42 protein-coding genes and 14 pseudogenes (2 of these 56 running past the window's edge) are annotated in these 57338 nt (G+C 68.5%); 29 read left to right on the top strand and 27 right to left on the bottom strand.

The genetic code is table 11. The annotated features are described in order from the left end of the window. On the bottom strand, window positions 1-124 hold the 5' end (the start) of the coding sequence (locus OG798_RS05090) for an IS110 family transposase (RefSeq protein ID WP_328756420.1). 1121 nt of this gene lie to the left of the window's left edge; 124 of the gene's 1245 nt are visible here — the first part of the coding sequence; it begins with the start codon at window positions 122-124; its stop codon lies beyond the left edge, outside the window. Window positions 125-839: 715 nt separating this feature from the next. On the opposite strand from OG798_RS05090, the gene OG798_RS05085 reads away from it, so the two are divergent. Further along, the gene (locus OG798_RS05085; protein WP_095856853.1) at window positions 840-2285 is read left to right on the top strand and encodes a glyceraldehyde-3-phosphate dehydrogenase; all 1446 of its coding nucleotides are present in this window, start codon (window positions 840-842) and stop codon (window positions 2283-2285) included. A gap of 102 nt (window positions 2286-2387) precedes the next feature. On the opposite strand, the pseudogene OG798_RS05080 reads toward OG798_RS05085, so the two are convergent. Continuing rightward, window positions 2388-2798: pseudogene (locus OG798_RS05080) on the bottom strand (sugar phosphate isomerase/epimerase family protein); the annotation flags it as partial. A 300-nt stretch (window positions 2799-3098) separates the two neighbouring features. Here OG798_RS05080 and OG798_RS05075 point away from each other — a divergent pair. The 7 genes and pseudogenes from OG798_RS05075 to OG798_RS05045 form a co-directional block, all read left to right on the top strand. Further along, window positions 3099-3299 (top strand): DUF6229 family protein, encoded by a 201-nt coding sequence (locus tag OG798_RS05075; protein WP_095858363.1) that lies wholly within the window; start codon window positions 3099-3101, stop codon window positions 3297-3299. Window positions 3300-3661: 362 nt separating this feature from the next. Continuing rightward, a complete protein-coding gene (locus OG798_RS05070) occupies window positions 3662-6538 on the top strand; it encodes a type 2 lanthipeptide synthetase LanM family protein (protein ID WP_328756419.1) in 2877 nt (958 codons plus the stop codon). A gap of 335 nt (window positions 6539-6873) precedes the next feature. Continuing rightward, window positions 6874-8013 carry a PP2C family protein-serine/threonine phosphatase gene (locus OG798_RS05065; protein WP_267060514.1) on the top strand — a complete coding sequence of 380 codons (1140 nt, stop codon included), beginning with the start codon at window positions 6874-6876 and terminating at the stop codon, window positions 8011-8013. Window positions 8014-8061: 48 nt separating this feature from the next. Then, window positions 8062-8277 (top strand): annotated as a pseudogene (locus tag OG798_RS05060) (Na+/H+ antiporter); the annotation flags it as partial. A gap of 76 nt (window positions 8278-8353) precedes the next feature. Then, window positions 8354-9592, top strand: coding sequence for a Na+/H+ antiporter (locus OG798_RS05055; protein WP_328756418.1), 1239 nt, complete (start codon window positions 8354-8356; stop codon window positions 9590-9592). A gap of 316 nt (window positions 9593-9908) precedes the next feature. Continuing rightward, a complete protein-coding gene (locus OG798_RS05050; RefSeq protein WP_328756417.1) occupies window positions 9909-11393 on the top strand; it encodes an alpha/beta hydrolase in 1485 nt (494 codons plus the stop codon). A 166-nt stretch (window positions 11394-11559) separates the two neighbouring features. Beyond that, a pseudogene (locus tag OG798_RS05045) lies at window positions 11560-11971 on the top strand (IS5/IS1182 family transposase); the annotation flags it as partial. 14 nt (window positions 11972-11985) lie between these two features. Here OG798_RS05045 and OG798_RS05040 read toward each other — a convergent pair. Next, window positions 11986-13182, bottom strand: a complete 1197-nt coding sequence (locus OG798_RS05040) for an IS110 family transposase (protein WP_267060511.1) — start codon at window positions 13180-13182, stop codon at window positions 11986-11988. A 357-nt stretch (window positions 13183-13539) separates the two neighbouring features. Here OG798_RS05040 and OG798_RS05035 point away from each other — a divergent pair, with 357 nt between their 5' ends. Continuing rightward, complete coding sequence (locus OG798_RS05035; protein ID WP_328759984.1) at window positions 13540-14412, top strand: PhzF family phenazine biosynthesis protein; 873 nt, start codon at window positions 13540-13542, stop codon at window positions 14410-14412. A 141-nt stretch (window positions 14413-14553) separates the two neighbouring features. On the opposite strand, the gene OG798_RS05030 is transcribed toward OG798_RS05035, so the two are convergent. The 3 genes from OG798_RS05030 to OG798_RS05020 form a co-directional block, all read right to left on the bottom strand. After that, on the bottom strand, window positions 14554-15126 hold the full coding sequence (locus OG798_RS05030) for a dihydrofolate reductase family protein (protein ID WP_121417588.1): 573 nt from the start codon (window positions 15124-15126) through the stop codon (window positions 14554-14556). A gap of 204 nt (window positions 15127-15330) precedes the next feature. After that, window positions 15331-15561, bottom strand: a complete 231-nt coding sequence (locus tag OG798_RS05025; protein WP_267060508.1) for a hypothetical protein — start codon at window positions 15559-15561, stop codon at window positions 15331-15333. A 445-nt stretch (window positions 15562-16006) separates the two neighbouring features. Beyond that, window positions 16007-17773, bottom strand: coding sequence for a glycoside hydrolase family 76 protein (locus OG798_RS05020; protein ID WP_328759983.1), 1767 nt, complete (start codon window positions 17771-17773; stop codon window positions 16007-16009). Between the two features lie 488 nt (window positions 17774-18261). Between OG798_RS05020 and OG798_RS05015 the strand changes: the two genes are divergently transcribed. Beyond that, the gene (locus OG798_RS05015) at window positions 18262-21081 is read left to right on the top strand and encodes an alpha-L-rhamnosidase-related protein (protein ID WP_328756412.1); all 2820 of its coding nucleotides are present in this window, start codon (window positions 18262-18264) and stop codon (window positions 21079-21081) included. 59 nt (window positions 21082-21140) lie between these two features. Here OG798_RS05015 and OG798_RS05010 read toward each other — a convergent pair whose 3' ends face one another. Together OG798_RS05010 and OG798_RS05005 are read right to left on the bottom strand one after the other, a co-directional pair. Beyond that, entirely contained in the window at window positions 21141-21476 is a 336-nt protein-coding gene (locus OG798_RS05010; RefSeq protein ID WP_121417590.1) for a hypothetical protein, read from the bottom strand. Between the two features lie 119 nt (window positions 21477-21595). Then, on the bottom strand, window positions 21596-23023 hold the full coding sequence (locus OG798_RS05005; protein WP_328756409.1) for a cellulose binding domain-containing protein: 1428 nt from the start codon (window positions 23021-23023) through the stop codon (window positions 21596-21598). 155 nt (window positions 23024-23178) lie between these two features. On the opposite strand from OG798_RS05005, the gene OG798_RS05000 reads away from it, so the two are divergent. Further along, a complete protein-coding gene (locus OG798_RS05000) occupies window positions 23179-24369 on the top strand; it encodes an RNA-guided endonuclease InsQ/TnpB family protein (protein WP_328756407.1) in 1191 nt (396 codons plus the stop codon). A gap of 81 nt (window positions 24370-24450) precedes the next feature. Here the strand turns inward: OG798_RS05000 and OG798_RS04995 are convergent, their stop codons facing one another. The 4 genes from OG798_RS04995 to OG798_RS04980 are packed head-to-tail and all read right to left on the bottom strand — an operon-like array spanning window position 24451 to window position 29150. After that, window positions 24451-25983: a beta-N-acetylhexosaminidase gene (locus tag OG798_RS04995; protein WP_328756405.1), complete on the bottom strand. Its 1533-nt coding sequence runs from the start codon at window positions 25981-25983 to the stop codon at window positions 24451-24453. A 43-nt stretch (window positions 25984-26026) separates the two neighbouring features. After that, a complete protein-coding gene (locus OG798_RS04990) occupies window positions 26027-26866 on the bottom strand; it encodes a carbohydrate ABC transporter permease (RefSeq protein ID WP_328756403.1) in 840 nt (279 codons plus the stop codon). Continuing rightward, a complete protein-coding gene (locus tag OG798_RS04985) occupies window positions 26863-27852 on the bottom strand; it encodes a carbohydrate ABC transporter permease (RefSeq protein WP_328756401.1) in 990 nt (329 codons plus the stop codon). The genes OG798_RS04990 and OG798_RS04985 overlap by 4 nt, the downstream gene beginning before the upstream one ends. Before the next feature lie 29 nt (window positions 27853-27881). Continuing rightward, on the bottom strand, window positions 27882-29150 hold the full coding sequence (locus OG798_RS04980; RefSeq protein WP_443053710.1) for an extracellular solute-binding protein: 1269 nt from the start codon (window positions 29148-29150) through the stop codon (window positions 27882-27884). A gap of 262 nt (window positions 29151-29412) precedes the next feature. On the opposite strand from OG798_RS04980, the gene OG798_RS04975 reads away from it, so the two are divergent. Then, window positions 29413-30252 (top strand): GntR family transcriptional regulator, encoded by an 840-nt coding sequence (locus OG798_RS04975; protein ID WP_097227755.1) that lies wholly within the window; start codon window positions 29413-29415, stop codon window positions 30250-30252. A 205-nt stretch (window positions 30253-30457) separates the two neighbouring features. Here the strand turns inward: OG798_RS04975 and tnpA (OG798_RS04970) are convergent. Beyond that, window positions 30458-30845: pseudogene (tnpA, locus tag OG798_RS04970) on the bottom strand (IS200/IS605 family transposase). A 40-nt stretch (window positions 30846-30885) separates the two neighbouring features. Here tnpA (OG798_RS04970) and OG798_RS04965 point away from each other — a divergent pair. Next, window positions 30886-32126, top strand: a pseudogene (locus OG798_RS04965) (RNA-guided endonuclease InsQ/TnpB family protein). Here the strand turns inward: OG798_RS04965 and OG798_RS04960 are convergent. The 3 genes from OG798_RS04960 to OG798_RS04950 form a co-directional block, all read right to left on the bottom strand. Beyond that, window positions 32123-32845: an SDR family oxidoreductase gene (locus OG798_RS04960; RefSeq protein ID WP_328756395.1), complete on the bottom strand. Its 723-nt coding sequence runs from the start codon at window positions 32843-32845 to the stop codon at window positions 32123-32125. The pseudogene OG798_RS04965 and the gene OG798_RS04960 sit on opposite strands and share 4 nt — an antisense overlap. Window positions 32846-32925: 80 nt before the next feature. Next, entirely contained in the window at window positions 32926-33765 is an 840-nt protein-coding gene (locus OG798_RS04955) for an SDR family NAD(P)-dependent oxidoreductase (protein WP_267060501.1), read from the bottom strand. Between the two features lie 392 nt (window positions 33766-34157). After that, entirely contained in the window at window positions 34158-35033 is an 876-nt protein-coding gene (locus OG798_RS04950) for a helix-turn-helix transcriptional regulator (RefSeq protein ID WP_328756392.1), read from the bottom strand. Between the two features lie 226 nt (window positions 35034-35259). Between OG798_RS04950 and OG798_RS04945 the strand changes: the two genes are divergently transcribed. Next, complete coding sequence (locus OG798_RS04945; protein WP_097227024.1) at window positions 35260-36132, top strand: helix-turn-helix transcriptional regulator; 873 nt, start codon at window positions 35260-35262, stop codon at window positions 36130-36132. Window positions 36133-36291: 159 nt separating this feature from the next. Continuing rightward, entirely contained in the window at window positions 36292-37068 is a 777-nt protein-coding gene (locus tag OG798_RS04940) for a flavin reductase (protein WP_328756390.1), read from the top strand. A gap of 98 nt (window positions 37069-37166) precedes the next feature. Here OG798_RS04940 and tnpA (OG798_RS04935) read toward each other — a convergent pair whose 3' ends face one another. Then, window positions 37167-37598 (bottom strand): IS200/IS605 family transposase, encoded by a 432-nt coding sequence (tnpA, locus tag OG798_RS04935; protein WP_267060498.1) that lies wholly within the window; start codon window positions 37596-37598, stop codon window positions 37167-37169. Between the two features lie 25 nt (window positions 37599-37623). Here tnpA (OG798_RS04935) and OG798_RS04930 point away from each other — a divergent pair, with 25 nt between their 5' ends. Continuing rightward, window positions 37624-38904 (top strand): RNA-guided endonuclease InsQ/TnpB family protein, encoded by a 1281-nt coding sequence (locus tag OG798_RS04930; protein WP_328756387.1) that lies wholly within the window; start codon window positions 37624-37626, stop codon window positions 38902-38904. A 55-nt stretch (window positions 38905-38959) separates the two neighbouring features. Beyond that, window positions 38960-39112, top strand: a pseudogene (locus OG798_RS04925) (cyanase); the annotation flags it as partial. Between the two features lie 196 nt (window positions 39113-39308). Here OG798_RS04925 and OG798_RS04920 read toward each other — a convergent pair. Then, on the bottom strand, window positions 39309-39554 hold the full coding sequence (locus OG798_RS04920) for a hypothetical protein (RefSeq protein ID WP_095856874.1): 246 nt from the start codon (window positions 39552-39554) through the stop codon (window positions 39309-39311). Window positions 39555-40034: 480 nt separating this feature from the next. Here OG798_RS04920 and OG798_RS04915 point away from each other — a divergent pair, with 480 nt between their 5' ends. The 6 genes and pseudogenes from OG798_RS04915 (at window position 40035) to OG798_RS04890 (ending at window position 45780) form a co-directional block, all read left to right on the top strand. Then, entirely contained in the window at window positions 40035-40202 is a 168-nt protein-coding gene (locus OG798_RS04915) for a hypothetical protein (protein ID WP_177324152.1), read from the top strand. A 37-nt stretch (window positions 40203-40239) separates the two neighbouring features. Next, complete coding sequence (locus OG798_RS04910) at window positions 40240-41013, top strand: pirin family protein (protein WP_095856875.1); 774 nt, start codon at window positions 40240-40242, stop codon at window positions 41011-41013. A gap of 275 nt (window positions 41014-41288) precedes the next feature. Further along, window positions 41289-41654, top strand: a complete 366-nt coding sequence (locus tag OG798_RS04905; protein WP_328756384.1) for a hypothetical protein — start codon at window positions 41289-41291, stop codon at window positions 41652-41654. Between the two features lie 130 nt (window positions 41655-41784). Continuing rightward, a pseudogene (locus tag OG798_RS04900) lies at window positions 41785-42478 on the top strand (M24 family metallopeptidase). Window positions 42479-42832: 354 nt separating this feature from the next. Continuing rightward, window positions 42833-44443: a purple acid phosphatase family protein gene (locus tag OG798_RS04895; RefSeq protein ID WP_267060497.1), complete on the top strand. Its 1611-nt coding sequence runs from the start codon at window positions 42833-42835 to the stop codon at window positions 44441-44443. Between the two features lie 470 nt (window positions 44444-44913). After that, window positions 44914-45780, top strand: a complete 867-nt coding sequence (locus OG798_RS04890) for an LLM class flavin-dependent oxidoreductase (RefSeq protein ID WP_328756383.1) — start codon at window positions 44914-44916, stop codon at window positions 45778-45780. 24 nt (window positions 45781-45804) lie between these two features. On the opposite strand, the pseudogene OG798_RS04885 reads toward OG798_RS04890, so the two are convergent. Further along, window positions 45805-46689 (bottom strand): annotated as a pseudogene (locus tag OG798_RS04885) (ISKra4 family transposase); the annotation flags it as partial. Window positions 46690-46776: 87 nt separating this feature from the next. Further along, a pseudogene (locus OG798_RS04880) lies at window positions 46777-46989 on the bottom strand (transposase family protein); the annotation flags it as partial. A 151-nt stretch (window positions 46990-47140) separates the two neighbouring features. Between OG798_RS04880 and OG798_RS04875 the strand changes: the two are divergent. Next, window positions 47141-48016 carry an NAD-dependent epimerase/dehydratase family protein gene (locus OG798_RS04875; RefSeq protein WP_097227030.1) on the top strand — a complete coding sequence of 292 codons (876 nt, stop codon included), beginning with the start codon at window positions 47141-47143 and terminating at the stop codon, window positions 48014-48016. A 77-nt stretch (window positions 48017-48093) separates the two neighbouring features. Here the strand turns inward: OG798_RS04875 and OG798_RS04870 are convergent. The 3 genes and pseudogenes from OG798_RS04870 to OG798_RS04860 all read right to left on the bottom strand — a co-directional run bounded on the left by OG798_RS04870 (window position 48094) and on the right by OG798_RS04860 (window position 50893). Further along, a pseudogene (locus tag OG798_RS04870) lies at window positions 48094-48860 on the bottom strand (transposase). A 44-nt stretch (window positions 48861-48904) separates the two neighbouring features. After that, a pseudogene (locus OG798_RS04865) lies at window positions 48905-49289 on the bottom strand (hypothetical protein). Between the two features lie 71 nt (window positions 49290-49360). Beyond that, window positions 49361-50893: an FAD-dependent oxidoreductase gene (locus OG798_RS04860; RefSeq protein ID WP_328756382.1), complete on the bottom strand. Its 1533-nt coding sequence runs from the start codon at window positions 50891-50893 to the stop codon at window positions 49361-49363. Between the two features lie 108 nt (window positions 50894-51001). Between OG798_RS04860 and OG798_RS56435 the strand changes: the two are divergent. Next, a pseudogene (locus OG798_RS56435) lies at window positions 51002-51146 on the top strand (SRPBCC family protein); the annotation flags it as partial. A gap of 479 nt (window positions 51147-51625) precedes the next feature. Here the strand turns inward: OG798_RS56435 and OG798_RS04850 are convergent. After that, entirely contained in the window at window positions 51626-51922 is a 297-nt protein-coding gene (locus OG798_RS04850; protein WP_121417603.1) for an ANTAR domain-containing protein, read from the bottom strand. 595 nt (window positions 51923-52517) lie between these two features. On the opposite strand from OG798_RS04850, the gene OG798_RS04845 reads away from it, so the two are divergent. Next, complete coding sequence (locus OG798_RS04845; RefSeq protein ID WP_328756380.1) at window positions 52518-53801, top strand: peptide ligase PGM1-related protein; 1284 nt, start codon at window positions 52518-52520, stop codon at window positions 53799-53801. Between the two features lie 846 nt (window positions 53802-54647). Here OG798_RS04845 and OG798_RS56430 read toward each other — a convergent pair. From OG798_RS56430 to OG798_RS04835, 3 genes and pseudogenes are all read right to left on the bottom strand, one after another. Then, a pseudogene (locus OG798_RS56430) lies at window positions 54648-54857 on the bottom strand (FAD-dependent oxidoreductase); the annotation flags it as partial. Window positions 54858-55088: 231 nt separating this feature from the next. Then, window positions 55089-55367 carry an ANTAR domain-containing protein gene (locus OG798_RS04840; protein ID WP_097227033.1) on the bottom strand — a complete coding sequence of 93 codons (279 nt, stop codon included), beginning with the start codon at window positions 55365-55367 and terminating at the stop codon, window positions 55089-55091. Between the two features lie 200 nt (window positions 55368-55567). After that, on the bottom strand, window positions 55568-55939 hold the full coding sequence (locus tag OG798_RS04835) for a helix-turn-helix transcriptional regulator (protein WP_095856887.1): 372 nt from the start codon (window positions 55937-55939) through the stop codon (window positions 55568-55570). A gap of 267 nt (window positions 55940-56206) precedes the next feature. Here OG798_RS04835 and OG798_RS04830 point away from each other — a divergent pair, with 267 nt between their 5' ends. From OG798_RS04830 to OG798_RS04820, 3 genes and pseudogenes are all read left to right on the top strand, one after another. After that, window positions 56207-56329: a hypothetical protein gene (locus OG798_RS04830; protein ID WP_257017069.1), complete on the top strand. Its 123-nt coding sequence runs from the start codon at window positions 56207-56209 to the stop codon at window positions 56327-56329. Between the two features lie 5 nt (window positions 56330-56334). Then, entirely contained in the window at window positions 56335-56682 is a 348-nt protein-coding gene (locus tag OG798_RS04825) for an STAS domain-containing protein (protein ID WP_328756379.1), read from the top strand. A gap of 447 nt (window positions 56683-57129) precedes the next feature. Beyond that, window positions 57130-57338 (top strand): annotated as a pseudogene (locus tag OG798_RS04820) (CHAD domain-containing protein) (its annotated part continues 96 nt past the right edge of the window); the annotation flags it as partial.

Below are 57338 nucleotides of genomic sequence, written 5' to 3'. Positions count from 1 at the left end.
ATCCCCACGTCGTGGTCTCGGTCGTGAAGGACCCCCGCCGCTTCGTACTCGGGGTGCGGACGCACGCCTTGGCGTCCTTCTTGCTGATGTCGAGGCCCACGCAGCGTTCGTGCAGCACGTCCATGACCTTGCTCCCTCCCTGGCGACGGACCTGTCGTATGCCGTTCCGGGAGGGCCAGGGTGAATCAGGAATTCTGACGCACGTGCTTCGCAGCAACACTCCACGGTTCCCGTGGACGGCCCCCAGCACCACGCTGACCTGCGAGCTCACCAGCATCACAGAAGTATCGGTTTCGGCCGGAACGAACCCCTCCAGCGTCTCGGACCGGCATCAGCCCACGTCAGGGCAGACAGAAGCACCTCCAGCGCGCGCGATGGCATTTACCACGCCCCCGGCGCGCACCGAAGGTGCGCTGGACCGCTGACCTGAACCCGTGTCGAAGGGGCGCCCCGGCGGCGTGTCAGAAGCCGTGCGGCGTGGGTTCACGGAGGCGGCGGAGGTCGAAGACGGATTCCGGGGAGGTGGACGCCAGGACAGCAATCTCGTGACGGTCCGGGCAGTTGGGCAGCGCGCGCCCCATGTCAAGCGAAACAGTCACCGGTGGCTGTCGGAACCGCGTGAAAGGGGCGCATTCGTGCCCTCGAAGTGGGCATTCATCGCGCGAGGTGGACCGGCCATGAGGGCGCGCTCGCACGCCGGTCGCCGGGACCCGCGCCACCGGCGCGGGAGCGTACGAGCGTCTCAGCTGCGCGTTCCTCTTGATCAGGTGGCCCCGCTCGAACGATCAAAACGGCGTCGGGCTACCATCTGAGCGCCACCTAGCTCGAAAGATGAATCTGTGACTGTCAATGACGACTCGTTCACCAACTGGAACAACCGCGAGGAGATCGCGGAGTCGATGATCCCGATCATCGGGAAGCTGCACCGGGAGCGGGACGTCACGGTCCTGCTGCACAGCCGTTCCCTGGTGAACAAGTCAGTGGTGAGCATCCTCAAGACCCACCGGTTCGCCCGGCAGATCGCCGGCGAGGAACTCTCGGTCATCCAGACGCTGCCGTTCCTGCAGGCTCTCACCACGCTCGATCTCGGCCCGTCGCAGATCGACATCGGCATGCTCGCCGCGACCTACAAGTCCGACGACCGTGGTCTGTCGGTGGCGGAGTTCACCGCCGAGGCCGTGGCCGGCGCCACGGGCGACAACAAGATCGAGCGCCAGGAGCCGCGCGACGTCGTCCTCTACGGGTTCGGCCGCATCGGCCGCCTCGTCGCCCGCCTGCTCATCGAGAAGGCCGGCTCCGGCAACGGCCTGCGGCTGCGTGCCGTCGTCGTCCGCAAGGGTGCCGGCCAGGACATCGTCAAGCGCGCCTCGCTGCTGCGGCGTGACTCCATTCACGGCCAGTTCCGGGGCACGATCACCGTCGACGAGGCGAACAGCAAGATCGTCGCCAACGGCAACGAGATCAAGGTGATCTACTCCGACGACCCGCTGTCGGTGGACTACACGGAGTACGGCATCAAGGACGCCATCCTCATCGACAACACCGGCAGGTGGCGTGACCGCGAGGGCCTGTCCCAGCACCTTCGCCCCGGCATCGCCAAGGTCGTCCTGACCGCGCCGGGCAAGGGCGACGTTCCCAACATCGTCCACGGCGTCAACCACGACACGATCAAGCCGGACGAGCAGATCATGTCCTGCGCCTCCTGCACCACCAACGCGATCGTCCCGCCGCTGAAGGCGATGGCGGACGAGTACGGCGTTCTGCGTGGCCATGTGGAGACCGTCCACTCGTTCACCAACGACCAGAACCTGCTGGACAACTACCACAACTCCGACCGCCGCGGTCGTTCGGCGCCGCTCAACATGGTCATCACCGAGACCGGTGCCGCCTCCGCCGTCGCGAAGGCGCTGCCCGACCTCAAGGCGAAGATCACCGGCAGCTCCATCCGCGTCCCGGTACCGGACGTGTCGATCGCCATCCTCAACCTGCAACTCGCCCGCGAGACCACGCGCGAGGAAGTCCTCGACCACCTCCGCGATGTCTCGCTGACCTCGCCGCTCAAGCGCCAGATCGACTTCATCAGCGCCCCCGACGCGGTCTCGAGCGACTTCATCGGCTCGCGTCACGCCTCGATCGTCGACGCCGGCGCGACCAAGGTCGAAGGTGACAACGCGATCCTCTACCTCTGGTACGACAACGAGTTCGGCTACTCCTGCCAGGTCGTCCGCGTCGTCCAGCACGTCTCCGGAGTGGAGTACCCGACCTACCCGGCCCCGGCGGTCTGATCGCGGCAGCCTCTCCCTGTCGGCGTTCAGTTGCCCTCCGCTCCCACCGTGCCCCGGCGGTCTTCCGACCGCCGGGGCACGGTGGGTCGCTCGCGTTACGCGGGAGAGCTCCTTGCCGATGCGGTCCAGCATGAACGCGGAGGATTCCTTGTCACGTTCCTCCCAGGCGAAGACGCACGCGGTGGCGACGCCGTCGAAGTTCAGTTCCCGGAGTGTGCCGAAGAAGGCGTCCCAGTCCACCTCGCCCGGCCGATGTCGAGGTGTTGGTGGATGCGGGCCGGGGTGCCCGGCGGGTTGAGGATGTAGTACGGAGGAGAGCTGAACACTGTGCCTGCGCAGTGAGTTCTTCAAGTCGGCCACACGCTCGTCGTCCACCCGTGGGTGCAGGAAGAACGGCATGAAGTCGTCGCGCGGGGACAACTCGATGTATTGATAGCCGAGTTCGGCGACCGTGCGGACCATCTCATCGAGCGGCAGGGCGCGGAACATGTAGGGGCCGAGGGCGATCTTCATGCGGCGCCTCCGTACAGGGCGGGGCGTCAACAGGTTTGTCAGGACGTTCCGACATGTGTCGGTGCCCGGATACGGCGACGGGCAGCCCAGGCCGGAGCTGGGAGTCGGAGGCTCGGCGTCCGCTGCGCCCGCCCGGTCGGCGCTCGGCCGTGCGACCGTCCCACCCGTCCCGTAGAAGGCGGCAGGGCGCATGAACACCACATGGCTTTGGCCAGATTGGACGTCTGACGGGTGTTCGAACCCGGCGATACTCAGGGCTGGGCAATCCGCCCCAATCCACGCATCCACCGGAGGTCTCTCATGCCCCAGACCAGCGTTGCCACCACTGCCGTGCTCGATGCCTGGCTGGCGGGCGCCGAGAGCGCGTACGGCCAGACCAACCCCGCCGGGCCCCTCTACGTCGGCGGCGCCGCCGCCGAGGCCGCGCTCACCGACCCGAGCGACTCCCTCTACGGCTTCTGTTCCAGCCCGAGTGGGTCGCACGGCAGCTGGTGTTGCTGACCGCCTGCGGTGACTCCAGGGCCCTTTGCGGAGGGCCTGCCCGCTGAGTGCCCTCTCCAGGGCGCGCCTATCGACCGTATCGCCTGCGGAGTACGCCTCTTCGGGGGCTCCCCTGCGGAGTGCGGTTCATAAAGCCGGAGCGTGGGAAACCGCGCGCCAAGCCACGACGCGTCCGCACCCGGGAACGCGCCGCAGCCTGCCGAGTTGGTTGCCGCCCGCCCCGCGCGCGTCGGGGACGCGGGGGTTTCCGGCTCGGCCGGTTGCTGCCGGGTGCGGACGGGTCCGGGCTGGTCGCACAGTTGCCCGCGCTCCCTCGGAACGACCGCAAGAAGCGAGTTCACGGCGGAATGGGAGGGTGGACGGTGAGCGGATCGGCGCCGGAAAGATCGGAAAGGCCGGAGAAGTCGGGGGAGCCGGGGAGGCGGGACGAGGCGGAATGGTTCGCCGGACCCGTTCGGACCATCGCCCGCCCTTGGCGGGAAGAGCTGGCCCGGCGGCTGGCCTCCATTGACGCCCTGAGCCGGGAAGAACAGGAAGCGGTACTGGCAGCCGGCCACACCGCCCTGCTCAGGTCCCTGCACGCGAAACTGTCCCGCCTGTTCCTGATCGAACTGCACGCGCTGCGCATGACAGCGGGCGGCGGACGCCACGCCGAGAACGCGGGGACGGGGGCGGGATCCGACACGCAGACGTGGACCGCGTTCCTGGAGCAGGCCGGGGAGGAGCGCTATCTCGACCGGCTGGCCGGCCGATACCCGAACGTCGGCCCGCGGATCGCGTCGGTGGCGCGGCTGTCGGTGGCGGCGACGGCCGGGTTCGCGGAACGGCTCGCCGCGGACCGCGAAGTGCTGCGGCCGCTGCTGGGGGGACCCGCGGGGGAGATGCGAGCCGTCACGTTCGGGGCGGGCGACACCCACCGGGGCGGCCTGACGGTCAGTCGGGTCGACTTCGCCGGCGGGAGCGTCATGTACAAGCCCCGGCCGTCCGAATCCGACGTGGCGCTGGGCGCGCTGCTGGACGAGCTCTACGCGGACTTCCCCGGCGCGCCGTCGCCCGACGAGCGCATCCGGGTGCCGCGGACACAAGCACGCGAGGGCTACGGCTGGGCCGAGTTCGTCCGCCACCGCTACTGCACGGGCGAGGCCGAACTCGCCGCGTTCTACCGGAACGTAGGGCACTGGCTGGCCGTCCTCCGCTTCACCGGCGGCACCGACATGCACGCGGAGAACATGATCGCCGCGGGTCCGGTGCCCGTGATCGTGGACGCCGAGACGCTCTTCGACGCCCCCGCGCCCTTCCCGCCCAGCGGCCGCGGCGACGCGGTGGACGTGGCCGCGGCGGCCATCCGCCGCACGGTCCTGCGTACCGGACTGCTGCCCGTACGCGGCACCGGCTTCGCGCTCGGCGGGGTCGACATCTCCGGAGTCGGGTCGCTGCCCGGCCAGCAGCCGCTGATCCCGAACCCGGTGATCGCGGACGCCGGCACCGCGGCGGCCCGATTCCAGGTGGACCTGGTGGCGATGCCCACCGCGGGCAACCACCCCAGCCCCACTCCCGTGCTGAGCGCGTACTGGGACCGGATTCTGGCCGGCTTCCGCGAGATGACCGCGCACCTGCGTCGGCCCGGGACCGAACCGCACCGGCTGCTGCGCCGGTTCGAAGGCGCCCAGGCGCGGCGGATCCTGCGGCCGACGCAGGCGTACGTCGACATCGGCCGGATGCTCTGGCACCCCGCGTCGTTGCACGACGAGGCGGCGGCGGTCGAACGGGCCCGGGACATCCTGCGGCGCAACGCCGAGGTGCTGCCCGGTGCGCCGACCGAGCGTGCGGCCATCGACGGCGAGATCGCGGACCTGTTGGCCGGTGACGTGCCGATGTTCACCTTCACCGTGGACTCGGCCGCCGTACGGACCACCGTGGAGGACTGGCGCACCGCCGACCTGGCGCTGGAGGAGGCGGTGATCCAGGACGCGCTGGTCGGCGCGTACCTCAACGAGCGTTCGCTGCCCACGCGGACGCAGGCCGCCGCCCGCGACCCGCACGCCCGGGACCGCGAGCGCCGCCGCCGCGACCTGGCCGCGCAGATGGTACGGCGGCTGTGCGACGGGGCGGTGCGGGGTGAGGACGGTACGGTCACCTGGATCAGCCCCGTCTTCACCCCCGCGGGGTGGTCGATCAGGGTGCTGCCCGCCGACCTCTACACCGGGCAGGGCGGGGTGGCGCTGACACTCGCGGAGTACGTGACCGAGGTGCGGGCCGGGCGGGCGGAGGAGGTGCCGGGCGTCGCCGAGATGTTCGAGGGGGCGCTGCGGGTCCTGGTCGGCACCGAGGACCGGACACCGACGCCGTCACCCGGGGCGTTCAGCGGTGCCGCGTCGCAGGTGTGGACGTGGCTGGCGCTGCACCGGGTGCTCGGTGAGGACTGGCTGCTGGAGCGGGCCGCCTCGAGGGCCCTGCTGCTCGCGGAGGGCCGACTGGTCGAGGACGACGTCGAGGTGGACCTCCTCAACGGGGCGGCAGGCGCGGTCGTTCCCCTGCTCAACCTGGCCGCGGCGACCGGGCAGGACCGCTGGCTCGGCGCCGCCGCGCACATCGGCCGCCGACTGACCGGGCTGGCCACCCGCGACGCGAGCGGCGCCCGCTGGACGACCCGGCTCAACCCCGAGGGCATCGGCGGCTTCGCCCACGGCGCCACCGGCATCGGCTGGGCGCTGACCCGGCTCGCGCTCGGCGACGCGGGCTCCGCGGTCGAACGGCGCGACTGGATCCACCTCGCCGAGCGGGCCTTCGCCTATCAGGAGTCCCTCTACCAGCCCGAGCACGGCAACTGGCTCGACGTCCGCATCGGCGCCGAGGAGGACTTCTTCACCAGCTGGTGCCACGGCAGCGCGGGAGTGGGCATCGGCATGCTCGACCTCCACCGGCGCACGGGCGATCCCACCCACCTCGACATGGCCCGTCGGGCCGCACATGCCTGCGCCGCCGAGGGCTTCGGCTGGAGCCATACCCTGTGCCACGGCGACCTCGGCCTCTGGGAATTCCTCACGTCCATGGACTTCGGCGACCCCTCCGACCTCGATGCCGAAATCCTCACCGGCCTCGAGCAACGCGGTCCGGTCGGCGGCCTGGCCCGCGAGGCGTTCTCGCCCAGCCTCATGTCCGGCCTCTCAGGAGTACTCCACACCCTCCTGCGCATGCACCCCGAGGCCACCCTGCCGAATCCCCTCCTCCTCGACTGATCCGACCTCGCGCGTGGTCGCGGAGGTGGTCGCGTTCCGTGTCCGACCGGGCGGCCACCGTGGTGAACGCGACGCCGGACGGGCAGCGTGAGCCCCCGGGTCGCATGCGGTGGGCGGCCGGGCGGCAGCCCTGCCGACCCCGCGCCGGCGCCGGCGCGGGGTCGGTCCCGTCGACGCGTGGTCCGGCGCGTGCGGGACGCGCTCGGCAGTTTTACCTGCGCATTGCCGAGAGTTCTTGGCTGCGCTCGCAAGCTGTCCTGGGGCGGTGCACTGTGGAACATGTGGGGATCTGGAATCGCTTTGCCGGCTTCGGCCCGGGGCCGTCGAAGCATGTAATGCTGGCGATCCCCGTCCTGTTCATCGTGATGATCACGGTCGTCGACATCGTTGCCCCGGCCGACATCCACCTGGGCCCGCTGCTGGTGATCGCGCCGGCGATCACCGCATCCTTCGCCGGTCCCCGGCTGACCGGGGCGATCGGCGTCCTGGCGCTCGCGGCCCTGGCAGGCATCGCCCTGCACGACGGCATCCTCTTCTCGCGCAACGTCGTCGTGCAGATGGTCGCCCTCGCCGTACTGAGCCTTCTGATCGTGGGCTACTCCGTGGTGCGCGAGCGACACGGACGGGAACTGGCCCAGGTGAGATCGGTCGCCGAGGCCGCACAGCACGTACTGCTGTGGCCGCTGCCCAGCGGGATCGGCCCCCTGCGTACGGCGTCGGTATATCTGGCCGCCGAGGACGAGGCCGAGATCGGTGGAGACCTGTACGCCGTCACGCGTACCGACGACGCCACGCGCGTGCTCATCGGAGATGTCCGAGGCAAGGGCTTGGCGGCCATCGGAGAGGCCGCCCTGCTGCTCGGCGCGTTCCGCGAAGCCTCCCATCAGCACGCCGGCCTCACCGCGCTGACGGACGCGCTGGAACGGAGCGTCGGCCGCTACCACGGCGAATTCACCCCGCCGGAGGACGAGGCCGGGGCCGAGGAGCGCTTCGTCACCGCCCTGTTGCTGGAGGTCCCCGACGATGCCGCCATCGTCAGGATGACCAGCTGCGGGCACCCCGCGCCCCTGCTCCTCAGCCCGGAACACTCCGTCACCACCCTGAGGCTGCACCCCGCGCCCCCGCTGGGAGTCGGCGCCCTGGGCCCATCGCCGCGCACGCTGGACGTGTTCACCTTCGAAGCCGGGGAAACCCTCCTGCTCTACACCGACGGTGTCATCGAAGCGCGCAATCAGCGCGGTGACTTCTATCCGTTCGCCGAACGAGCCGCCCAGTGGACCGAGTGCGGCCCCGAACCGCTTCTGCGTCACATCCGGCGTGACCTCCTCGCCCACGTCGGCGGACGCCTCGGCGACGACGCCGCACTCATCGCCCTTCGCCGGACGCCCACCCACTCCGGCCACCACCTCGCAAGGCTCATCCACGCCGAACCCTCCAGAGGGTGGGTGCGGGACTCCCAGGAACGCAGCTCCTGAGAAAGTCGTGGCCTGGTTACCCGTGCGTCGCGGCGCGACCGTGGAGCCATGAACACGAACGGCACCGGCGTGGAAAGCCTGGAACTGATCGTTGTCGTCGCCGTCGGTGTACTGGCGATGGGCTGGCTGTCGCGACGTACGGGCCTGAGTGAACCGCTGCTGCTGCTCGGCGCGGGCTGCCTCGCAGGACTGACACCGCCCTTCGCCGGGTTCGCGCTGTCCCCCGAGGTCGTCCTGTTCCTCTTTCTTCCCGCCCTGCTGTATTGGGAGGCACTGACCTCCTCGGTGCGCGAGATCCGCAACAACTTCCGCAGCATCGCCCTACAGGCTCACCGGGCTGGTGCTGGCCACCGCGGTCGCCGTCGCCGCCGTGGCCAAGGCCATGCCACGCCGCATCCTGACCGTGCTGCGCGCCGAAAGCCTGCTGAACGACGGTACCGCTCTGGTCCTGCTGGCCGTGACCATCGAGGTCGTCACCGACGAGCGACCCTTCTCCTGGTCCGGTACGGCGCTCGCCTTCGTCGAGTCCTACGTCGGCGGAATCGTGATCGGTGTCGCGATCGCACTGCTCCTGATCCCGGTCAGGCGCCGACTGCCCGCGCCCCTGCTCCACAGCGCGCTGAGTGTCGCCACCCCCTTCCTCGCCTACCTGCCCGCCGAACTCCTGCACGTGTCCGGCGTCCTCGCCGTTGTCACCTGCGGCCTTGTGACCACCCGGTTCGGCCCTCGCGTCATCGGTTCCGACGCCCGGATCCAGGCCATCGCCTTCTGGGAAGTGGCCAGTTACCTGCTCAACGGCGCGTTGTTCATCCTCGTCGGTATCCAACTACCCGCCACGGTGAGGGCATTGACCTCGGTCTCCCTGGCGCAGGCGGCGATCGCCGCCTGCGCCGTGAGCGTCGCTGTGTTCGGGACACGGCTGCTGTGGTTCTACTCGGTCCCTTATCTGGTCAGGTTCCTGGACCGGCGTCCTCAGCAGCGGGACCGCCGTATCACCGCCCCTCAGCGCCTGCCGTTGGCGTGGGCGGGGATGCGCGGAGCCATCTCGCTGGCCGCGGCGCTGACCGTGCCCGCCGTGACCGCCGAGGGACATGTCGTCGAGCAACGCGACGCCGTCGTGTTCATCACGGCCGTCGTCATCGTCGTCACCCTTACGTTCCTCGGTCCGACGCTGCCGACCGTGGTCCGCCGGGCCCGCTTCCCCGAGGACGAGGTCAAGACCGCGGAACTCACTCTCTCTCGCTGCCATATGAGCAGCGCCGCCCTGCGCGCCCTACCGGAGTTGGCGCAGCGGTTCGGGGTCCCTGAGGCGGCCACCCTCCGCATGGCCCAGGACATCGAGGACCGAATGGCCCCCGCTCCCGGCTCCACGCGATGCCGCGAGAGTGTGCGGCGCCTCGAACTCGCCCTGCTTCAGGTCAAGCGGGACACGCTCAGGGACCTGCGCGACACCGGCCGCATCGACGACATCGTCCTCCGCACCGTTCAGGAAGTGCTCGATGTGGAGGAGGTCCGCCTGGGGAGAAAGGCGCATGACGCAGCGGCGGAGGCTTCCCAGGACGACCCCGCGCGCTCCTAGGGCGCGTATCGAGTCGTGATCAATGGGTGGTCCGGGTGAGGACTTTGATCCAGATCGTCGAGGCGCGTAGGAGTGGGCCGAGGCCGGCGTCGGCGTCGTGGCCGACGGGCCGACCGGGACTGCGACGGAGCCTGCCCCTGACCCAACCCTGACCGTTTTCCGCCCTGCGCCCCGATCGCCCCTGAGCGGACCCCGACCCGACCCGGAGAAGCCCCTGACAGGTGCACCACATGGGCAACAGTGCGCCTAACGTGACGACGGTGCCCCGGCCGGGTCCGCATGCCTGACACAACCGCTCTCTTCACGAGGAGGATCCATGTCGTTCAGGGGCAGATCCGCACTGCGGCGCATCGCCGCGCGGGGCACGGCCATGGCCGCGGGAGCCGCCACGGCCGTCATCACCGGTCTCGCCGCCGCTCCCGTGGTCCACGCGTCGCCGTCTGCCACCGAAGCCCTGCGGTGGGCACCGTGTGACGACCCGGCGAAGCCGGGAGCCGAGTGCGCCACTCTTTCGGTGCCGGTCGACTGGGCCCACCCGGACGGGCCGAGACTCGACCTGGCCGTGGCCCGCCGCAAGGCCACCGACCCCGGCGCACGCGTCGGCTCGATGGTGTTCGGCCCCGGCGGGCCGGGCGACTCGGGTGTGGAGATGGTGGTGCGCCGCATCAGCCGGTTCAGCCCCGAGGTCCGCCGCAGGTTCGACATCGTCAGCTTCGACCCGCGCGGCGTGGGCGGCAGCAACCCGGTGACCTGCTCCGGCGAGCTGCTTGCCAAGCGGCCGTCACCGGAGCTGGAGAGCCAGGCGGACTTCGACGCCACCATGGCGTACAACAGGCAGCTCCGTGCCGACTGCCGGGCCCGTACCGGCCCAGTGTTCGACCACCTTGACACCGCCCAGACGGTCCGGGACCTGGACGCTCTCCGGGCCGCCCTCGGCGAGCGGAAACTGACCTTCCACGGCAGCTCGTACGGCACGCTGCTCGGCGCGCAGTACGCCGAGACCTACCCGCGCCGGGTACGCGCGATCGTGCTGGAGAGCGTCATGGACCACAGCGTCCCGACCACCCGTGACTTCCTGCAGTCCGAGGCGGCCACGGCAGAGGATTCATTCCAGGAGTTCGTGAAGTGGTGCGACGGCGCCGCGGACTGCGCGCTGCACGGCCGCGACGTACGCGCCCTCTGGCAGGGCCTGTTGGCTCAGGCCGGGCGCGGCGAGTTGGAGGACCCGGCGAAGCCGGGCACCTCGCTGTCGTCTTCGGACCTGGTCAACAAGATCGCGTTCCGGAAGTTCTACGAGGCCGACTACGCGGGCCTGGCCACGGCGATCGCGGGGATGGACGCGAGCAAGCCGCTGCCCGCGTCGCCCACCTCGACAGCGCCGCTGCATCCGGCCACCCCGGTCTTCTGCTCGGACTGGCACCTGCCGGTGCGCGACTACCAGGAATATGCCTCGCTCGTCGCCATGATGAACATGACCGCGCCCGACCTGCCTTACCTGCTGCCGATCCACATGGCAGCGGCATGTCTGGGCGCGCCGACCGTCAACCCGCAGCACCGCCTGGACGCACACGGTGCCCCGCCGATCCTGGTGTCCAACGCGCTGCACGACCCCGCCACCGGCTACCCGTGGGCGGTCTCGGTGGCCCGGCAGCTCGGCCGCAGCGGCGTGCTCCTCACCTACGAGGGCCAGGGGCACGGCAGCGTCACCAGCGGCCCGTGCATGGAGGACGCCGTGGACAGCTACCTCACCGACCTGGCAGTCCCACCACGGGGCACCAGCTGCCCCACCGTGCCGTCCTGACAGCTTGCCGATCCGGATCCGCCTGGAAGGCGGATCCGGTAGGAAGACGATCGCGACGCGCAGGCGCTTCCGGGTCTGGCGGAACGCCGGTGTCTTCACCGCCCTGTTGGAGGGCCTGATCGCCGAAGCCGCCTGCCAAGGCAAGACGGACTTAGAGGTTGCGCCCCTCCTGCGACTCTTGCGATTCGGCTTCTCCTACGAAGCAACGCCGACACGGCCTGCTCGGCCAGCACGATCCGCAACCGGCGCGACGAGTGGATGCGACTTGGCGTCTTCGCGCGGCTCCAGCACATCGCGCTCAAGTCCTATGACAACGTCGTCGTCTCGTGCTGGATCGTATCGCCGTCGACGGTCCCATCACCAAGGCCCTCGGCGGCAGCGAGGTTGCCGGACGATCCCCGGTCGACCGGGGCAGACAAGGCCTGAAGCGCTTCGGCATGACCGATGGGTACGGCATCCCCATCGGCCGTGTCCTCGCCCGGGCGAACTGTCATGAATCTCCGCTGCCGGCCCCCACGTTGGACCGCCCGGACGAGCTCGGGCCGCTGCCCGACGACATCACGGTGCACCTGGATGCTTCCCAATCTGGAAGTCAAGCGGCATGAGTGACTGGTGGTGTGACGGTGTAACACCGTCGGTCACGAATCAGAGCCCAGATCACATTGACGCGTCGGCGTGCGAGAGCGAGCACGGCCTGGACATGGTGTTTGCCCTCGGCTCTCTTGCGGTCGTAGAAGCGGCGGGAGTTGGGATCCCAGCGGATGCTGACCATGGCGGACTGGAAGAAGACGCGTTGCAGCCGTCGGTGATACCGCCGGGGGCGGTGGTGGTTGTCGCTGACCTGGCCGGAGTCCTTGGGTGCGGGTGCCACCCCGGCGAAGGTCGCGAGTCGGTCAGCGGTGAGGAAGGCATCCAAGCTGCCGCCGGTCGCGGCGAGGAACTCGGCTCCGAGGATCGGCCCGATGCCAGGCATCGACGTGATCACCTCGGCGAGTTCGTGTTCGCGAAACCGACCCTCGATGAGCTTGTCGGTCTCGGCGATCTTCTCGTTGAGGGTCATCACCTCCTTCGCCAGAGTGTGGACCATCTTCGCGATGGCCTTCTCCCCGGTCACGGCGGTGTGCTGACGGTCGGCGGCTTCCAGCGCTTTGGCCGCGACGGCCTCGGGGGTGCGAACCTTGCGGTTGCGCAGCCACATCGCAAGGCGTCGCTTGCCTGCCCGGCGGATCGCCGCGGGTGTCTGATAGCCCATGAGCAGGACCAGAGCACCGGTAGTGCCCATGTCGAAGGCGCGTTCCAGGGCCGGGAACATGCTGGTGAGCAGGGACTTTAGCCGGTTCACGGTCCGGGTCCGGTCGGCAACCAGGTCGGAGCGGTGCTCGGTCAGCAGCCGCAGCTCGATGGCGGCCTCGTCGCCAGGGCGGATCGGTTGCAGATCGCGACGCATGCGGGCCTGATCCGCGATCACCCTCGCATCACGGGCATCGGTCTTCCCCACACCTCGGTAGCTGTCGGTGGCCCGGTTGACCGCGATGCCAGGGATGTAGACGAGTTCCTGTCCGTGGTTGAGCAGCAGCTCGATCAACAGGGCAGGTTCACCGCCCGTCATGTCCATCGCCCAGGTCGCCCGGTCTCCACCGACGATGTCCAGGACATCAGCGATCAGTTTCAGCAGCTCGGGTTCGTCGTTGGCCACCCGGCGCGACAGCAGCGTGTCGCCATCAGCATTCATGACCAGGCAGTGGTGGTGGCTCTTGCCGCAGTCGGTCCCCGCCCATATCCGGCTCATCGTGCTCCATCAGGTCGTACTTGCAGTGCGTACCACGGACGACCTCGCCGGCAAGGCTCTACACAGCGACACATTCGCACTTCCCAATCGGCGGCCGAGTCGTCGTGGGGAGGCAGGCGGCCAAGCATCGAAGGCCACGAACGGCAGCCGGCTACAAGCCACACCCGCCTCCCCTGGTGTCCCCACCCTACGAACGGGAGGACCAACCGGTTGAAAGGTAGAGCCGGCTACGACTCGAACAAGACCCGCGCCCTGCTCGAAGAACGAGGTCTGCACGGCCGGCCCGCCGCAGGCGCCCACCTCCGCCTCCACCCGCGTCCGGGAACAGCCACGGCCCCGCCCCGCGTTGCCACGAGCATGACGACGAATACGCCGCCCGAGGTGCTGCGATACACCGCCTTCTCCAGCGACCCCGACGGCGGAAACCCCGCCGGTGTCGTTCTGGACGCCACCGCCCTGGACGACAGCGACATGCTGGCCATCGCCGCCGACCTCGGATACTCGGAGTCCGCGTTCCTGACCGCGCCCCCGGGGGGCCTCGACGGCCAGGAGGGGCGGGCGTACAGCATCCGTTACTTCAGCCCCAAGGCCGAGGTGCCGTTCTGCGGGCACGCCACCGTCGCGACCGCCGTCGCGCTCGCCGAGCGGATAGGCCCCGGGGAACTGGTCTTCGCGACGCGCGCCGGCACCGTGCCGGTGGAAGTGGCCGAGGAGGGCGGGAAACTCCGGGCCACACTCACCAGTGTCGAGCCGCACATCGAGGAGATCGCCGCCGCCGACCTCACGGAGGCGCTCGCCGCGCTCGGCTGGCCGACCGCCGATCTAGACCCCGCCTTCCCGCCTCGGATCGCCTTCGCCGGTGCCCGCCATCTCGTTCTCGCGGCGGCGATGCGCGCCCGCCTCGCAGATCTCGCCTACGACTTCGCGCGCCTCGAAGCCCTGATGCACCGCTTGGACCTGACCACAGTCCAGCTGGTGTGGCGGGAGTCGGCCACCGTCTTCCATGTCCGTGACCCCTTCCCCGTCGGCGGCGTCGTCGAGGACCCGGCGACCGGCGCCGCGGCCGCCGCGTTCGGTGCTTACGCCCGTGATCTCGGCCTGGTCCCCGAGGACGCCGTCCTCACCCTGCACCAGGGCGCGGACCTGGGCCGCCCCGGCGAGCTCACCGTGACGCTGCGCGCGGGAGACACGCGCGTCCGTGTCACAGGCGCAGGAGCTCGCATCAGCTGAAGCACAGCCATGATGGCAGTGCAGGCACAGGCCTTCCCGATGGTCACAGAGCGTCGCAATTCCGTGATCGCTAGGCCTGTGCCTCTTCTGCTCCTGGGGTGCTCCATCGCGTCCCGCGCCGTGGAAAGCCCCGGGGCTTGATCAGCGGACGACGTCGAGGACGTTCATCTGCAGGCCGTTGGAGTACACGGCGTGCTCGACGAGCTTGAGCTTCTGGGTGTCCTTGTCGGTGGCGGGGAACAGGCGCTTGCCCGCACCGAGCAGCAGCGGGTAGACGAGCAGGTGGTAACGGTCGATCAGGCCGGCGTCGGCGAGGCTGTGGTTCAGGGCGACGCTGCCGTGGACGATGATCGGGCCTCCGTCGGTCTCCTTGAGAGCGGCGACCTCGTCGAGAGAGCGCAGGATGGTGGTCTCGCCCCAGTTCGAGACGAGCTTGCCCTCAGTGAGGGTGGTGGAGACGACGTACTTCGGCATGGTCTTGTAGTGGGCGAACTCATTCATGTCCGGCCACACCGGGCTGAACGCCTCGTAACTGGTCCGGCCCATCAGGACGGCGGTGGACTCCTGCTGTTCCCGCCCCTTGATGTCGAACGCCTCGGGGACGAACTCGACGTCCTTGAAGGTCCATCCGGAGTTGCGGTAGCCGGGTTCGCCGCCCGGGCCCTCCATGACGCCGTCGAGCGAGATGAAGGCGGAGCTGATCAGGGTACGCATGCTGGTCTCCTTAGGGGTTTCTGGTGTGCGGTTTTCGATTGCTCGCCGTCGCTTCGACCACGTTCGAGGCGGCGACCTCCTGGTGGGGATTCCTTGCGGGCCGCCCCGGAGGGAGGCTGGTGCGGCGCCGTCGCTATCCGATGCGGTCCCTGCCGGGCCGGGGCGCCGGCCGCGCGGACGGGCGTCCGGACGCGCCTGCGGATGTCAGCCGGGAAGCCCCGTCAGCGGCGCGGGCCTCGATGTGCTCGTCGTCCGACCGGACCACGTCTCCGTCCAGTCGGTCCAGCGGCGGACGGTCCGCCGTCTCGGCATGCGCCCCAGCTCCTTCAGGTGGTCGTTGACCTTCTGTCGGGGCAGCCCCGGGCGGGCGGTCGGCATGACGGCCGAGCCGGGCTCGGCCGTGGCGGGTTCTTGGATCACAGCTACGTCCAGCACCGCTCCAGAATCTCTCCGACAAAAAAAATTGTCAAGGAGAGAAGAGTTGTCGGTGAGTGGATTGGCGGCGGGCAGGGCAGCCCCGGGAATCCGTCGGACAGTGGGAAACGGCCCGGGATCCCAGTGGCGGGCAGGTCGCCAACGCCCGCTGTCCGCACGTCTCACGAAGCCGATCTCATGATCACTGTGATCTACGGGCGAGGTCCTCGGCCGTAGCCGGGGCTGTTCGACGAGGCGCCGGAGGAACTCGTCGCGTCGTGGAGGGCCGAGCGCGCCCGCCGAGGCGCGGCCGGCAGCTCCTTACGGCTCTGCTCGGCCGTCGGTCGGGTCGCGTCCGGCGAACGAAACCAGGCCCCCCTGTGCCCAGGTGTACGGCACTCACCTTGCGCGCCGACTCGCACGCAGGCCGGGGATCCGCGTGCGAGCCGGCTCCCGGAACCGGTCGTCAGCCCGCGGCGGCGGTGAGCGCTTCGAGGGCGCCGGCCTGGGTACGCCAGTCGGTCTGGTTGGGGCTGGTACCGGCCCAGCGTTCGCCGAGGGCGCTGAGGGAGCTACGGTCCCGCGCCCACAGCGTGTCGGCCTGCTTCTGGACGTAACTCTGGTAGGTGCCGGACCCGGTGGCCTTCGCGAGGTCGGCGAAGTTCCGCATGAAGATGCCCTTGAACTGCTTCTGGTTGTCGTCGCAGGACGCCGAACCGACGTCGCAGGACTCGGTGAGCACTCCGCCGGAGGTCAGCGTCGGGCTGCTGATCGCGGCGTCGGCCAGGGTGCGCGCGGTGGTCAGCAGCGAGCTGTCCCCGGTCGTCTTCCACAGTTCGGTGAAGCCGCCGATGGCCAGTCCCTGGTTGTAACTCCACACGGTGGAGCCGTTGTTGGCGCAGGCGGAGGTCAGCCCGTCGTTCACCAGACCGGAGGAGTTGATCACCCCGCTGGACCGGTACCAGGCGGCGGATGTCTTGGCCCGCTGAAGCCACACGGTGTCGCCCGGGATGCGCTGGTGCAGCGCCGTGGTCAGCCAGAGGTACTGCCCGTTCGTCACGGCGTTCTTGTAGGTGCGCTCGCGGTCCCACCACACGCCACCCCCGCAGGTGCCGGGGTCCCAGTACTGCTGGACGTAGTTGGCGATGGTGACCGCCTCGTTCAGATAGCGGGAGTCACCGGTGTAGTCGTACGCGTCGATCCAGGCGATGGCCCACCAGCCCGAGTCGTCGATGGAACGGCTGATGAAGTCGCCCTCGATCGCGTCCGAACTGCGCACACCGGCCGCGAAGGTGCCCTTGTTCTGGTCGAAGGTGCGCGCGATGACCCAGTCGTAGTCGTGCCTGCCGGTGGCCCGGGAGGAGTCGACGAGCGCGGTGAGGGTGGCGGCGGAGTTCCACCAACTGCTCGGCCACCAGCCGTTGTAGGGGTCGTACGAGGACATCAGCGCGTCGGCCGCCGCGCGTGTCCTGGTCGGCACGGGCCTGACCCACGTGGTGCAACTGCCCTCGTTGTGGCTCGCCTCCCGGCCGCAGGCGCGGACGGCGCCGCCGTAGAGGAGCCCACGCGGATCGCGGGTGGCGTACATCGCGGTACGGGTCCCGGTGGCCCCGGACGGGGTGCTGGTGCGGCCGAGTGAGGAGCCGTCCGGCCAGGTCGAGCCGCCGTCCCACGAACGGTCGAGCCAGATCTCGTCGCCGGCGCCACCGGTGTCGATGCTCGCCCAGGCCATGGAGTTCATCTGGTCGACGTGCAGCCGGATCGTGCGGCCGTAGAGGGTGGTCGACGGCACCGGCTGGTCGTCGCCGGCCGCCTTGCCCGCGTCGGTGCCGTCGCAGAGCGTGTCGCAGACCGTGGGGTAGGCCCAGTTCGTACAGCCGACCCCTGCGGCGTCGCCGCAGGCCCGCACGAGCCCGCGCCGGTGGTTGCGAGGATCGGTGATGTTGTACATCAGCGTCCTGGTACCGGTCCAGGTCCCCGGGATGCTCGCCTTGCCGAGCAGTCCTTCCCAGGTGACGCCGCCGTCCCAGGAGCGGTCCAGCCACACCGAGTCGCCGGTCACGCCGTTGTCGATGCTGGCCCAGGCCATGTCGTCCGCGTCGGAGACGTGCAGTTCGAGGCGACGGCCGTTGAGGTCCTTGTTCGGCACCGGGAAGCTCTCCTGCCGGGCCTGTGAGGGGTCCAGCGTGTCACAGGTCAGTACGCACACCTGGGTCGCGGCGGACGCGGGCATCGCGACCGGGACCAGTGCCACGAACGCGAGAGCGGCCGTCAGCAGGAAGCTGAGAAGCCGTGGTCTGACAACGATGTCGGAGTGGGGTGAGGGCACCGGAACTCGCCTCGATTTCAGGGTGTGGGGACGCCGGTTGGGTCTCACTGAGCCGGGCGGGGGGCGGGCGCTGGTCCATACCTGTCCGGGAGGCAGTGAACCGGCTTGGTGGGGTGCCGTCAATGTCTCCAACGGGAGTGATTCCAGGGGTGGTTCACACCAGCCGTGACGGGTTGACACCTCGTTGTGGGGCGCACATCATCGGTGGAACTTCGGCGAGGCGCCTCGCACACTCACTGCTTCATGAGTCCCAGACCGTCGTCGGCGATCGATTTGAATCGATTCAAGCACCTCGTTCCCGCATCCAGACCCGGGAGGTACCTATGCGCCGCCGCCGCCCCTTGCTGATTCGAACGCCCGGTCCAGAGCGCCTACTTGGCCTTGCCGCAGCGGTGGCCGCCGCACTGCTCATGGCTCCCGCGCCGGCCACGTCGGCGGCAACCTCGTCGACCGCGGCAGGTGTCGGCAAGGCGACCCTTGACGCCCTGAACTACTCGCCGACCTCGCGCACCCTCAAGCCGACCGCGATCTACCGAACTTCCGGCAGTATCGCGAACCCGCAGAACGTCCTCAGCGGGCAGCCGACGCGGATCTCCGGCTCGCAGTCGGCCGTCACCCTCGACTTCGGCAAAGAGGTCGGTGGTGTGACAACGTTGTCCTTCGGCAGTACCAGCAGTAGCGGCCAGCGCGTCGGCCTGGCCTTCAGCGAGTCGTCCCTGTACGTGGGCAACAACAGCGACCGCAGCAGCGGCCGCGACGGCGAGGACGGGGCGCTCTACGCCACGGCCTCCGCCAACGGCACCTACACGGTGCCCACCGCTCAACAGCGGGGCGGCTTCCGCTACTTGACGGTCTTCCTCGACACCTCGGGTTGGGTGGATCTCAAGGGCGTCAGCCTCAACTTCACCGCGGCTCCGGGCAAGGCCAACCCGGCCGACTACGCCAACTACTTCTCCTCCAGCGACGACCTTCTCAACCGCATCTGGTACGCCGGGGCGTACACCGTGCAGCTCAACACGATCGCCTCCAACCAGGGCCGCGCCTGGCCCCCGCCGTCCTCGGCGTGGGACAACGGCGCCACCGTCGGCGTGGGTGACTCCGTCCTGGTCGACGGCGCCAAGCGCGACCGTACGGTATGGCCCGGCGACATGGGTATCGCCGTACCCACGCAGTACGCGTACTCCAACGACCTCGTCTCGACCCGCAACGCGCTCACCACGATGTACAACGCGCAGTCGGCGGAAGGCGAAATCCCCTGGTCGGGGCCGCCGTTCAACCTCACCGGCTCGGACACCTACCACACCTGGACGCTGCTGGGGACGTCGACGTACTACACCTACTCGGCCGACCGGGCGTGGCTGGACTCCGAATGGGCCGACTACAAGCGCGGGATGGCCTTCATCACCAACAAGATCGACGGCAACAACCTGCTCAACGTGACCCGCACCCAGGACTGGGCCCGGGTCGGCCAAGGCGGCGAGAACGTCTCCGCCAACGCGCTGCTATACGCCGCGCTCAAGGGCGGCGCCACCCTGGCCACGGTCGAGGGCGACAGCGCGCTCGCCGCGAGCTGGAACGGCAAGGCGGCCGCCATCAAATCCGCGGCCAACTCCCTGCTGTGGGACACCGCGAAGGGCATGTACAAGGACAACCCGACCAGTGGCCTGTACCCGCAGGACGGCAACTCGCTCGCCGTCTGGTACGGGTTGACCGACTCCGCGGCCAAGTCGAAGAGTGTCATCGCGGGGCTCGGGAAGAACTGGGGCATCTACGGCCCCGCCACCCCCGAGTGGGGCGGCAACGTGTCGCCCTTCGCCGGCGGCATGGAGCTCAACGCCCGCTTCACCGCCAATGACGACTACACCGCCCTGGACCAGATCCGCCGCACCTGGGGCCACATGCTGACCAGCGACATCGGCACCAAGAGCACCTTCTGGGAGGGCATCAAGGCCGACGGCGGTCTCGCCTACGGCGGTTCGTTCATGAGCCTGGCCCACGGCTGGTCCACCGCGCCCACCTCCACGCTCACCTTCGACGTGCTCGGCACCGCACCCGAGTCCGCGACCGGCACGTACCGCTTCGTCCCGCACCCCGGCGACCTGACCAGCGCCGAGGGCCGCATCACCATGCCCCAGGGCGCCGTCAACGCCTCCTGGTCCCGCGACCCCGCCGCCGGCACGTACTCGGCGCACCTCACCAGCCCGGCCGGCACCACCGGCCGCATCGGCGTCCCGAAGTTCGGCGGCGGCAACATCTCGGTGTCCGTGAACGGCACCGTCGTCTGGAGCAACGGCACCTTCACACCCACCTCGGGAATCACCGGCGCGAGCCAGGACGACACCTACGTCTACCTCACCGGCGTCGCCCCGGGCGGCTACACCGTGGCCGCCACCGGACTGGGCAATCCGACGCCGCCCGCCGATCCCGTTACCGGCATGCTGCGGCCGGGCTTCACCCGGTGCGCGGGCGAGGGCGGCACCTGCACCTTCAGCGGCACCCGCTCGGTCGCCTACGGGGCTGGGACCTACACATACAAAACAGTGACCGGCAGCACCGCCTGCACCAACGACTCCTTCGGTGGCGACCCGGCGTCGAATCTCGTCAAGTCCTGCTACGTCGCCGACGCGGGCGGCCCGCCCGGATACACCGTCTGCGCGGCCGAGGGCGGCACCTGCGCCGTGCCCGGGTACAACCGTGACGTGGTCTACGGCGCCAACGGCAACTTCGCCCACCAGGTCACCAACGGCTCCGTCGCCTGCACCAACGCCCACTTCGGCGATCCCATCGACGGAGTGGCCAAGTCCTGCTACGTGGCGCCCGCGGGAGGACCGCCCGGTGGCTGGACCAAGTGTGCGGACCAGAACGGCACCTGCCCGGCCGCCGCGGGGCAGCCGGTGACATACGGCGCCTTCGGCGCGTTCACGACGATCACGGCCACCGGTGACACCCCGTGCACCGACGCCACGTTCGGCGACCCGATTCCCGGCGAGTCGAAGGCCTGCTACACCGCCACCGGCGGCCCGGTCGGCTACGCCGCCTCCTGCTCCGCCGAAGGCGGCACGTGCGCCTTCAGCGGACAGCAGACCGTCGCCTACGGCGCCCGGGGCCGTTTCCTCTACAAGGCGTTCACCGGTGGCACCGGCTGTACGACGGCGGCGTTCGGCACCGATCCGCTGCCGGGCGTGAGCAAGACCTGCTACCTCACCTCCTGAGCAGCGCAACGCCTCCGGCAGCCTCCGTTCCCCGCGTGTCAGGGGGTGGCCCATCCGGATCACTCCGGATGGGCCACTGCGTCCTTCTGCAGCTGCACCGCCGCCAGCAGGCTCAGTTTCGGTTCCGCCTGGCGCAGCGCCCGCACCGCCGCGACCGAGGTGATGTCCCCGGTGAAGCCGACGTCGGCCAGCCGGGAGCGGACCCAGCGGGCACGCAGCTCGATCTCGGTGGCGGAGGCGGTGGACTCGACGAGCGCGGCAGCGCGTTCCAGACCGAGGCGCTCTTCCGGCGAGGCCTCGGCCAGTGCCTGGCGCAGGGTCGCCGCGACCACGTCCGCGTCCCGGATGGCCAGCACGAAGTTGTTCTTCTTGCTCAGTCCCGTGATTCCTGTCATGGGGATCAGCCTGACTGCCATGTGCTCTGCGCGCCAAGCGACTTGAGGAGGCTCAGAGGCTCGGCCACTCGCCGTCGGCCTGCGCGGTCGCCCTGGCCTTTCGTCCTCGGGCGTTGGGATCAGCTGCTGGGGACGGTGTCCTCGAAGGTGGTGCCCGCGCCGCGGTACGCCGTCACCTTGGCGGCGACCTGCGCCGGCGTGAGGACCTGGTCCTTGACGTGCAGGACGTAGTCGACCTGCTCATCGTAGGCCCGCGCGGTGGTGCTGGTCTGGCCCGCGAGGTCGATCAGCCACTGGTTGAAGTTGATCGACATCGGCCGCTCCGGCAGGTACGCGGAGTCATGGGTGCCGAAGAGCTGTCCGTCGATGTAGTACTTGATGCTGCTGTTGTCGATGGTCAGCACCAGGTCGTGCCAGCCGCTGTAGCTCTGCCGGCCCTCGGTGTGCTGGTTGACCGCCACCCACGGGTCGGCCTGGTAGGTCTCCCAGGACGTCGTGTAGAGGATGTCGGAGGTCTCGCCCCAGCCGCCGTTGGGCAGGTACTCGAAGTCGTACTCGGAGTAGTCGGCCGCCATCGGTGCCGTGAGGTCGTTGATGGTGAAGAACGTCTGGACGAGGTGGTCGCCGTCCGGGCCGTACTTGGGCGCGTCGTTGAACTTGACCCGGGCCGCGTAGGTGCCGTTCTTGAACTTCCGCGCGTTGGTGACGATCTCGGTCTGCTTGGTGCTCTCCCCGGAGCCCGACGTCGAGGTCTCCAGGTTCATGAGGGAGTTGCCGCTCGTGGTGGCGAAGGTGACCTTGTCGGGCGCCCAGGTGGCGCCGGACACGCCGGGGTCGCCGGAGGTGGAGCGCACGCTCCAGCCGTGAGCCGAGACCTTCGGGTCGTTGTAGGCGCTGTAGTTGAAGTCGTCGAACAGCGTGGCGCCGGTGGCCGGAGGGTCGGTCGGCGGGTCGGTGGGCGGGTTCGTCGGGTCGTTGCCCGCGGGGGCCTGGCCCCACAGCGTGGTGCCGGACAGCTGCGCGGTGACCTTGGACCAGTCGGCGTACGACGTCTGGGAGGCGCCGAAGGAGTAGTCGTCGCTCTGGTTCAGCGACTGCCATGTCGACTGGTAGAAGCGCAGCTGCATGTCGCCGGTGTCGGCGCCCGGCGCGAGCGTGCCGGCGCCGGAGGTGAAGCCGATCTCCAGGTAGCGGTCGGCCGTGCCGGTCGGGTTGGCGAGCGTGCCGAAGGTGCCCGTGACGTTGGCGCAGCCCTTGACGGCCCAGGAACAGGCGAAGCGATAGGACGCGCCGGCCGAGTCGGCCTTGAAGTAGTAGCGGATCCTGACGTTCGCCAGTTGCACGGTCGTGCTGCCGGTGTTCTTCACCTTGAACCAGGGTTCGGACTGGTCGGCGGTGGCTCCCGTGGCGCTCGTACGGTACTGGACGCTCAGCCCGTCGCCGGCGGCGCTCGCGGTGGGCGGGAGTGCGGTGAGCGCCGCGGCGCCGATGGCCACCGCGACGGCGGCGGACGCTGGGGCGCGTAGCCGGTTCTGCGCGAATCTCATCTGTTCCCTCCGTAGACACTCCGTCCTTCAGGGCGGAGAGGAATCGGACTCCTGCGGAGCAGGGCAGGGAAAGACGATTCGCCGCCAGGGCGGATCGTCGTTCACCACCAACTACCCCTAGGGAGTCACATGTTGACGTGGTATTTCGTGGGCTTATGGCCATTCACGTGAAGCGGGCGTATCGGTACCGCTTCTATCCGACTGATGCGCAGGCAGCGGAGCTGTCGCGCACGTTCGGGTGTGTGCGGAAGGTCTACAACATGGCGCTCGCGGCCCGTACCGAGGCGTGGGCGCGGCAGGAGCGGGTCAACTACAACCAGTCCTCCGCAATGCTGACGGCCTGGAAGAAGACCGAGGAACTGGCCTTCCTCAGCGAGGTGTCGTCGGTTCCGCTCCAGCAGGCGCTGCGGCACCTGCAAGGGGCGTTCACAAACTTCTTCTCCAAGCGCGCCAAGTACCCACGGTTCAAGTCGAAGCGGAGGTCCCGCGCCTCGGCGGAGTACACCAGCTCGGCGTTCACGTTCGGTGACGGCCGGTTGAAGCTCGCGAAAATGGCCGGGCCGCTGGACATCGTCTGGTCCCGCCCCCTGCCCGAGGGCAGTGTGCCGACGACCGTGACCGTGTCCCGGGACGCGGCCGGCCGCTGGTTCGTGTCGATGCTGTGCGACGACCCGACGGTGAAACCGCTCGCGGCTACGGATACGGCGGTGGGGATCGACGTCGGCCTGGACCACCTGCTGGCCCTGTCGACCGGTGAGAAGATCGCCAACCCCCGGCACGAACGCCGCGGCCGCGCCCGCCTCGCCAAGGCGCAGCGCAACTGTGCCCGCAAGGAGAAGGGCTCCGCGAACCGGGAGAAGGCACGCCGCAAGGTCGCCAGGATCCACGCCCGGATCACGGACCGGCGCAGGGACGGCCTGCACAAGCTGACCACTCGACTCGTGCGCGAAAACCAAACGCTCGTGATCGAGGACCTGACCGTGCGCAATATGGTCAGGAACCGGAAACTCGCCCGCGCCATCAGCGATGCCGCGTGGGCAGAGTTCCGGAGCCTTCTGGAGTACAAGGCCGCCTGGTACGGGCGGGACGTGGTGGTCGTGGGCCGCTTCTTCCCCTCCTCCAAGTTGTGCTCCCACTGCGGTGCCTTGCAGGACAGGATGCCGCTGTATGTCCGCACCTGGACGTGCGACTGCGGAACGGTCCACGACCGGGACGTGAACGCGGCGAAGAACCTTTTGGCCGCCGGGCTGGCGGTGTCTGTCTGTGGAGCTGGTGTAAGACCTCAACGGAGAACTCCGGGCGGGCGGTCGGCGACGAAGCAGAAAATCCCACGGCGCGAGCCATAGGAATCCCCTCGTTTACGAGGGGGAGGAAGCCAAGGTTGTTCCTCTCCAGAAAGGTGGGGTGATTCCCGGAACGGGACAGGGTCAGGGGTGTTGGCGGACATCGAGGGCGTCGAGCCGTACGGTGTGCTCGTCGAGGCGGGAACGGAAGTCGGTCCAGTCGGTCGCGCCGCTCCAGGCGCGGTCGGCGAGGGCACACAGCCGCGGGTAGTTCAGGTACTCGATGTGGGCGGGCGTCGTGACGAACTCGGTCCACAGCTGGGTCTGGGTGCCGAGCACGCGCGCGGCCACGTCCGGGGCCGCGTCCTCGGGTACGGGATCGTGGGCGTGGACGGCGGGCAGATCGACGACGCCTCCGGGCTGGGCCAGTGGTTCGCGCGGGTCGCCGGACTGGGCGTAGTCGAGGTAGGTGGCCCGGTGGTAGGCGCTGACGACGGGGTGGCCGCGGCGGGCCGCGGTCAGAGTGTGGGCCGAGTCGCGCCAGGTCATCACGGTGAAGTCGAGGGGCAGTTCGGCGCCGGTCTCGGCCCAGCCGACCGGTCGGCGTCCGCGCCGGACAAGGAAGTCGCCGATCTGCCCGAGGAACCAGCCGTGCAGGGCCGCGGGGCCCGGCAGGCCCTGCGCCACCGCTCGTTCCCGCGCGGCGACACTGTGCGTCCACTCGGTGGTGGGGCACTCCTCGCCGCCGACGTGGATGTACGGCGAGGGGAAGACGTCCATGACCTCGTCGAGGACGCTGCGGCAGAAGTCGAGGACCTCGTCGTGGACACCGAGGACGGTGTCGCACACGCCCCAGCGGGTCCAGACGTCGAGGGTGCGCTCCGGATGGTTGCCCAGGTCGGGGTAGGCGGCGAGGGCGGCGCGCACATGGCCGGGCATCTCTATCTCCGGCATGACGGTGACGCCGCGAGCGGCCGCGTACCGGACCAGGTCGACGAGTTCGGCCCGTGTGTACGCCCCGCCGTGCGGGATGCCGTCGTACGTGTCGCTGCCGGCCGGGCCCTTCTGGGACTCGGCGCGGTGGCCGCCGACCTCGGTGAGCTTGGGCAGTGCGGCGACCGGCATGCGCCAGCCCTGGTCGTCGGTGAGATGCAGATGGAACACGCTGATCTTGTGCAGGGCCAGCAGGTCGACGTACCGGCGCAGGTAGGAGACGGGCTGGAAGTGACGTGCCACGTCCAGCATCGCGCCGCGCCAGGGGTGGCGGGGGACGTCGGTGATCTCGGCGCACGGCAGCAGCCACCGTGTTCCGCGCTGCGGAGTGTCCGACAAAGCCTGAGGAGGCAGGAGTTGGCGGAGCGTCTGGATGCCGCGCAGCAGACCGGTCAGGTGCGCGGCGCGCAGCAGCACGGCGCGCGGGGCGACGGTGAGGCCGTACCCCTCGTTGCCGAGGCCGGTGAGTCCGGGGTCGAGCGTCAGGGCGAACTGTCCGTCCGGGGACGGCCGCAGGGACAGCCCGGTGGCGGGGGCGAGCAGGGTGCGCAGCAGGTCCGCGGCCGGTTCGGCGCCCGCGCCGATGTGCAGCGCGGTGCCGGCGTCGAGCGTGAAGTGTCCCGGCCGGAGTGCGGCCTTGGTGGGGCGGGGTACGAGGGTGAGCACGGATCGCTGTGCGGGCATGGATCAGCTCCGGGACGGGGTCGCGTGGGGGTGGGGTGTGAGGTCAGCCCTTGACTGCGCCGGCCGCGAAGCCGGAGGTGACATGACGCTGGAGCAGCAGGAACACCATGAGCGCCGGGGCGGCGAAGAGGGTCGAGGCGGCCATCGTGGCGCCCCAGTCGGTGCCGAAGACGTTCTGGAACGAGGACAGCCACACGGGCAGGGTGCGGTTGTCCTGCTGCTTGATGATCAGGAAGTTGGCGTAGGCGAACTCGTTCCAGGCGGTGATGTAGCCGAACAGCGAGGTGGCCATCAGGCCCGGGGCAAGGAGCGGGAACGCCACACGCCGGAACGCGCCGAGCCGGGTGCAGCCGTCGACCTGGGCGGACTCCTCCAGCTCCGGGGGGATCGTGCCGATGAAGCCGCCCAGGACGATGATGGTGAAGGGCAGCGTCATCATGAAGTAGACGAGGGTCAAGGTCGGGAGCCGGTCGAGCATGTCGGTGTCCCTGGAGATGATGTAGACCGGGATGATCAGTGATTCCCAGGGCGCCATCTGCGCGATGAAGACCATGAGCATGAACTGCCGGCGCCCCTTCCACTTCATCCGGGCGACCGCGTAGGCGGCGCCGAGCGCGATGACGAGGGCGAGCAGGACGGCGCTCAGCGTGACGAGGATGCTGTTGCGCCAGAACAGGCCGAAGCCGGCGGCGCCGATGGCGGTGCGGAAGTGGTCGAGTGTCCAGGTCCGAGGGAGGATCCGGGGGTTGTCGGACTGGATGTCGCGGGTCGGGGTGAACGCGGTGGCGACCATCCAGTAGACCGGGAAGAGACAGACCACCACGGTGACGACGGCGGCGGCGTTCAGGGGCAGACGGCGGATGCGGGGCCGGGTCGTGCTCATGCGAGCTCGTCCTCCTGGCGGAACATCTGGCGGAAGTAGAAGACGAGCACGCCCGACATCAGCACGACGGTGACCATGGAGGCCGCCGAACCGAGGTCGTAGCGCTGGCTCGACAGGGCGGTCTGCACCGCGTACACGGGCAGGATCGTCGTCGCGTCGCCGGGCCCGCCGTTGGTCATCACCCAGATCTGGACGAACGCCTTGAAGGTCCAGATCACCTCGAGCGAGAACACCAGCATGAAGATCGGCCGGACCATGGGGAAGGTGATCGAGCGGAAGATCCGCGGCCCCGACGCCCCGTCGAGCCGCGCCGACTCGTACAGCTCGGTGGGGACGGTGGTGAGGGCCGAGTACAGGGTGATCGCGGCGAAGGGCACGGACTGCCATACGACGAGAACGACCACGATGGCGAAGGCGGCCGGGCCGTGCGCGAACCAGGGGTAGCGGTGGAAGGACTCGAACCCCAGGTCGGTCAGAACCGCGTTGACGATGCCGAACTCCGAGTGGAACAGCCACTGGAAGACGGTGGTCGCCGCGATGACGGGCATCGCCCAGGTCAGCACGAGCGCGCTGAGGACGGCGGTCCGGCCGAACCGGCCGAGCCGCTCGACCATGAGCGCGGCCAGCGTGGACAGCACCATGATCAGGACGACGTTGATCGCCATGAAGAGGAAGGTGCGGCGCACGACCTCCCAGAAGCGGCCGTCCCCCAGCAGCGTCTCGTAGTTCTTGAATCCGACGAACCGCGCGCCGCCCAGGATGAGTTGGCGCAGGCCGAAGTCCTGCAGCGATATCACCACGGCGCGGACCAGGGGGTAGACGAGCAGATAGAGCGTGCCGAGGACGGCGGGCGCGATCAGGACGTACGGCCAGATCCCACGGCCGGTGGACTTCGACGGGCGGCGCGGCCCTGGACCGGTGGAGCGCCGGGGCGGCCCGGTACCGAGTGGGGGGCGGGGGGCGGTCTGCTCGCGGACGGCGGACACGGCGCTCCTCCTTCCGGTGCGTGGACGGTTCAGGAGCCGGAGTTCATGGCCGCGGTGATGGCCTCGGACGCGGTGGCGGCCTTCTTCTGGATGTCGCCCCCGGTGAGGACGGCCGTCATGTAGTCCTTGATCGGGTTCTTGGCCTCCACGGCGGCCCAGCCGGGGGTGTTGGGCGTGGCGTGGCCCTGGGCGGCGCCGACCGCCATGGCCGCGGCGCCGGGGTCGGCCGCGACCGCGGAGGCCAGGGTCGTCTTGTTCGGGACGTAGCTCATGGCGACGGCGAGCTTCTTCTGCCAGGTGTCGCCGGTGAGTTCCTTGACGAAGGTGTAGGCCGCGTCCTGCTTGGTGGACGCCGTGGGGATGACAAGGTCGGAGCCGCCGGTGAAGACCGCGCCGGGCTTGTCGGCGGCCTTCCCCGGGATCGGGAAGAAGCCGAGCTTTCCCTTCAGCGCCGGGTTGTTCTGGATGACGACGTTGGCGCCGCCGGGTGTCGAGATGACCTGGGCGACCTTCCCCTTGGCCATGACGTCCGCCTGCGGGGGGTTGGCCTCGTCGGAGTCCCTGGGGCCCTTGCCGAGGGCCTGGAGCTTCTCGTAGAACTCCATACCGCGGATCGCCTCGGGGGAGTCCAGCGTGCCCTTCCACTTGCCGCCGGACTCGGTGGCGAGGTCGCCGCCCTCGTCCCAGACGAAGCCCGTGAGGGTGTACCAGTTCTGGCCGGGCAGATAGATGCCTTGCGTGTCACCGGTGTTGAGCTTCTTGGTGGCGGCGATCCACTGGTCGCGGGTCTTGACGGCGGTCGCGTCGATGCCCGCCTCCTTGAAGAGGTCGGTCCGGTAGATGACGACGCGGTTGGCGGCGTAGTACGGAATGCCGTACTGCTTGCCCTCATAGACGCCCGGCTCCGCGAGCCCCTTGAGCCAGTTCTTCCCCCCGAGGTCGTCGACCTTGTCGCTGAGGTCGAGCAGCCCCCCGCTCTGTGCGAACTGGGCGACCTGGGTGTTGCCGGTCTCGATGACGTCCGGTGCGTCGTTGCTGGCGAGGGCGGCCGTGACCTTCTCGCCGATCCCGTCCCACTCCTGGATCTGCACCTTGACCTTGATGTCCGGGTGAGCGGTCTCGAAGCCCTTGACGAACTCGTTCTGGAACTGGGCCGAGACGCTGTCGCGCATCAGCCAGACGTCGATGGTGGTGCTCCCGCCGGAGCTGTCGTCGGAGGTATCTGAGGAGCTACTGCAGGCACTCAGCCCAGCCGTCATCACGAGCACGGACACACCGGCAAACAAGCGGAGCTTCACGGTTCACCCCTGGAGGACATGACCTGACCACCTGACCAGTGAAGTCCACTGGACAGCTCACCTCTTGATGTGGGGTTGAAGGTGGCATAGACCAATCGAGGACGTCAACCCCCTGTGCGTCGAAGGGCTTTGGGGCGCAGGCGGGTCGGGACCTGGGCGATCATCTCTCGGTGGCAGTTACACTTGCTTGATCAAGGGGGCAGTTGCGGGTGACCACTGGTCAACTGGTTAACTTGATATTCCGCGCATGAGGGAGGGCATCATGAAGGCTGACGCACCAGGTGCGGTGCTCAAACGGGAGCGAGTTCGCGACTTCATCCTCGACCTCATCGAGTCACACCGCCCGGGAGACGCGATCCCCTCCGAGCGTTCCCTGTGCGCCCGCCTGGGTGTGTCACGCCCGACCCTGCGCGCGGCGGTCGACGAGCTCGTCGCCGCGGGTCTTCTGGTGCGGGAGCACGGCCGCGGCATGTTCGTGGCACCCGAGAAGATCACCCAGGAACTCGTCTCGGGTCAGCAGGCCATGACGGTGCCCCAGGCCTCCGGGACCTGGTCGAGTCGCCTGCTGGAGTTCACCACCATTCCGGCAGGCGCGCGTGTGGGCCGCAAGCTGCGCATCTCGCCCGCCGTCGACATCGTGTACGTGGCACGGCTGCGCCAGGTCGACGGCGCCCCGATGGCCATCGAGCATCTGCACATCAGGGCCGATCTGGTCCCCACCCTGTCCGCCCAGGAACTGGAAGCCGGCGACCTGTACGAGCACCTGCGCGAACAGCATGGCGTGCACGTCCAGGAGGCCGTACAGGCGATCGAGCCGACCGTCGTCACCCGGGCGGAGGCCGAGCTGCTCGACGTGCCCGAGCTGTCCCCGGCGCTGCTCTTCGAGCGGCTCACCTCGGACACCACGGGGCAGCCCGTCGAATACGTCCACTCGATCTACCGCGGCGACCGCTATCGCATCGTCTCCCGGCTCACCCTCGGTCCCTCGGCCGCGGTGCCGCCGGCCCGGCTCGGACACCACCCCGGCATCCCCCCGGGCGACTTCGCCCACCGCGACACCATCGCGTCCTCCACACACGGGGACATCCAGTCGGCACCGTGAGCCACCGCGTTTCCGGCTGGGCGGGGGAGGGGCGCCCCGCGAGCGCCGGTTCGCCCTGGGCACAGACAGCCACGGGACCATGGCTCCGGCGCCGACAGGACCGGTCTCGCCGCCGGTTCATACTCCGGCGCGGATGAGCCGCGCGGTGATGTCCTCCGAGGCGGGCTGGGCCGCGTACGGGTTGCTCGGTGGCACGCGCTGCGGCTCACCCGGGACATTTCTGGTTCTCGATGTATTCCTTGATGACCGTGAGGGGTGCGCCGCCTGCGGAGACGGCGAAGTAGGACGGGGACCAGAAGTGGTCGCCCCACAGGTAGCGGCGGATGTGGTCGGGGAATTCCTGGCGCAGGCGGAGCGCGGAGACGCCTTTGAGTGAGCCCACCAGCCGGGACAGAGCGATCTTGGGCGGTTAGTGGACCAGCTGGTACACATGGTCCCTCTCGCCGTTGAACTCGTGCAGCTCAGCGCCGAAAATCCGCACACACGTCCCGCATGACCTCCTCGCGGCGCGTATACCAAGTGCGCGTGCAGGGAGCAGGGAGCAGGGGGCAGACGACGCTGCGTCCCCTGCGTACATCGGGGTTCGGTCCCATCTCGGTCACACAGATCAATCCTCGTCGCTAGTCTGGGGAAGTGAAGCTGGTGGTGCAGGTAAAAACTGCTGCCGACGCCGGTGCAGGCGGCGGCACTTGAGGCGACCCTGTGTGCCTGCAACGCGGCCGCCACCTGGGGTGAGCGAGGCCGGCTTCGAGTGCGGGGAGTTCAGGAACTTCGCCTTGCGCAAGCAGGTCTACGGCGAGGTCAAGTCCCGTTGGGACTTGGGCGCGCAGGCCGCCCAGCACGTCATCAAGAAGACGTGTGACGCGTACGCCACACTGAAGGCGAACCTGAAGGCCGGGAATCTCGGCAGGCCCGGCTCACGCCGTTACCGCAAAGCCTCCGAGAAGCCGATCGCCTTCCACCCCCGCGGCGCGCAGCCCTACGACGACCGGATGCTGTCCTGGCAGGTCCCGGGCCGGACGGTGTCCATCTGGACCACCAGCGGCCGGGTCAAGAACGTGGCGTTCACCGCCTCACCCGAGCAACTGGCCACGTTGGCCCTGTACCGCAAGGGCGAGTCCGACCTGCTCCAGCGGGACGGCATGTGGTTCTTGAACGCCACCTGCGAGGTCCCCGAAGCACCCTTGAACCCCAACCCGGTGGACTTCCTCGGGATCGACCTGGGCATCGTCAACATCGCCACCACCTCGGACGGCGAGATTATGGCCGGACGCGAGCTGAACCGCACCCGCCTGCGCGAGCGCGGACTGCGGGCCAAGCTCCAGAAGAAGAACACCTCGTCCGCCAAGCGGCGCCTGAAGAAACGGCGGCGCAAGGAGGCGCGGCGGGCGCGGGACATCAACCATAAGATCGCAAAGCATGTGGTGGCCGAGGCTGAACGCACCGGTCGCGGAATCGCCCTGGAAGACCTGACAGGGATCCGCGAACGGGTACGGCTTCGCAAGCCCCAACGGGCCACCCACTCCAGCTGGGCCTTCCACCAGCTGGGAGCGTTCGTCGCATACAAGGCCCGCCGGGCAGGGGTGCCGGTGGTGCACGTCGATCCGGCGTACACCTCCCGCACCTGCGCCGAGTGCGGCCACATCGACAAGGCGAACCGGGTCTCACAGGCCTGGTTCGCATGCCGGAACTGCGGATTCGTTGATCACGCAGACCGGAACAGCTCCCACAACATCCGCGCCCGTGCGTGGGAGTTGTGGCGACGCGGGGCTCCGTCAGCGGCCCCTGCCCCACTCCGGAAGCACCCGGATGGGGCTGGACGCAAACGCAGCATCACACCCAGTGATGCCCGTTGTGCAAACCCGTCGCTTTAGCGCCGGGTAATTGACATGGCCTGAGCCGTGGGCATGATGGTGATCTCGGTGAGGTTGACGTGGCGGGGCACGGCGGCCATGAAGGCGACGGTTTCGGCGATGTCGGCGCTCTGGAGGTAGTCGATGTCGTGGATGAGGTCGGCCATCAGCTTGGAGGCGTCGGGGTCGGTGACGTGGTCGGGGAGTTCGGTGTCGACCATGCCGGGTTCGATGGTGGCGACGCAGACCATCTTGGGGCCGAGTTCGACGCGGAGCAGTCGGGTGAGGTGGCTGATGGAGGCCTTGGCGCCGGAGTAGATCGAGAACTTCGCCAGGATGCGGGTGGCCGCGATGGACGAGGTGTTGATCAGGTCGGCGGCCTTGCCCTGGGCGGCGGAGTCCGTCAGGTGGGGGAGGAACGCGGCGATGACGTTCATCAGGCCGGTGATGTTGAGGTCGATCTGGCGCTGCCAGTCGTCGACCTTGAGTTCCTCGATGCCGGAGATGAGCTGGACTCCGGCGTTGTTGAACACGAGGTCGGCCTTGCCGAAGCGCTCGGCGACCTGGTCGGCGGCGCTCTGGACGGCGGCGCGGTCGGTGACGTCGACGGCGAGGGCGAGTGCGGTGCCGCCGGCGGCCTCGATGTTCTTGACCAGGCTGTCGAGGCGCTCCTTGCGCCGGGCCAGTACGACCACCGTGGCACCGAGCTCGGCGAGGCGTTCGGCGGTGACGGCACCCATCGGTGTGGTGCCCGGCCGGGCCGGTCGTCCTGCCCGGCGGGGCTGCTCGTGGGGGCTGTGGGTGCCCGATTGCGTCGGCGTCAGGCGGCGTCGTGGTGCGCGGTGGCGGCGGACTTCTCGCGCCACGGGGCGAGGTCGTCCTGCACCTGCTGGTACTTGACGTCGAGGCGCTCGATGGCGTCGCGTCCGAGGTAGAGGTGCGTGGGCAGCTTCTCGGTGGAGGCGACCTCGAAGATGAGCGCGGCGCCCTTGACGGGGTCGCCGAGCTGGGCGTGGTTGGCCTGGTCGATCCAGTCCAGCGTCACGTGCGCGGGGGTGTCGTCGTAGTCGGCGATGCGGTTTGCGGCGATCGACAGCGAGCTGGCGTCGAGGAAGTCGGTGCGGAAGACGCCCGGCTCGACGACCATCGACTGGATCCCGAACGGCGCCATCTCCGCGGAGAGTGCTTCGCTGATGCCGGCGACCGCGAACTTCGACGCGCTGTACAGGCTGACGCCGGGCTCGCCCTCGAAACCCGACCGGGAACCGATGTGCACCAGCCTGCCGGACCCCTGCTTGCGCATGACGGGCAGCACGGCACGGGTGACGTTGATCAGGCCGAAGACGTTGAGGTCGAACAGCGACCGGGCCTCCGCGTCGGTGATCTCCTCCAACGCGCCGAGCAGGCCGCGGCCGGCGTTGTTGACCAGGACGTCGATGCCCCCGAATCGGTCCACGGCGGCCTCGACCGCCTGCGGGATGCTGTCGTTGTCCGTGACGTCCAGGGCGACCGCGAAGACGTTGTCCGAGCTCTTCAGATCGGCCGGAACGCGTTCCGGGTTTCGTACGGCGACCACGACATTGTTACCGCCTGCCAGAGCGGCGCGGGCGATTTCAGCGCCGATTCCACGGGAGGCGCCGGTGACAAACCACGTAGCCATGGGAAAAACCTCTTTCGTCGTTTCCCCTTCTCGGGGATTTCCTTTTGACGTATTCGAGTGTGCCCGTCGGCTGCGGCGGTATGAAGGCTGCGCTTTTCCTGGGAGTCTCACACCCAGGAAGACGAGGCGGCCCTACCGAGCCGATGTCCGGGCGAAGTACCGGAGGCCGCGGCGCGAGTGCTCCGTCGACGACGTGTTGCGGGCGAGGGATCCTTGAGCCGAGGTGGGCTGGGAACGAGGTGGGCTGGGAACACAGCCGTCCGTCCCACCGGATGAGCCGCGACGTGCGGAAAACGTGCGGAATCTGGGTTTCAATCCGCTGACACCCGGCGCAATGCATATTGTCGGTGACTTATCGGATTGAATTCAGGGTGCCGTCGATGGCCCCCGGCTCAGGCGCCGTGTGCGGGATTCTGCTGGTGAGGTACTTCAGGTGCGCTGATGGAGCCCAGCAGGGCCAGGCCGTCGGCGGAGGGGGAGCCCGGCTCGGCCTGCAGGATGACGAGCTGCTGTCCCGGAGCGCTGCGGATGGCGAGGGCCTCATGCGGCAACTCCAGGTCCCCCACGTCGGAGTGGTGGATCTGCTTGACGTCGTAGGGCGGGACCCGGGTGTACTCGCGTGCCCACAAGGAGCGGAACTCCGGGCTGCGCACCGACAGGTCGCCTACGAGCTCCACGATGCGGGGATCCTCGGGCGTGCTCGCGGCGGACTGCTGAAGGTCGGCGACCGCACGGTGCTTGGCCCGCTCCGCGTTCTTGTAGAAGGTCTTCGCCGCGGGGTCCAGAAAGAGCATGCGCAGCACGTTGTCGTGCTGCGCGAAGTCGCGGTAGAGGGCATCGGCCAGTGCGTTGGTGGCCAGCAGGTCCTGGGCATGTCCGACGATGAAGGCCGGCGTCCTGGTCCAGCTTTCAATCAGTTGCCGCAGATGCGGGCGGACGCGCTCGACCCGGAAGGGTCGCTTCGTGCGGCGGGTTGCCGGCTGGGCCAGCCGGAAGAGTTCCCGCTTGTCCTCTTCTCCGAGTTGCAGGACGCGGGCCATGGCCTCCAGCACCCGGAGCGAGGGGCTGCGTTCACGGCCCTGCTCGAGTCGGCTGTAGTAGCTCGGACTGACACCTGCGAGCGTCGCGACCTCGTCACGCCGCAAGCCGGGCACCCTTCGCCGGCCGGCGCTGGGCAGTCCTGCGTCCACGGGGCTGAGGCGTCCCCTGTGGGAGCGGAGGAACTGCCCCAGCCCTTCAACCGGGTCAGGGCGCGTGTCGTGGTCCATGCTGCCGAGGCTAGGCGGAAAAAGCCCGGAAAACTTCTGTCGAAGGTGGGTGCATTACACCCAGGATTTAAGGCCCCACCCAGGGCGACACAAGGAGCTGGCGGACGACGAGAGGTCTCCCAGGCGTGCGAAGACGGCGAATTACCCTGTGTGCAGGGTGTGCGACCTGGTGCAATACTCCACGACCGGCACTTCTCATCGGTGGGAAACCATCTAGTCTTGCTGCATGAGCAATGGGACACCTTTGGGTGATTTCCTCCGAGCCCGCCGAGAGGCCCTCAAGCCGCACGATGTCGGTCTCCCCGAACACGGGCGACGTCGGGTGCCGGGACTGCGCAGAGAGGAAGTCGCGCTGCTCGCCGGAGTCAGTTCCGACTACTACATCAGGCTGGAACAGGGGCGCGAAAACAGCCCGTCCCCGCAGGTGCTCGAGGCCGTGGCACAAGCGCTGAAACTGGATGCGGAGGCTGCCGACCATCTCAACCGCCTCTGTCTGACCGCCTCGCAGCGCCCGCACGACTGGGGCGAGGCGGACGTCAGCCGGCAGTTGTTGCAGCTGATGGACGGATGGGAGCACACTCCGGCCTTCGTCATCGGCCCGGCCCTCGACATCATGGCGGGCAACTCCCTTGCCACGGCTCTCCACAGCGGGTTCGACCAGTTCGACAACCTCGCCCGCATGGTGTTCGTCGACCCGGCGGGGAGAGAGTTCTACCAGGAATGGGAGCGCGCCGCGCACTCCTGTGTCGCCGAAATCAGGGCAGCCTACGGCCACGATCCCGAGTCGGCCCGCATTGCCGAGGTCGTGGCGGAACTGTCCGCCCAGAGCGAGGAGTTCGCGGGGATTTGGCAGATGCACGAGGTCAAGGGAAAGTCTCAGGAAGGAAAGCATCTCAAGCATCCCCTGGTCGGCGACCTGCACATCAAGTTCGCGGCTTTCACGGTCAATGGGGCCCCGCATCAGCAACTGGTGGTCTATCAGGCTGAACCGGCCAGCCCGACCGCGGATGCCTTTGAGACGCTGAGGACCATGGCCGCCGAGCCGAAGCATGCCCGGGCGGCTGTGCCCACGGCCGACCTCGCCGCCAAGGAGCAGTAGCGGCGCACATGAGCAGGTGCGCCCGGTGGAGGCTGGTCCTGCCGCACCCAGGAACAACGTGGCCTTCATAGCGGTGTGCCCGTCTGCCGACACTCGATTCGACAGACAGTGCGCCGGCCGGGATGCCGACGCGCGGATCGCACGGCACCAGGAGCACACATGATCACCGTGAAGGACCTTCAGCCCCACCCCCTCGACCAGGTTCACCGTCTGATCGAGCCTGGCCCCGTCATCTTGGTCACCACCCGGCACCGCGGAATCCCGAACGTGATGACCAACGGGTTCAACATGATGGTGCGCCATGACCCGCCTCTGATCGCGTGCACGATCGGCCCCTGGGGCCACAGCTACCAGGCCCTGGTCGAAACCGGCGAGTGCGTCATCTCGGTCCCGACGGCGGACATGGCTGCCACGGTGGTCGACATCGGCAACTGCTCGGGCGCCGACGTGGACAAGTTCGAGGAGTTCGACCTGACCGCCGTGTCCGGTGCGGAGGTCCAGGCACCACTCGTGGCCGCGTGCTTCGCCAATATCGAGTGCAGGGTCGCCGACATCAGCCTCGCGGCTCCCTACAGCCTCTTCCTGTTGGAGGCCGTCAGAGCGTGGACAGACCCCTCTCAGCCCCAACCGCAGCTGTTTCACCACCGCGGAGACGGGACCTTCACCCTGGACGGGCCGACCGTGGACCTGAAGGACCGCATGACCAAGTGGCAGTACCTCGTGGAGGCCAGTAGGGCCAGTGGGGCACTAGGCCAATGGCAGGCCAAGGTGAAGACCGGGGTCACATGGGCTCAACTGGCCGAAGCGGTCGGCAAGCCGTTGGCCTGGACGACGGCGGCCCTGCTCGAACTCGGTGACGACGCCGCCCTCGCCTTCCAACTCCAGCCGCCCCGGGGAGCCCTGGATGCGGCCGTCCCCATGGATCCCACGATCTAGCTTTGATCTTGGCCGGTGCTCCGTCGTTTACGGCGGGGGTGAAGGCCGTCCCAGAACTGCTCTGACTCGGGTGTGAGCATGGGTCTGTGCTGTCTGCCTCAGCTCGTGGGGTGCTGCTGGTTGTCGATGTACTGGCGTACGGCGGTCAGCGGTGCTTCGTCGCATGAGCCGGCGAAGTAGGAGCCAGACCAGAAGTGCCCGCCCCACAGATACTTGCGGACGTGGCTGTCGTACTTCTGGCGCAGGCGTCGGGATGAGACGCCCTTGAGGCTGTTGACCAGCTTGGAGAGCTGTACCTTGGGCGGGTAGTGCACGAGGAGGTGGACGTGGTCCTGTTCTCCGTTGAACTGCTTCCGCTCGGCCTCGAAGGTGGTGCAGACCTCGCGCATGACCTCCTCACAGCGGGTCAGCATGGTGTCGGTGAACGCGTTCCACCGGTGCCTGGTGACAAAAACCAAGTGGACGTGCAGGCTGTGCACGACGTGACGACCGGTGCGCACATCAGGGTTTGGATTCCAGCGTGGTGACATAAACCAATACCGCAGTGTGTCGTTTGTGAGTGAACGCGGCTTGGAGATACGGCAGTTCGGGCACCGCGCCCGGCTTGCACTGTCCCCTGCCCTGGCGCTCAAGGCTGACGATCAGGCGCACGCGGCCCGCACGATGTGGAATCTCCTGCACGCCTGGTGGCAGATGATGCCGAAGGAGAAGCGGACCCTGGCTAACGCGGACGTGGCGATCCGTCAGGCCCGCAGGGACGTCGACTTCCTCGCCGTCCTTCCCGCGCAGGCCGCGCAGGCGGTACTCAAGACGTACTTCCAGGCGTGGAAAAGCTGCTGGGCCGGCCGGGCGGACGCCCCGAACTTCAAGGCCCGCTTCCGCAGCACCCTGACCGTTGATGTGCCGCAGGGCAGGGACCTGAACATCGTCCGTGTCCACCGCCGGTGGGGCATGGCCAGTCTGCCGAAGATCAGCCGTGTCCGTTTCCGCTGGACCAAAGAGCTCCCCGTGGGCAAGCAGGCCGACGAGGAACACCGCATCACCGGTGCGCGCCTGGTGAAAGACGCGCTCGGCTGGCACATCGCCTTCCGCGTCCAGACCCTCGAAAGGGTGCCGGAAGCCCACCAGGGGCCTCAGGTCGGCATCGACGTCGGTATCACCGTGCCCCTGGCCCTCTCCGATGGTGAGACGTACGAGCACGGACAGTGGCTGACCAACCGGGAACAGGCCAGGCTCCTGGGCCTGGAACAGCGCGCCGCGCAGCGCATGAAGCGCCGCAAGCCCGGCGAACGCACCTCCCGTCGGCTGCTCCACACCTACGACCAGATCGCAGGACTGCGCGCGAAAGCCAAGGGCCGGGCACTGGACTGGCAGCACAAGACCACCACCGACATCGCCCGCACGTACAGCGTCGCGGTGGTGGAGGTATTGCAGATCACGAGCATGGTCAAGTCCGCCAAAGGGACCATTGAGGAGCCGGGGAAGAACGTCGCCCAGAAATCCGGGCTGAACCGCTCGATCAGCGGGCAGGCGTGGGGTCGCACGGTCACCATGCTGACGTACAAGCTCGCCCGACAAGGCGGCACTTTGGCCAAGGTCCCCGCCCCGGGCACCTCCCGACGCTGCTCCGCGTGCGGTCTCACCACGCCTGGCAGCCGGGAGACCCAGGCCCTGTTCGTATGCAGGAACTCCGACTGCGGATGGTCCGGCAACGCCGACCACAACGCGGCCCGCAACATCCTGCACCTGTACCGGATGGGCCACGCGCTCATCCCGGCTGCCGGGAGGGCAGTCGCCAGGCGCGCACCGCGCGTCAAGCCCGCCACCGCAAGGTAGGCGGGAATCTCCCTGCTTCAGCTGGGAGAGCACTTCAAGGGCCGACCATCAAGGCGGCGCTCGAGCTGATGAGCTGATCCATGAGCAGCGCGGCGACGGCATCATGAGCGCGATCAACTTCCGGCTCGAGGTCCGGCGTATTCCCGACCCCGCGGGCGACCGGGTCGTCATCACCCTCGACGGGAAGTACCTGCCTTACCGCCAGTAATGGACGGTCTGTCCGTCACGCCGCTTCGTCCCTGGTCAGAGCGTTGATGCGCTCTGGGTTCACTCACGGGGTCGAATCGGGGTCGAATCAGGCAAGCAGGTCGTTCCACGGACCAGGCTTACCCTCGTGCCGCGATGGTTGGCCTCGACTGATCGGAGACGCTTCGGCCACCGAGGTACGCGGTACCCGCCGACGGCTAATCGTTGCTTCCGAAGAATGTCCCCCGCACATGGCTCCATGCCGAAGGGCCGAACGTGGCCTCGGGTACTGCCGAAGAGTCCGGAAGGGTCCGCCAGACCATCAAGGCACCACTGGGCAGAACCTCGTACTTGTACACCGCGGCGCCAGGCTCGTCTTCATACGGCATAGCCAGGGCTTCTCGGTCTTCACGGCGATCGACGTCCGCGATCGCCTCCGGCAACAGAATGACGTAAACGCTCATTCCTCGACGGTATGGCGGGCCAGCAGGTTCCGCCTGCCAAGTGGTGGTGGACATCTATCTCGAAGGTCAGTCTCCACGGACTCGGCGGTGGCGCCACGGGCGGTGGATCAGGGTGGGCTGCCTCCTTCGCGAAATGCGCCCGCTGCCGGCCTGGAGACTGGTGTGGTGACCGGGTCGGTGATGCCGCCGGGGCGGATGCCGCGTGTGGTGTCCCAGCCCGCGAGTCGGGCACCCGCGTGATAGGCGCTGTCCAGGAAGGAGCGGACGGTATCGCGAGGACGACCTTCGCCGCCTGGGCGGCGGGCGACCCGGCAGTCGGCGCCTATGGATCTGTCCTGTGAACAGTCCGCTTCGATGCCTGTTACCGCGACGGGTCCACGCACGGATGGCGACGGCACGCGGGTGCGCCTAGCCTGAGGGCTGCCGACACACCCCGAACTTCCGGAGGCGGATATGGATGATCTCCGCTATAAAATGATCATGGCATTGACCGCCGCGGACTTCGGCAACCCCCTCTGCGAGCAGGCGGCCGACATATGCGCCGAGATCGCCGACCAGCACTGTGCACAACTGCACGTCGCCGACCGGGTGTCGCCCGACGCTGTGCCCGCGGTGACGGTTCCGCCCGGCGCACGGGGGCGGCTGTGAGCGCGGCGGTACACCGGGAGTGGAAAGGACTCATGCGATGACCGCCGCTCTGCAGCCGACGGTGGACATCCGCCGCAGCCAGGAACGGTACAAGACGGAGCTGTCCTGGCTTGATTCCAAGCACTCCTTCTCCTTCTCGCACCACTACGACCCTCAGAACACCCACCATGGACTGCTGCTGGTTAACAACGACGACATCGTCACCGCCGGCACCGGCTTCGAAACGCATCCACACCAGGACATGGAGATCGTCACGTGGGTGCTGCAGGGATCACTGGTCCACCAGGACTCCACCGGCCACACCGGGCTGATCTACCCCGGACTCGCCCAGCGCATGAGCGCTGGGACCGGCATCCTGCACTCGGAGAAGAACGACTCCTGGCGGCTTGAGGGCGCCAGCACCCACACCGACCCTGTGCACTTCGTGCAGATGTGGGTCGTTCCCGACGAGGAGGGCATCACTCCCGGCTACGAACAGTTGGAGCTCGACGATGCTCTGTTGCACGGCGGCGGCCTGGTCACCGTGGCCTCGGGCATGGACCGGCATGCCGACGCCGCGGCGATCCGCATCAAGAACAAGTACGCCGGACTGCACGCGGCACGACTGAACACGGGCGACTCGGTGATCCTTCCAGATGCCCCGTTCCTGCACCTCTTCGTTCCCCGTGGCACTGTCACGCTGGAAGCATCCGGAAAACTCGAAGCCGGGGATTCCGTGCGCTTCACCGCGACCGGAGGCCAGCGGATCACCGCCGACGAACCCGCCGAAATCCTCGTCTGGGAAATGCACGCCACTGTCAAAGGCTGGTAAGAGGTCGCCCCTGCTCCGGACACGTCCTGCTTACCGGCGGGTGGCTTGCAGTCGGCTCGTCTGATCAGGTTCAGGCGAAGTCCACCGACTGAGACATCCTTCGCCACAGTTGGTGTGACCACGCTTGCCCCGTGCCGGACCACCCCGTGGGGTCACTGACCACCGTCGTGCTCACCACGTCGTACGACACCGAGGTGATCGTGGTGACCGGCTCCACCTCGTTCGGAGCCACCGACTAGCTGAGGCAGCTGCTGGTCGAGCACGGAGCCCGGTGGGTGGTGGACGCGGTCGCGGTCCGCCCCGGCCACCCTCAACTGCTCGCCCAACTCCCCGACCGCCGCTGGATCGTGGGCCTTCCCGGAAATCCGTACGCGGCCCTCACCGCTGCCCACACCCTGCTCGCCCCACTCCTCGCAGGCCTGACCGGACGACCACTGCCGGCCCTGCCCCGCATCCCGCTGACCGGTGACATCACCGCCGCCCCCGGCCGTACCCGGCTGATCCCCATCACCTGGGACGGTGCCACCGCCCGCCCCGTCGGCGGACACCGGCCCGCGTTCCTGCACGGCGCCGCCCTCGCCGCCGTACCACTGGACTGGCAGCCCCGCACCCCGGTGCCGCTGATCCTGCTGACGGGATGAGGGGCACCGCACGCCGCTGCGCCGGACTGTCCAGCACCGCGGTCATAGGGCGTGGACAGGTCCTGGCAGCGACTGCAGCCGTGACGAACCAGGTTGCCGGACGATGATTCGCACGCCTACGGTCGGCCCCATGGCGGATGACGAACCCACGCGCGCCGCACGTCTGCTGGATGCACAGGCGAAAGCGGAGCGGCTGTTCGCGGAGATAGAGGAGCGCGGGCTGGTAGGCGCCGGGGGAGGGCGAGCGGGCGGTCAGTGACCGGATCCGGGACCTGGCGAACGAACTGTTCGGCACGACCCGCCACTGGCACAAGCGGATCGTGCGCTCGGGCCCGAACACGCTGAAGCCGTACCGGGAGAATCCGCCGGACCGGGTGATCGGCGTGGACGACATCGTGTTCGCCGACTTCGGGCCCATCTTCGAGGAGTACGAGGCCGACTTCGGGCGCACGTTCGTCCTCGGCGACGACCCGGTCAAGCAGCGACTGCGCGACGACCTGCCCAAGGTCTTCGCGGCCGGGCGGCACTTCTTCGAGAGCGACCCGGACATCACCGGCAAGCGGCTGTACGCCGAGGTCGAGCGGCTTGCCACGGACGTGGGCTGGGAACTGGGTGGCTGGCACGCCGGACACCTGGTCGGCGAGTTCCCGCACGAGACGATCGACGGTGCGGACAGGGAGTCGTACATCGCGCCGGGCAATGACACCCCGCTGCGACGCACCGACAAGGCCGGGCGCCGCTGCCACTGGATCCTCGAGATCCACCTCGTCGACCGGGGGCGCGAGTTCGGTGGCTTCCACGAGGAACTGCTCGACCTCGGCTGATCCGTCACGCCCGCTCGACGAAGGGCGACCGGGTTGAAGGGACCCGCTCATCGACCTGGTGGCGAGCGGGCCGATCGCGTACTGGGGGAGCCCATGCCCTCTCTGTCCTGCCCAACTGGCGTCCAGCGCTCGGTCACGTCGTGAGGCCGCCGCATGGGCCGCCGTTGAGCGGATGCGCGGGGCGGTCGCGTCAACGGCGGGGCGGCCACTGGCAAAGGCAGGGGCAAGAATCGCCTCCGTGGCCCGCCACTCGCGGCGCAATGACCGTCTGGCAACGCACCGTTCACTCAGGGGCCGCTGGGGCACGCCAGGGTGCGGTCGTTGTCAGCTCAACTGCTCGCCAGAGAGGGCACCATGGCCACACAGACAGGGACACCGGACGAGTCGACGAAGTCTTCCGAGGGGGTCAGCCGTCGCCACGCGCTGGGCCTTCTCGGTACGGCAGGGGCCGGCGCGGCCGTCACCCCGTTGCTGGGAGCAGGTACGGCACAGGCCGCTCCGCTTGCCGCCCCGGCCCTTCACCTCACCGCGGACTCGGCCGGTGCGCCCCCGGTCCAAGGGCTGCACCTGACCTTCGGGGCGGACCCGCGCACCCAGATGACGGTGTCGTGGATCACCGACAGACCGGTGACCAGACCCGTTGTGCACTACGGCACGCTGGAGCACGGCTTCGGATCCAGCGCCGACGCCCGGACCGTCACCTACGTGGACGGCACCTCCAGCCGTACCGTCTACGTCCACCACGCCTCGCTGAACCGGCTCACCCCGGGCACCGACTACGTCTACCTCGCCACCCACGAGGGCACGACGCCCGACAGCGGTACGTTCCGCACCGCTCCGCGCGGACGGAAGCCGTTCACCTTCACCAGCTTCGGCGACCAGTCCGCCCCGCAGGTGACCTGGGCGGCCGACGGCACGGTGGCGCTCGACGCGAACTCCACCCCCGCGACGAAGGACATCGTCACCGGCATCGAGCAGGTCGCCCCGCTCTTCCATCTGCTCAACGGTGACCTGTGCTACGCGAACCTGGACGTCGACCGGGTGCGTACCTGGAACAACTTCTTTACCAACAACACCCGTTCCGCGCGCTTCCGTCCCTGGATGCCCGCGGCCGGCAACCACGAGATCGAGAAGGCCAACGGCCCGCTCGGGCTCGGCGCCTACCAGAGCTACTTCACCCTGCCCTCCACCGAGACCGACGCCGAACTCGCGGGCCTGTGGTACGCGTTCACGGTCGGCTCCGTCCGGGTGATCGTGCTGCAGAACGACGACAACTGCCTCCAGGACGGCGGCGACGTCTACATCAGCGGCTACTCCGGCGGACGCCAACTCGCCTTCCTGGAGAAGGAGCTGAAGGCGGCGCGCTCCTCCGACGACGTCGACTGGGTGGTCGTCGCCATGCACCAGGTCATGATCAGCTCCTCGGACGCGAACGGCGCCGACCTGGGCCTGCGCCAGAAGTACGGCCCCCTGTTCGACAGGTACGGTGTGGACCTCGTGCTGTGTGGCCATGAGCACAACTACGAGCGCTCGCTCGCCGTTCGTGGCGTCGTCACCGGCAGCGAGACGCTGACCCCGCGCCCGGTCTCCCAGGCCACCGATTCCATCGACACCGGTCTTGGCACCGTGCACATGATCCTCGGCGGCGGAGGCGTCTCGGGCACGACGAACGAGAAGTTCTTCACGGACGGCACCGCCAAGGTGATCACCGCTGTGTCGGCGACCCCCGGCTCCAACGGTAAGCGCACCTCCGCCTACACCAAGGAGGAGGCGGTCTGGACCGGAGTCCGGGACATCGAGCACCCCTACGGCTTCGCCGCCTTCACCGTCGACCCCGGACGGCACGCCGGTGACACCACCCGCATGCACGTGACCTACTACAACGTGAACAAGCCGAACGGCGACCTGTCGGTGTTCGAGACCTTCACGCTCCACCGCCGGCGCTCCGACGGCCACACGAGGTGACCCTGCCGCCGGTCCGTCACCGGCACCGGCCCATGGACGTGGTCGCGTCGGGACGAGGCAGGGGTGAACCGCACTCCGGCACACCGGGATCTAGTTCTGGCTCTGCATCGGTGTAGGCCGTGCCGAATGCCCTTGACGCTCATCGAGCAGTCCATGAGCCGAGAGTACGGCGCGCGAAAGGCCTGACGGGCAAAAGCCCAGGTCAGGTGCCTTTCTTCGCGCGCTTGGAAGAGGGTGTAGCTCTTGCTGAGGGAGATCGTGGTCACACCGTGAGTTGGTATCGGTGCTGGTCAGAGGTGGGTAGACGCGGAGCTGTCCTTCACCCGCTCATCCCCGGGCTCGATTCCGCGCTCGGCCCCCGGCTGCTCGTTCTCCGGTGCCCCCGCAGCCGGGGGGGCACCGATGGATTCCACTGTGTGACCGCGCATAATCCGTTGCATGGGCAGGTGGGGGTGGCCCACGATGCGCGGATGCGCTTCTCGATCAATATCCCGAACTTCGGCGACTTCGCCGATCCCCGAAACGTGGCAACTGTAGCGACGGCGGCCGAGGAGTCCGGGTGGGACGGGCTCTTCGTCTGGGACCACGTCCATTACCGGGGGTACTCGGGGCGGCCGTTCGGAGAAGCGTGGATGCTGCTGACCGCTGCCGCACTCGCGACGTCACGTATCCGGGTGGGGACGCTGCTCACGCCGGTAGCTCGTTATCGGCCGCAGCAGCTCGCGCGGCAGGTGGCCACCCTGGACAACCTCAGTGGAGGCAGGGTCGTCTTCGCCGCCGGGCTGGGCGGGCCGGTCGAGGACGAGTACGGCAGCTTCGGCGACTCCACCGATCGACGTGTGCTCGCCGAACGGCTGGACGAAGGGCTGGAGTTGTTGGTGCGGTTCTGGACGGGCGAGGCCGTCGACCATCACGGCCGGCACTACCAGGCGCGGAACGTGAGCCTGCAGCCCGCCACCGTGCAGCGGCCCCGGCCGCCGGTGTGGATCGGGGGATTCTGGCCGAACCGTCCGCCCGTGCGACGGGCCGCGCGGTGGGACGGCGCGGTCCCTCTGTTCAAGAACGCCCTGCATGGATTCCCGCCGGACCGCGAGGACGTACGGGAGCTGATCACCTACGTGCGCGGTCATCGAGAGGGCGACACCCAGCGCCCCTTCGACCTCGTAGTCGGCGGCGCCACTCCGGTGGACAGCGCCAAGGCCAAGGATGTGATCGGCCCGCTGCGCGACGCCGGTGCCACCTGGTGGGACGAAAGGCAGCTCGATCCCGGCCCCGATGTGGACTGCCTGGCTTCGGTGCTGCGGCGCATCGAGGCGGGGCCTCCGACACTCGATTAGGCGCCCCGCACCAAGGCGCAGGCGTCAGCGACGGCCCCGGAGGGCGAAGTCGTGCTGGTCGGACGCGGGGTAAAGGCGTTCGTGTTCGCGGGCGGCGTGGTAGCGCCAGTAGCGGTCGAGGTCGCCGCTGGAGACCATGGCGCGCAGTCGCAGGACGGCTTCGGCTCTGGGCAGGCCCCAGCGGGCGCCGGTGATGTCGAGGCGGTCGGCGATCAGGTGGCGGCAGGCTCCCTCGACCGCGCCGGTGGCGATCGGCCACCCATTGTTGAGCGCGGTGTCGTAGTGGAGTTGGTCGAGGTGCCCGGTCAGGTAGCGGTCGCAGGCGCCGACAGCCTCGCGCCGGGCAGTCGAGAGGTGTTCCCGCTCGGCTTGGGCGGTCAGCTCGGTGGCGACGCGGGCGGCGTGGCCTGTGAGGATCGCGGTCAGGTGGTCGGCTGCCCAGGCTTCGGCCTCGGTGGTGCCCGGTTTGTGGAAGGCGTGGGCGGCGGTCCACACGTACTCGACGACGTGCACGAAGTCCAGCAGGACGTGGACGGTGACGCCGCGTCGGCCAGTCTCCGCTGCGATCAGGTCGAGTTGGTGGCGGGCGCCGTCGACCAGGACGACCCACGGGCGCAGGCGTTTCGGATCGCGGGCCTCGGCCTGGTCGAAGGCGTCGGCGATGACCTGTTCGGGCGGGCGGACCGAGGCAGTGCACCACTTGTTCTCCGCCTTCGGTCCCGGGCGGGCGGGTCGTTCGCCGCTGCGGCCGCCGGGCGGGTGGATCACGTCGTGCGGGCGTCTGGGAGCGGGGCGGGTGTCGAAGACGCAGGCCACGGTGGCCATCCGCTTCCGGTTCAGCTTCTCGCACGGCGCGAGTCGGCCGCGATGGCCGGTCGCGGCTTTCACGGCGGCCCGGCGGGTGGCCTCCGGCGTTCTCCGGCCATAGCGGACGGTCAGGCCCTCGACCTGCTCAACGAAGGTACGGCGCGGGCAAGTTGGCCGATCGCAGACGAGGCGGTGGACCGACAGGTCAATAACGACGGGCCGCCCGGCGACGGCGGTATCGGCGAGGTGCCGCTGGTAACGGCTGTGGACACGATGCGCGGCCGTGCCACAGCCGGGGCAGTCCACCACGAGGTCGTCCCGAGTACGCGCGGTGACGTGCACCGGGCCACCCTCGACAAACACCCGCTCCACCAGCACCGTCTTCAGGTGCGGAAACGCCATACCCAGAAGCTCGTCACACTTAGGTGACGATGCCAAGTAGATGACGCTCCGTCACGCTCCACGAAAATCTTGCCTGAACCTTGCAAGTCCCCACCTCCTGCTCACTGCGTATGCAGACCTGCTCATGTTGGCTCCCCACCCGCTGGTTGTCATGACCGGCGATGAGAGGATCGCCGCCTGCCCGGATCAGGGCGTTGTTGAGGTCGAACAGGGGAGGCGTGCAGTGGCGCTGGGAACAGTGGTCGTCACCGGGGCAGCAGGAAACATCGGCTCGGTCGTGCGCCGGGCGTTGCGCAGCGAGGTCAGCCGCCTGGTCTTGCTCGACCGCGTTCCCCTCCAGGTCGAGGCCGCGAACGAGGTGGTCCACACCGTCGACCTTCGGGACGCTGCCGCCGTAGAGGCTGCGCTCGCGGGTGCGGACACCGTGCTCCACCTGGGCGGCCTGCCGGACGAGGCGCCGCTTGAGCATCTCCTCGACGCCAACGTGCTGGGCACCCACCATGTCCTGGAAGCCGCCCGCCGCGCGGCGATTCCACGGGTCGTGCTGGCCAGCAGCAACCGCGTAACCGGTTTCTATCCCACAGCCCATCGCACCGGCCCACAGGAGCCGGTGCGCCCCGACGGCCTGTACGGGGTGAGCAAGGCAGCTATCGAGGCCCTGGGGCAGCTGTATGCGGACAAGTTCGACGTTTCCGTGATCTGCCTGCGTATCGGCAGCTTCGAGGAGATGCCCACCGAGCCGCGCCACCTGGCGACCTGGCTCAGCCCGCGCGATGCCGTCGGCTTCTGCCGCGCCGCGCTTACCGCCCCGCTCTCCACGCGCTTTGCCACGGTGTACGCCGTCTCTGCCAACACCCGCCGCTTCTGGGAACTCCCCGCGGAATCCGAACTGGCCTACACGCCCATCGACAACGCCGAAACGCATGCGCCGCACATCACCGACGCCGACGTCCCTGCCGATCCCGAAGCTCCGCAAGCCGGCCCGTATGCCCTGCCCGAGTTCACGTTGAAACACATCCGCCCCTGACTCGCCCTTGGCCGACCGCTTTGGGCGTTCCGGTGGCTCTCCGAAGTGAGGAGCCAGCGCCAACAATGCGGCGTGAGTTATCCAGTGAGGGCGAGGTTGTGTAGGCGGGCGATGCCGAGCATGGCCTGATGGACGCCATCACCCTTGAGCCTGCAGTCCCGCAGGATCTTCCAGTTCTTCAGTCGGGACAGAGCATGCTCAACCCGAGCACGGGCTTTGCGATGCACCTTGTTCTCAGCCTCCTGCTGGGGGCTCAGGCGCCGTTGACCACGCCGTTTGCGGTGCGGAATGAGGGCGCCGGTGCCCTGGTAGCCGCCGTCGGCGATGACCGGGGCCCGCGGCAAGCCCGGTCGATTACGGACTCGGTGAACGCCCGGCAGTCGTTGCGGCTGCCGGGCAGCGGGATACCGATCGCGACGACCAGGCGGCTGTCGGCGTCGATGACCACCTGCAGGTTCGTCGAGTGCCGGTAGTTCTTGCTCGATGCGGAGATGCTCCGGTCGCGAGTGGGAACCAGCGTGCCGTCCACGATATAGACGGTGTCCTTGCGCGGCTGGCGGGCCGGCGAGATCGCCAGCAGCGGCGCCAGATGGTCAAGGATCCGGTCAGCCGCCGACTTCGAGATGCCAAACAGCGGCGCGACCTGCCGCAACGTGAGGTTCGTGCGCCAGTAAGTGGCCACCAGCAACACCCGGTTAGCCAGAGACAGACGCCACGGACGGCCACGCTGGACATCACCGCCCCGACAGCGCACCAGCGCCACCAGCTTCTCGAACTGCGACTCACTCAACCCGGAGAACGGCTCGATCCACTTCGGAAAATCCGCTGAGATCACCCCACCCATGCCCACCCAACGCTCCAACACGCTCACCAGTTATGGGACAACCTTTAGCCTGGGCGGCGTCGGGATGGTGGGTCCTGGGGGTCGACGCCGGTCCGCGGAGGCGTCCTTGGTGCCGCTGGGGCGCTGGGAGCGGCCCTTGCGTCCCGTGTCCCGCCGGCCTTTCTCGTCCTTATCGGCGTACTCCTCGCCGCGTGTGGTGCCGCTTTCCACCGTGTCGCCCGGTACGGGCTTCGTTTCTTCCTTGGACTTCGTCCGTCCCGGGCCTTTCCCGCCGCCGTGCTCGGCGGTGTGGAAGGAGCGGTGGGCACTCGGGTTGTCCTGCTGGCGTGTCTCGTCCACGTCGGGTGACCAGCCGTGTTGCTCGGTGCCCTTATGACGGCTCGGGCCTTGTCCGTGGGGTGGCTGGGACGTGTGTGGCTTCTTTGCCATGGGTCGACCTGCTTTCGGCGAGGCTTCCCCTTTGGATGTTAGGTGTGTGTTGCACCTTCCTTTGGTTGCGGCTATTCCGGGATGTCGCGTTCTTCCAGAGGGTGTACTGCAGGGCCTTGGAGGATCTCTCCGTCCGGGGCGAAGCGTGATCCGTGGCACGGGCACTCCCATGCCTGCTCCGCGTGGTTGAAGGACACGATGCAGCCGAGGTGGGTGCAGCGGGCCGAGACCGCCTGGAGTGAGCCGCTTTCGTCCCGGTGGACGGCGTACTGTCGGGTGCCCTGGCGCACCACGGCGCCGTGGCCCGGGGGGATGCCGTCCGGTGCGGGGCTCGGCACGGGCGATATGCGGTCGCCGACGAAGTGCCGGGCCACGTGGGCCTGATGCTTCAGGAACGACTTCCCTTCGTGGAGCACAGACGCCAGGCGGCGCGGGTCGTAGAGGTTGCTCCAGGCGGCCGGGCGGCCGTTGATCAGACCGGTGAGCAGACTGCCCGCCATGACGCCGCCGCTCAGGCCCCAGCCGCCGAAGCCGGTGGCCACGTAGGTGTGCCGACTGCGGGGGTGGAGCGGTCCGACCAGAGGGACGGAGTCGGTGGGGTCGTTGTCCTGCGTGGCCCAGCGATGGGTGAAGGTGAGCCCGGCGAAGCGGTCGTCGGCCCAGCCCACCAGCCGCGCGAACCGCTCCTCCACGTCCGCGGTGCCGGGGACGAAGTGTTCCCCGGTGACGATCAGCAGGCGGTTGCCGTCACGGTACGGCGCGCTGCGCACGGAGCGCGTGGCCTGTTCCGGCGTGATGTACATGTCCCGCGGGGCGCGGTCCTCGTCGATGGTCGCGGCGACGACGAGTTCGCGGCGTGGGCTGAGGCGGGTGAAGAGGAGGGCCCGGTCGAAGATCGGGTAGTGGGTGGCGATCACGACCTCGTCGGCGCGGACCGATACACCGGTGTCGGTGCGCAGGACGCAGGGTTCGCCCTCGGTGAGGCCGACGACGCGTGTTTCCTCGTACACGGTGCCGCCGCGTCGGCGCAGGTCTTCAGTGAGGGCCAGCAGGTACTTACGGGGATGGAACTGGGCCTGACCGCTCACCCGGACCGCCCCGGCGATCGCGAAGGGCAGGTCGGTCTCGGTGACGAACTCGGCCGGCAGGCCCGCCTCGCGTGCGGCTTCGGCCTCGGCCCGCAGCTCGCGGGCGCGCCGTGGATTCTCGGCGTAGGTGCAGGCCGCCGCCCCCTCCCACTCGCAGTCGATGCCGAGCTCGTCGACGATCTCGTGGGCGTGCCGGATCGCCTCGGTCTGCGAGCGCGCGTACAGTCGTGCGCCTTCGGGGCCGCGTGTGCGGCGCAGATGGTCGTAGACCAGGGTGTGCAGGGCGGTCAGTTTGGCCGTCGTGTGGCCGGTGACCCCGGCGGCGATGCGGCCGGCCTCCAGCACCGCGACCTCGCGTCCCTGCCTGACCAGCTCCCAGGCCGTGCTGAGCCCGGCGATGCCGGCGCCGACCACGGCAACGTCGACGGTGAGGTCACCGGACGGCGGGGGAGCGGGGTCGCCGGGCGGTGCGGACTCCATCCAGTAGGACCCCTGAGTTGCTGTCTCGGCGTTCATGGCGGCCGAGTGCCCCTCATGGTGTGCGATACGCCTGATATGTCGGTGTTCATTGCTCCGCGCGGGTACCGGGTGTCGTGCGGAAGGACTGCACGTGAGGAGGAAACGATGAGTACGGTGAAGGAAGCAGTGGATATCGAGGTGCCCGTCCGCATCGCCTACAACCAGTGGACGCAGTTCGAGGAGTTCCCGAACTTCATGGAGGGTGTCGAGGAGGTGCGGCAGCTTGACGAGCGACAACCACTGGACGACCTGACGACGATGGGCGGGGTAATCACGTCCCTCGCCGGGCCGTCGGTGAGGGCGCCGATGTATCGGACAAGGGCACGAACAAGGGCCGTGCGACGCTGCACACAATCAAGGCCTTCAAGCCGAAGCCGGACGCGCGCCCGGGAATCCCGGTTCGGCCTTCTGACGACTCGGGACACGAAACCGCGCTCCCGGACGGAAGCCGCCTGGGCCGTGATCGACGTGCTGGTCAACAACTCGGGGAACAGCACCATGACGTCGGCGCCGTAGTGTGGGGAACTCTTTGCACTGAGAGATGCTGGCGCGGGCCGCGCAAGCGACCAAGATGAGGGGCTGCTCGCCGTGGACTCGAGGCGCTACCCACAGATGCTGCGGCAGATGTGCTGGGACACTACGTGATCAAGAATCTGCCCCAGATCCTGAGGAGTCTGTGACAAGCGGCTCTCCTGTGCTCCGAGGGAGCTCAACGACGACAGCGTCTGGCTACCGGGGCGACCTGGCGCACCGGGCGGACGTGTGTGCTGCGAGGGCGATGCCGAGAGCATGGCCGACGTCATCGGGCAGTGCCCCGCCGGCGGGCCAGGCGACCAGAGCCTCGGCCACTATCCGCAGTTTCGTGTTGGTGTTCATCGACACCTCACGCAACAGGTCCCACGGGTCGTCGGGCGTGACGCCTCCCTGCGCGACCACCACGCCCATGGCCTGGTCAATGCAAGCACGGGTCTGCATACCCTCCTTGAGCTGGTGGTTCTCCTCTGTGAGCCGACGTGTTTGCTCCATCACGGATTCCTCCGCATCACCCCCTGTGGAGGGGACCCCGGTCTGAGGGAGCCATGCGGGAGTAGCCATGTCCCACGCCTTCCCGGACGACGGTGCCTAATCCAGGATCGCCCAGGACGATTCGTGACGCACGCGGTTGCTCGCGGTCGGCACTGGGGCTACAGGCGACGGGCTACGGGGTACGGCGTTGTGCGAGGGGTGACTGTTCTCCCCCTCCGCCCTTGGTGTTTCGATGAAGTACCTCCCCGTCGCGGGAGCCTCGCAGTCATGGCCGCCACCATGGATTTCACGCTGAGGAGCGGGTCAACCCGCTTGCTACTCGAGGCCCGCACGCCTCGCCGAACGGAATCGGATGTGTCCACGACCGTCGATTTTGCTCTTCCTGGCGGCCTGAGCCATCTCAGCACGATGTCTCACCTCCCGGTGCCTTTTGCCCTGTTGTCGAGTGGCAATCGTGCGAGACCAGCCTCGGCGTGGTCGCGGTGAGGGAAGAAGGGGGAGGTACATGCATGGCTGGACGGAGCTTCGTCGGAGCCGACGCCCATGGGAGGCGTGATTCGGATGCGCACGGGAGAGGCGATGACGGATCGGCACGGTGGTGAGCAAGGGAAGTGCTGTGATCTTTTTTGCGAACTTTCTTTCGGACCTGGCAGTAGATCTCGGCGAGGGCGAGGTGCTGGCTCAGTGGGCACAGCAGGCGCCGCGCAAGGCGTGGCTTCTGCGGCCCGGAGACGTACTGGTGAGCCCCGTACCTCTGGGAAAGGAGTTCCTGGAATATGTGACCGGCCTGACGGGGGTGCCCAGCGAGAGCGTGACGGTGATCGCGGTACCGCCGGTCGGTGCCGTCCCGTTGGCGCAAGCGGTACGTCAGGCTGGGCTCACGGACCGACTACGGGCTCTTGCCGGCGAACCGGGTGCCGCGCTGCTGCCGACAGCACTGGATGCGTCGGCGATCGGCTTCGCGCGGGATCTCGGCCTCACGGTCCACCCCTACTCCACGGTTGACGACGCCGCGGCCGCGCTGAAGATCACCATGCGGCTGAACACGAAGGCCGGGTTCCGCGAGGTGGCCGAGCGCCTGGGGATGCGATTGCCTGCGGGTCAGGTGTGCCGACGCCCTGAGGTGGACGGGGTCGTACGTGAGTTTCTGGGGCAGTACGAGCGAGTGGTGATCAAGCCTGACCGCTCTGCCGGAGGCCACGGGATGCGCTTCGTAGCGCGCGGCGACCTGGAAGGCGGACCAGCCGTGGAGCTTGATGTGATTGGTGGTCCCGTGGGGACCTGGGTGGTGGAGGAGCGCGTGGACGTGTCCGCGTCGGTCAGCATCCAGCTGGAGACCAACACCTCCGGGACGCGAGTCCTGTTCAGCGGTGCGATGCACACAAACCAGGGTTCCTTCACGGGATACGTGTCTCCGCTGCCGCCGTCCTGCGTGCACGTGGCCGGGGAGTTGGAGGAATGGGGGCTCCAACTGGGCCGCTACCTGGCCGACTATGGCTACGCGGGGCCCTTTGGAGTGGACGCGCTGGTCAGCACGGACGGCGCGGTGTATGCCGACGAGAGCAACATCCGCCGTACCGCGACGACAACGCCCCACACGATGGTCACCCGACTGACTGCGGGGTCGGCGGTCGGCCGTCCGGCATGGTCGCTGTCCAAGGGGTATACACGACGGCCCTTCTCCTTCGAACAAGCCCTCGCCCGGCTGCGGGAACACCACCTCGCCTTCGACCCGGCACGGCGTGAAGGCGTCGTCCTCTACGTGGATGCGCCGTCGGATGGCCGTTCCTGGCGCTACGCGGTGATCTCTGCCAACGCTGACGGTGTAGGCGAGTGGGATGCCTGGCTGTCCCAAGCCATGGAATTCGAATCGATCTGACCCGATGCCTGCGCAAGCCCTCGGTAGCGGGTTGTCGCGTTTGGCGCCGCTCGAATGAGGTGTGCAGGAACGTCCTCAGGTCTGCGCCCCCTGGGCAGAACTTGTACCGCTACTCATTCGCTCTGTCCGGGCCCAGCGATCGTTCAAGAGGTTCCGAAGAAGGGGGCGAGTGCTCCGGGGTCTGCGAGAGAGCGTGAGGCCGCCGTCAGCACAGAAGACCTGAAGGCCGTACTCGAAGTGCTTGCGGGCATGCTCGTCCAGCCACGCGGCTACGAGTAGGTCCGCTCTGTCACCGCAACGTCGTCGGCGACCTCGAATCCGACCGGGTCCAACGCACCGTCCCGAAGACCCGGAGTGTGTGGCGGCACCGGACTGTTCGCCTGCCCGGCCGCCGGGCCGGCCGACCGTGGAGGTGGTGACTGTGCTCTTGCATTGCAGTCCGTACGGATTGGCGTCGGCGCTTTCACAACTGCTGTTGTTGCCGAGGAGGGAGTGTGCTGCGGAGCCTGAACCCAGGTGTGAGCGAGTTCCTCGGCGCCGAATCGGCCAAAATCGGCGCGGGCTAGAGCCCACTTCGCCGTGTGGCCCCGCTGAGGCTCGTCCTCATCCAGGGAACGGTGTGCGAGAACATGCGCGTGGACCACCTCGGTGGCGAGGCCGAATGGCCACCTGCCGCTGCTGGTTCAACCGCGGTGGCACAGTAGAGGGAATCGTTCTCCGCATCTGTCACCAGGCCCTGGTCTACGCGGGGCGTCACCGCGTGGACAACCTTGGACCAGCCAGGACTGGGTGACCAGGACGGTTCCGACGGGGCCGTAGGTGACGGCGTTGGACGCCCGCCGGTTCACAGGGTTCGCCCTCGGTGAGGCCGACGACGCGCGTTGCCTCGTACGGCGTGCCGCCCCGTTGGCGCAGGTCGGCGGTGAGCACCAGCAGGTACTTGCGGGGATGGAACTGGGCCTGCCTGCTCATCCGGACCGCGCCGGCGATGGCGAAGGGTCACTCGATCTAGGTCATGAACTCGGCGGACAGACCCGCGTCACGTGCGGCTTCGGCCGGCCTGTACATCGACGTTTCCTGGATCCTCTGGGTCGCCGAGATCGCCGGGGCTGGTGACCCTGCGCCCGATGGTTACGGCGGCGTGAGAGTGGGGGATACGGCCCTCCTCTCATCTTTGTGTGGTCCATGGCCCGAAGCGCCTGCCGTCACGATCACCGCTTGGCGCCTCTCCTGACCGCGTGAGTCGAGCGGGACCGCTGCACGGTGCAAACGAGCAGCTACTCGCGTTCACTCACGGCGCCTGTCGACGCCGAGCTGGTGCTCCAGCTGGCTGCGAATCTCAGTGGGCAGCCGGCCTGTTCGCGCCCAGTCGACGATCAGTTCGGCCACGTGCCGCAACTTGATGTTGGTGTTCTGGGAGGTGCTCCGCAGCACGTCCCAGCCCTGGTCGGGAGTCAGCTGTCCTACTGCCAGGATGACCCCGATGGCCTGATCGACAACGGCGTGCGAGCGCACTGCCTCTTTGAGCTGGAGGTTTTCGTCCTCCAGTCGCAGAACCGTGTCCATGGAGGTCTCAGGGGGCGCGGGATGCTGGGAGAGTTGCTGTGTCGTGTCCGCTTCGGACGTCAACGTCGCCTCCGGGGTATCGGGAGTCCGGCGTCAGTTCGATTCATCTCATGCCCAGGAATGCGGCGCCGTCACGCCGACTGCGAAAGCCGGTCCGGCGCTGCGGTGTGTCAGCCACCCGGGGGGTCGTGCCGATGTCGTCACCGGTCACCTTCCGTTGTTCGTTCGTGCGGGGGTGTCGTGTGCAACTGCTGGTTCCGGCTGCCGTGTTCGGCGTCGTGCTGAGCAAGGAGGGCGAGGAGATCCGCCACCGTCGGCCCGGAGTCTGCCGGGTGCCGCAGGTTGGTCCCCTCTTCGATCCGGTACTCGTTGGAGCGTCCTTGGCGGGTGTGGGTGAGATACCCGTCTTCCTCCAAATCCGAAATGATCTTCTGGACGGCCCGCTCGGTGAGCTGGCACCGCGCGGCGATGTCGCGGATGCGGGTGGTGCGGTCCTCGGCGATCGCGGCCAGCACGCGGGCGTGATTGGTCAGGAACGTCCAGCCTGTATGTGACTCGGGTACTCCACGCATCACCTCAGGATAGACGCAGTATTCACGTATACGAAAGTGTGAAAAGCTTTTCCGGTATCTCTTGACGGGTGAACGGTGGGGCGTGGACGCTTGCGGGGTCAGAGTCGGGTGGATGCCTAGGGAGCGGCGGCCATGTCAGAGCGTGCGCCTTCTGTGCAGCCCGAGAGCGGCGAGAGGTCCCCGCTCGCGTGCACAGGCCACTACCCCCCGCGGGAGGGCACTGCGGCCGGCGAGGCCACGCAGGATGCGCGCACTGAACTCGCTTGCATGGACAACCTGGTGGACACGGTCCACGGAGATCCGCTGCCCGAGCCAGTGCAGCAGCAACTGACCGCCGCCGCTATCGGCCTCGACACGCCGCTGGCCGAGCCCTGTGGCGTGAAGGGATGACCACGATGGAGCCTCCAAGGCTGTCGGTCACCCGGTTCACCACCGCCGACGGCATCGTCGTGCTGGCCTTGCGTGGCGAAGTCGACCTCACTACCGGCGCGGAGATCCAGCGCGCGCTCCTGGGCCCCGACGGTGAAGCCACCCGGCACACCGTGATGGACCTGAGTCAGGTGACCTTCATGGACTCCACTGGCATCAACGCCCTGATCGGGGCTCACCAGGCCGCCACTGCCATCCAGAGCTGGGTGCGCGTGGCCGGCCCCACCCCCTACATCCTGCGCGTCCTTCAGCTCGTCGGCCTCGACACTGTGATGCCCTGCTATCCCACGCTCCACCAGGCCCTGAGCAGCTAGGACATCGTTCCAGTCCCGGCGGCCCGAGCCCACCGGCGGCCGTCGCTTCCCTCAACATCTGGGGCCCCGTCGAGGTCGCTCGGACGCCCTGACTGGGAGGCTGCCCGCAGCACCGCCGACGATCAGGGCTGGCCGAGGTTCGGTGCTGGCTCCGCCTCCGCCCTTGAGTCAGGGTGTGGTCAGCCCACCTTGTGCCTCTGGAGCGGCTCCGTGTTCGCTCCGGCTCTCTGTTGCACACCGTGGAGGAATACCTCGAGTGGCCACCGCGCGCCCGACGGTCGCCCGGTGGCCGGCCCGCGGCGGGTCGCCCCGAGCATGCCGGCCGGGCGCAGGCCGGGCGCGAGCGGGGCCTCACGGGACGCCGGGGCGGTCACGGGGGCGACGCCCCGCCGCTCTCTGGGCGCGTTCATTCCGGCAGTGGAGCGTCGCTGGCCTCGCCGGAGCCGCCAGGCCCGCAAGGCGGCGAAGAAGACGCGGTACGCCACCGAACCGGCGCGCGCCTCGCTCGGCAAACCCGCCAAGCGGCTCGGTAAGCGCGTACAGAAGGTGCTCGGGGACCATCAGGACACCGTCGTCGCGCGGGAGCCCTGCGGCACCTGGCCCTGGCGGCGCACGCGGCAGGCGAGCCCGGTTTCACCTGGGGCCTGCTGTACGGC

Origin of the sequence: Streptomyces sp. NBC_00271 (genome assembly GCF_036178845.1) — a bacterium.
Classification (GTDB): Bacteria; Actinomycetota; Actinomycetes; order Streptomycetales; family Streptomycetaceae; genus Streptomyces.
Note: the sequence above shows the minus strand (reverse complement) of the source record. Positions and strands in the feature narration are given on the sequence as shown.

What these genes read in the sequence shown, in the direction of transcription:
- OG798_RS05075 (WP_095858363.1), top strand. Translation starts at nt 3,099, where the DNA reads ATGCCCCAGACCAGCGTTGCCACCACTGCCGTGCTCGATGCCTGGCTG.
- OG798_RS05065 (WP_267060514.1), top strand. Translation starts at nt 6,874, where the DNA reads ATGCTGGCGATCCCCGTCCTGTTCATCGTGATGATCACGGTCGTCGAC.
- OG798_RS05050 (WP_328756417.1), top strand. Translation starts at nt 9,909, where the DNA reads ATGTCGTTCAGGGGCAGATCCGCACTGCGGCGCATCGCCGCGCGGGGC.
- OG798_RS05040 (WP_267060511.1), bottom strand. Translation starts at nt 13,182, where the DNA reads ATGAGCCGGATATGGGCGGGGACCGACTGCGGCAAGAGCCACCACCAC.
- OG798_RS05035 (WP_328759984.1), top strand. Translation starts at nt 13,540, where the DNA reads ATGACGACGAATACGCCGCCCGAGGTGCTGCGATACACCGCCTTCTCC.
- OG798_RS05030 (WP_121417588.1), bottom strand. Translation starts at nt 15,126, where the DNA reads ATGCGTACCCTGATCAGCTCCGCCTTCATCTCGCTCGACGGCGTCATG.
- OG798_RS05020 (WP_328759983.1), bottom strand. Translation starts at nt 17,773, where the DNA reads ATGCCCGCGTCCGCCGCGACCCAGGTGTGCGTACTGACCTGTGACACG.
- OG798_RS05010 (WP_121417590.1), bottom strand. Translation starts at nt 21,476, where the DNA reads ATGACAGGAATCACGGGACTGAGCAAGAAGAACAACTTCGTGCTGGCC.
- OG798_RS05005 (WP_328756409.1), bottom strand. Translation starts at nt 23,023, where the DNA reads ATGAGATTCGCGCAGAACCGGCTACGCGCCCCAGCGTCCGCCGCCGTC.
- OG798_RS05000 (WP_328756407.1), top strand. Translation starts at nt 23,179, where the DNA reads ATGGCCATTCACGTGAAGCGGGCGTATCGGTACCGCTTCTATCCGACT.
- OG798_RS04995 (WP_328756405.1), bottom strand. Translation starts at nt 25,983, where the DNA reads ATGCCCGCACAGCGATCCGTGCTCACCCTCGTACCCCGCCCCACCAAG.
- OG798_RS04990 (WP_328756403.1), bottom strand. Translation starts at nt 26,866, where the DNA reads ATGAGCACGACCCGGCCCCGCATCCGCCGTCTGCCCCTGAACGCCGCC.
- OG798_RS04975 (WP_097227755.1), top strand. Translation starts at nt 29,413, where the DNA reads ATGAAGGCTGACGCACCAGGTGCGGTGCTCAAACGGGAGCGAGTTCGC.
- OG798_RS04960 (WP_328756395.1), bottom strand. Translation starts at nt 32,845, where the DNA reads ATGGGTGCCGTCACCGCCGAACGCCTCGCCGAGCTCGGTGCCACGGTG.
- OG798_RS04955 (WP_267060501.1), bottom strand. Translation starts at nt 33,765, where the DNA reads ATGGCTACGTGGTTTGTCACCGGCGCCTCCCGTGGAATCGGCGCTGAA.
- OG798_RS04950 (WP_328756392.1), bottom strand. Translation starts at nt 35,033, where the DNA reads ATGGACCACGACACGCGCCCTGACCCGGTTGAAGGGCTGGGGCAGTTC.
- OG798_RS04945 (WP_097227024.1), top strand. Translation starts at nt 35,260, where the DNA reads ATGAGCAATGGGACACCTTTGGGTGATTTCCTCCGAGCCCGCCGAGAG.
- OG798_RS04940 (WP_328756390.1), top strand. Translation starts at nt 36,292, where the DNA reads ATGATCACCGTGAAGGACCTTCAGCCCCACCCCCTCGACCAGGTTCAC.
- tnpA (WP_267060498.1), bottom strand. Translation starts at nt 37,598, where the DNA reads ATGTCACCACGCTGGAATCCAAACCCTGATGTGCGCACCGGTCGTCAC.
- OG798_RS04920 (WP_095856874.1), bottom strand. Translation starts at nt 39,554, where the DNA reads ATGAGCGTTTACGTCATTCTGTTGCCGGAGGCGATCGCGGACGTCGAT.
- OG798_RS04915 (WP_177324152.1), top strand. Translation starts at nt 40,035, where the DNA reads ATGGCATTGACCGCCGCGGACTTCGGCAACCCCCTCTGCGAGCAGGCG.
- OG798_RS04910 (WP_095856875.1), top strand. Translation starts at nt 40,240, where the DNA reads ATGACCGCCGCTCTGCAGCCGACGGTGGACATCCGCCGCAGCCAGGAA.
- OG798_RS04895 (WP_267060497.1), top strand. Translation starts at nt 42,833, where the DNA reads ATGGCCACACAGACAGGGACACCGGACGAGTCGACGAAGTCTTCCGAG.
- OG798_RS04890 (WP_328756383.1), top strand. Translation starts at nt 44,914, where the DNA reads ATGCGCTTCTCGATCAATATCCCGAACTTCGGCGACTTCGCCGATCCC.
- OG798_RS04875 (WP_097227030.1), top strand. Translation starts at nt 47,141, where the DNA reads ATGACCGGCGATGAGAGGATCGCCGCCTGCCCGGATCAGGGCGTTGTT.
- OG798_RS04860 (WP_328756382.1), bottom strand. Translation starts at nt 50,893, where the DNA reads ATGAACGCCGAGACAGCAACTCAGGGGTCCTACTGGATGGAGTCCGCA.
- OG798_RS04850 (WP_121417603.1), bottom strand. Translation starts at nt 51,922, where the DNA reads ATGGAGCAAACACGTCGGCTCACAGAGGAGAACCACCAGCTCAAGGAG.
- OG798_RS04840 (WP_097227033.1), bottom strand. Translation starts at nt 55,367, where the DNA reads ATGGACACGGTTCTGCGACTGGAGGACGAAAACCTCCAGCTCAAAGAG.
- OG798_RS04835 (WP_095856887.1), bottom strand. Translation starts at nt 55,939, where the DNA reads ATGCGTGGAGTACCCGAGTCACATACAGGCTGGACGTTCCTGACCAAT.
- OG798_RS04830 (WP_257017069.1), top strand. Translation starts at nt 56,207, where the DNA reads ATGGACAACCTGGTGGACACGGTCCACGGAGATCCGCTGCCCGAGCCA.
- OG798_RS04825 (WP_328756379.1), top strand. Translation starts at nt 56,335, where the DNA reads ATGGAGCCTCCAAGGCTGTCGGTCACCCGGTTCACCACCGCCGACGGC.